This is a genomic window from Listeria sp. SHR_NRA_18 (assembly GCF_003856515.1).
GTDB classification, from domain to species: Bacteria; Bacillota; Bacilli; order Lactobacillales; family Listeriaceae; genus Listeria_A; species Listeria_A newyorkensis.
In genome coordinates this window covers 57,672-115,342 of the sequence record NZ_QPKR01000009.1, presented here as the reverse complement: position 1 = coordinate 115,342, position 57,671 = coordinate 57,672, and the positions used below count along the sequence as shown (strand labels likewise).

The 57,671-nt window shown below is 42.3% G+C and carries 43 protein-coding genes (2 of these 43 cut by a window edge); 33 read left to right on the top strand and 10 right to left on the bottom strand.

Annotated elements, in window-relative coordinates; all coding sequences use genetic code 11:
• On the top strand, positions 1-388 hold the 3' end of the coding sequence (locus tag DUK53_RS13450; protein WP_052165088.1) for a competence protein CoiA family protein. Its footprint begins 725 nt before the window's first position; only the last 388 of its 1,113 coding nucleotides appear in the window; the start codon falls outside the window, past its left edge; the stop codon is at positions 386-388.
• Between the two features lie 66 nt (positions 389-454).
• Positions 455-2,266, top strand: coding sequence for an oligoendopeptidase F (pepF, locus tag DUK53_RS13445; RefSeq protein ID WP_036133648.1), 1,812 nt, complete (start codon positions 455-457; stop codon positions 2,264-2,266).
• A 474-nt stretch (positions 2,267-2,740) separates the two neighbouring features.
• Here the strand turns inward: pepF and DUK53_RS13440 are convergent, their stop codons facing one another.
• The gene (locus DUK53_RS13440; protein WP_124892808.1) at positions 2,741-4,111 is read right to left on the bottom strand and encodes an Nramp family divalent metal transporter; all 1,371 of its coding nucleotides are present in this window, start codon (positions 4,109-4,111) and stop codon (positions 2,741-2,743) included.
• A 206-nt stretch (positions 4,112-4,317) separates the two neighbouring features.
• Here DUK53_RS13440 and DUK53_RS13435 point away from each other — a divergent pair, with 206 nt between their 5' ends.
• The gene (locus DUK53_RS13435; protein ID WP_036094829.1) at positions 4,318-4,899 is read left to right on the top strand and encodes a bifunctional transcriptional activator/DNA repair enzyme AdaA; all 582 of its coding nucleotides are present in this window, start codon (positions 4,318-4,320) and stop codon (positions 4,897-4,899) included.
• On the top strand, positions 4,899-5,390 hold the full coding sequence (locus DUK53_RS13430) for a methylated-DNA--[protein]-cysteine S-methyltransferase (protein ID WP_036133651.1): 492 nt from the start codon (positions 4,899-4,901) through the stop codon (positions 5,388-5,390). Before DUK53_RS13435 ends, DUK53_RS13430 begins: the two co-directional genes overlap by 1 nt.
• On the opposite strand, the gene DUK53_RS13425 is transcribed toward DUK53_RS13430, so the two are convergent.
• From DUK53_RS13425 to DUK53_RS13415, 3 genes are all read right to left on the bottom strand, one after another.
• A complete protein-coding gene (locus DUK53_RS13425) occupies positions 5,387-5,686 on the bottom strand; it encodes an MGMT family protein (protein WP_036133807.1) in 300 nt (99 codons plus the stop codon). The genes DUK53_RS13430 and DUK53_RS13425 overlap by 4 nt on opposite strands.
• Positions 5,687-5,758: 72 nt before the next feature.
• A complete protein-coding gene (gene gloA / locus DUK53_RS13420) occupies positions 5,759-6,139 on the bottom strand; it encodes a lactoylglutathione lyase (protein WP_036133654.1) in 381 nt (126 codons plus the stop codon).
• Positions 6,140-6,201: 62 nt separating this feature from the next.
• Positions 6,202-7,047 carry a YihY/virulence factor BrkB family protein gene (locus DUK53_RS13415; RefSeq protein ID WP_052165089.1) on the bottom strand — a complete coding sequence of 282 codons (846 nt, stop codon included), beginning with the start codon at positions 7,045-7,047 and terminating at the stop codon, positions 6,202-6,204.
• Positions 7,048-7,444: 397 nt separating this feature from the next.
• Here DUK53_RS13415 and DUK53_RS13410 point away from each other — a divergent pair, with 397 nt between their 5' ends.
• The 18 genes from DUK53_RS13410 to DUK53_RS13325 all read left to right on the top strand — a co-directional run bounded on the left by DUK53_RS13410 (position 7,445) and on the right by DUK53_RS13325 (position 30,855).
• On the top strand, positions 7,445-8,110 hold the full coding sequence (locus DUK53_RS13410) for a cyclic nucleotide-binding domain-containing protein (protein ID WP_036133657.1): 666 nt from the start codon (positions 7,445-7,447) through the stop codon (positions 8,108-8,110).
• 148 nt (positions 8,111-8,258) lie between these two features.
• On the top strand, positions 8,259-11,906 hold the full coding sequence (locus DUK53_RS13405; RefSeq protein ID WP_052165090.1) for an immunoglobulin-like domain-containing protein: 3,648 nt from the start codon (positions 8,259-8,261) through the stop codon (positions 11,904-11,906).
• Between the two features lie 33 nt (positions 11,907-11,939).
• Positions 11,940-14,837 (top strand): immunoglobulin-like domain-containing protein, encoded by a 2,898-nt coding sequence (locus DUK53_RS13400; protein ID WP_036133660.1) that lies wholly within the window; start codon positions 11,940-11,942, stop codon positions 14,835-14,837.
• Positions 14,838-14,868: 31 nt separating this feature from the next.
• The gene (locus DUK53_RS13395) at positions 14,869-18,330 is read left to right on the top strand and encodes a toxin Cry1Ac domain D-VI-related protein (protein WP_036133663.1); all 3,462 of its coding nucleotides are present in this window, start codon (positions 14,869-14,871) and stop codon (positions 18,328-18,330) included.
• 70 nt (positions 18,331-18,400) lie between these two features.
• A complete protein-coding gene (locus DUK53_RS13390) occupies positions 18,401-18,856 on the top strand; it encodes a DUF4352 domain-containing protein (protein ID WP_052165091.1) in 456 nt (151 codons plus the stop codon).
• Between the two features lie 22 nt (positions 18,857-18,878).
• Positions 18,879-20,147 (top strand): nucleotide sugar dehydrogenase, encoded by a 1,269-nt coding sequence (locus DUK53_RS13385; protein WP_036133666.1) that lies wholly within the window; start codon positions 18,879-18,881, stop codon positions 20,145-20,147.
• 75 nt (positions 20,148-20,222) lie between these two features.
• The gene (locus DUK53_RS13380; RefSeq protein WP_036133669.1) at positions 20,223-20,888 is read left to right on the top strand and encodes a YveK family protein; all 666 of its coding nucleotides are present in this window, start codon (positions 20,223-20,225) and stop codon (positions 20,886-20,888) included.
• Positions 20,882-21,565 carry a CpsD/CapB family tyrosine-protein kinase gene (locus tag DUK53_RS13375; protein WP_036133671.1) on the top strand — a complete coding sequence of 228 codons (684 nt, stop codon included), beginning with the start codon at positions 20,882-20,884 and terminating at the stop codon, positions 21,563-21,565. The genes DUK53_RS13380 and DUK53_RS13375 overlap by 7 nt, the downstream gene beginning before the upstream one ends.
• 16 nt (positions 21,566-21,581) lie before the next feature.
• On the top strand, positions 21,582-22,895 hold the full coding sequence (locus DUK53_RS13370; protein ID WP_036133674.1) for a hypothetical protein: 1,314 nt from the start codon (positions 21,582-21,584) through the stop codon (positions 22,893-22,895).
• Complete coding sequence (locus tag DUK53_RS13365) at positions 22,861-24,096, top strand: oligosaccharide flippase family protein (protein WP_036094848.1); 1,236 nt, start codon at positions 22,861-22,863, stop codon at positions 24,094-24,096. The genes DUK53_RS13370 and DUK53_RS13365 overlap by 35 nt, the downstream gene beginning before the upstream one ends.
• Before the next feature lies 1 nt (position 24,097).
• Positions 24,098-24,706: a sugar transferase gene (locus DUK53_RS13360; protein WP_036133678.1), complete on the top strand. Its 609-nt coding sequence runs from the start codon at positions 24,098-24,100 to the stop codon at positions 24,704-24,706.
• Between the two features lie 25 nt (positions 24,707-24,731).
• Positions 24,732-25,673, top strand: a complete 942-nt coding sequence (locus DUK53_RS13355) for an NAD-dependent epimerase/dehydratase family protein (protein ID WP_036094967.1) — start codon at positions 24,732-24,734, stop codon at positions 25,671-25,673.
• 17 nt (positions 25,674-25,690) lie between these two features.
• Positions 25,691-27,007 (top strand): UDP-glucose dehydrogenase family protein, encoded by a 1,317-nt coding sequence (locus tag DUK53_RS13350; protein WP_036133681.1) that lies wholly within the window; start codon positions 25,691-25,693, stop codon positions 27,005-27,007.
• A 5-nt stretch (positions 27,008-27,012) separates the two neighbouring features.
• Positions 27,013-27,864 (top strand): hypothetical protein, encoded by an 852-nt coding sequence (locus DUK53_RS13345; RefSeq protein WP_052165093.1) that lies wholly within the window; start codon positions 27,013-27,015, stop codon positions 27,862-27,864.
• Positions 27,861-29,153 (top strand): glycosyltransferase, encoded by a 1,293-nt coding sequence (locus DUK53_RS13340; RefSeq protein WP_081964487.1) that lies wholly within the window; start codon positions 27,861-27,863, stop codon positions 29,151-29,153. The genes DUK53_RS13345 and DUK53_RS13340 overlap by 4 nt, the downstream gene beginning before the upstream one ends.
• On the top strand, positions 29,140-29,856 hold the full coding sequence (locus DUK53_RS13335; protein ID WP_036094855.1) for a glycosyltransferase family 2 protein: 717 nt from the start codon (positions 29,140-29,142) through the stop codon (positions 29,854-29,856). The genes DUK53_RS13340 and DUK53_RS13335 overlap by 14 nt, the downstream gene beginning before the upstream one ends.
• Positions 29,857-29,869: 13 nt before the next feature.
• Positions 29,870-30,631: a YqiA/YcfP family alpha/beta fold hydrolase gene (locus DUK53_RS13330; RefSeq protein WP_052165094.1), complete on the top strand. Its 762-nt coding sequence runs from the start codon at positions 29,870-29,872 to the stop codon at positions 30,629-30,631.
• Positions 30,628-30,855, top strand: a complete 228-nt coding sequence (locus DUK53_RS13325; RefSeq protein ID WP_036094857.1) for a helix-turn-helix transcriptional regulator — start codon at positions 30,628-30,630, stop codon at positions 30,853-30,855. Before DUK53_RS13330 ends, DUK53_RS13325 begins: the two co-directional genes overlap by 4 nt.
• A 682-nt stretch (positions 30,856-31,537) precedes the next feature.
• Here the strand turns inward: DUK53_RS13325 and DUK53_RS13320 are convergent.
• Positions 31,538-32,209: a Crp/Fnr family transcriptional regulator gene (locus DUK53_RS13320; protein WP_036094859.1), complete on the bottom strand. Its 672-nt coding sequence runs from the start codon at positions 32,207-32,209 to the stop codon at positions 31,538-31,540.
• Positions 32,210-32,337: 128 nt separating this feature from the next.
• Positions 32,338-32,982 carry a hypothetical protein gene (locus DUK53_RS13315; RefSeq protein ID WP_036094861.1) on the bottom strand — a complete coding sequence of 215 codons (645 nt, stop codon included), beginning with the start codon at positions 32,980-32,982 and terminating at the stop codon, positions 32,338-32,340.
• 568 nt (positions 32,983-33,550) lie between these two features.
• On the opposite strand from DUK53_RS13315, the gene DUK53_RS13310 reads away from it, so the two are divergent.
• Positions 33,551-38,932: a VaFE repeat-containing surface-anchored protein gene (locus DUK53_RS13310; RefSeq protein WP_052165095.1), complete on the top strand. Its 5,382-nt coding sequence runs from the start codon at positions 33,551-33,553 to the stop codon at positions 38,930-38,932.
• An 88-nt stretch (positions 38,933-39,020) separates the two neighbouring features.
• On the opposite strand, the gene DUK53_RS13305 is transcribed toward DUK53_RS13310, so the two are convergent.
• Positions 39,021-40,151, bottom strand: a complete 1,131-nt coding sequence (locus DUK53_RS13305) for an LCP family protein (protein ID WP_036094864.1) — start codon at positions 40,149-40,151, stop codon at positions 39,021-39,023.
• Positions 40,152-40,387: 236 nt separating this feature from the next.
• Here DUK53_RS13305 and DUK53_RS13300 point away from each other — a divergent pair, with 236 nt between their 5' ends.
• The 10 genes from DUK53_RS13300 (at position 40,388) to DUK53_RS13255 (ending at position 53,243) form a co-directional block, all read left to right on the top strand.
• On the top strand, positions 40,388-42,688 hold the full coding sequence (locus DUK53_RS13300; RefSeq protein WP_036133686.1) for a SpaA isopeptide-forming pilin-related protein: 2,301 nt from the start codon (positions 40,388-40,390) through the stop codon (positions 42,686-42,688).
• 220 nt (positions 42,689-42,908) lie between these two features.
• Positions 42,909-45,686 carry a YhgE/Pip domain-containing protein gene (locus DUK53_RS13295; protein WP_036133689.1) on the top strand — a complete coding sequence of 926 codons (2,778 nt, stop codon included), beginning with the start codon at positions 42,909-42,911 and terminating at the stop codon, positions 45,684-45,686.
• Positions 45,687-45,920: 234 nt separating this feature from the next.
• The gene (locus DUK53_RS13290; protein WP_036094872.1) at positions 45,921-47,408 is read left to right on the top strand and encodes an AcpB/EbpR/MafR family transcriptional regulator; all 1,488 of its coding nucleotides are present in this window, start codon (positions 45,921-45,923) and stop codon (positions 47,406-47,408) included.
• Between the two features lie 277 nt (positions 47,409-47,685).
• Positions 47,686-48,675: a choloylglycine hydrolase family protein gene (locus tag DUK53_RS13285; RefSeq protein WP_036094874.1), complete on the top strand. Its 990-nt coding sequence runs from the start codon at positions 47,686-47,688 to the stop codon at positions 48,673-48,675.
• A gap of 55 nt (positions 48,676-48,730) precedes the next feature.
• Complete coding sequence (gadD1, locus tag DUK53_RS13280; protein WP_036094876.1) at positions 48,731-50,119, top strand: glutamate decarboxylase GadD1; 1,389 nt, start codon at positions 48,731-48,733, stop codon at positions 50,117-50,119.
• A gap of 86 nt (positions 50,120-50,205) precedes the next feature.
• Entirely contained in the window at positions 50,206-51,645 is a 1,440-nt protein-coding gene (gene gadC / locus DUK53_RS13275; protein WP_036094878.1) for a glutamate/gamma-aminobutyrate antiporter, read from the top strand.
• 12 nt (positions 51,646-51,657) lie between these two features.
• Positions 51,658-51,846: a hypothetical protein gene (locus DUK53_RS13270; protein WP_036133693.1), complete on the top strand. Its 189-nt coding sequence runs from the start codon at positions 51,658-51,660 to the stop codon at positions 51,844-51,846.
• Complete coding sequence (locus DUK53_RS13265) at positions 51,843-52,292, top strand: DUF4352 domain-containing protein (RefSeq protein WP_036094882.1); 450 nt, start codon at positions 51,843-51,845, stop codon at positions 52,290-52,292. Before DUK53_RS13270 ends, DUK53_RS13265 begins: the two co-directional genes overlap by 4 nt.
• A gap of 11 nt (positions 52,293-52,303) precedes the next feature.
• The gene (locus DUK53_RS13260; protein WP_036094884.1) at positions 52,304-53,020 is read left to right on the top strand and encodes a Crp/Fnr family transcriptional regulator; all 717 of its coding nucleotides are present in this window, start codon (positions 52,304-52,306) and stop codon (positions 53,018-53,020) included.
• A 22-nt stretch (positions 53,021-53,042) separates the two neighbouring features.
• A complete protein-coding gene (locus tag DUK53_RS13255; protein WP_036094886.1) occupies positions 53,043-53,243 on the top strand; it encodes a hypothetical protein in 201 nt (66 codons plus the stop codon).
• Between the two features lie 52 nt (positions 53,244-53,295).
• Here the strand turns inward: DUK53_RS13255 and DUK53_RS13250 are convergent, their stop codons facing one another.
• The 3 genes from DUK53_RS13250 to gad form a co-directional block, all read right to left on the bottom strand.
• Entirely contained in the window at positions 53,296-55,782 is a 2,487-nt protein-coding gene (locus tag DUK53_RS13250) for a YhgE/Pip family protein (protein WP_036094887.1), read from the bottom strand.
• A gap of 1 nt (position 55,783) precedes the next feature.
• Positions 55,784-57,286, bottom strand: a complete 1,503-nt coding sequence (locus DUK53_RS13245) for an amino acid permease (RefSeq protein ID WP_052165096.1) — start codon at positions 57,284-57,286, stop codon at positions 55,784-55,786.
• 67 nt (positions 57,287-57,353) lie between these two features.
• On the bottom strand, positions 57,354-57,671 hold the 3' end of the coding sequence (gad, locus tag DUK53_RS13240; RefSeq protein ID WP_036094889.1) for a glutamate decarboxylase. It continues 1,095 nt past the right edge of the window; 318 of the gene's 1,413 nt are visible here — the last part of the coding sequence; the start codon falls outside the window, past its right edge; the stop codon is at positions 57,354-57,356.

The following is a 57,671-nucleotide window of genomic DNA, read 5'->3' as shown; positions in this document are numbered from 1 at the left end:
GTTTAAGAAGCAGAGTGGTTTTTTGAAGGATGTGTATGAGCAGGGGTATTATTTGCAGCATTTGCCGATGGAAGTTGGTGTTTCGTTGCCGATGCAATTTAGAGTGAAGACGCCGGCAATGGAATGGCAGTTTTATTTGTGGAACCTATTTTTCCGGACACTGGGGGTTGGAGATTCATTTGGGATGGCTAGTGTGCTACCGATTTTTGAGAAACAGGTTGTTCGGATGCCTTTGATTTGGGACGAGGATCGGGAGGGGCTTTGTTTAGCTTATTTGCAATTTCTTTGTAAGCAGGGAATTTTGCGTACAAATGCGGCTGATAGTTATACGATGATGCGGCAGATGACAGAATTGGTGAATGAGGAGGCGCGCTTTTTGGATGTTTGATTTTTGCAATTTTAATGGGATTAGCTCATAATGAATGAAAAAGTAATTATTGGAGGTATAGGATTTATGAGTGAGAATAAAGTAGCTGCATTGCCAACGCGGGAAGAAGTGCCAGTAAGTGCAACATGGGATTTAACGACGATTTTTAAAGATGATGCTGCGTGGGAGGCCGATTTTGCGCAGTTGAAGGATAAAGTGAAGGAAGGCAAGGCGTTTCAAGGTAAGCTTGGCGATAGCAGTGATAGTTTGTTGCAAGCGTTGCGTTATCGCGATGAATTGTATGATCGCTTAGGAAATCTGTATGTTTATGCGCATTTAAAGCAAGATCAGGACACGACAAATACGACATATCAGGGATTAAATAGTCGCGCGGGAAGCCTGTTGACGGAAGCTTCGGCGGCGATTTCTTATTTTGAACCAGAGATATTGGCGATAGATGAGGCGAAATTGAAGGGTTTTATCGCGGAGAATAAGGATTTGCAGCTGTACTCGCATTTGTTGGAAGAAGTGAATTTGAATCGTCCGTATGTGCTTTCTGAGAAGGAAGAGGCTTTGCTTGCTCAGGCGGGTGAGGTTTTAGGGAATGCTTCGCGGACGTATAGTATTTTAAATAATGCGGACATGAAGTTTCCAGTGATTGAGGATGAGAACGGCAATCAGGTGGAGATTACGCATGGTCGCTATGGCAAGATGATGGAAGGGAAGAATCGGGATGTTCGTAAAGCCGCGTTTAAAGGGATGTATAGTGCTTATGATGGCTTGAAGAACACGTTGGCAACGACGTTAACGGGGCAAGTGAAGAAGGGGAATTTCTATGCGAAGGTGCATGGTTATGAGTCTGCGCGCCATGCAGCATTGTTTGGGAACCATATTCCGGAGGCTGTCTATGATTCGTTGGTAGAGGCTGTGAATAATCATTTGCCGCTATTACAGCGTTATGTCGGGCTTCGCAAAGAGTTGTTGAGTCTGGATGAATTGCGTATGTATGATATGTATACACCGCTTTCAACGGATGTGCATTTAGCGTTTACGTATGAGGAAGCGAAGGATATTGTTTTGAATGGTTTGGCGCCGCTTGGAGAGGAATATCAAGCTATCTTGAAAGAGGCGTTTGATAATCGCTGGATTGATGTCGTGGAGAACAAAGGGAAACGTAGTGGGGCTTATTCTTCTGGCGCATATAGTACGAATCCGTATATTTTGATGAACTGGCAGGATACGATTGATAATGTGTTTACGTTGGCGCATGAGTTAGGCCATAGTGTGCATAGTTATTATACGCGCAAAAATCAGCCGTTTGTTTATGGGGATTATTCGATATTCTTGGCCGAGGTGGCTTCGACAACGAATGAGAATTTATTGACGGATTATATGTTGAAGAAATATGATGATCCGAAAGTGCGTGCGTATTTATTGAATCATTATTTGGATGGATTTAAAGGAACGGTATTCCGCCAAACGCAATTTGCTGAATTTGAGCATTTTATTTATCAAGCAGATCAGAAAGGCGAGGCTTTGACGGCGGAGTTCTTGACGGAGAATTATTTTGCGATGAATGAGAAATATTATGGCAGTGAGATTGTGTATGATGAGGAGATTGGGCTTGAATGGTCACGTATTCCGCATTTTTATATGAATTATTATGTGTTCCAATATGCAACAGGATTTAGTGCAGCATCGGCGCTTAGTGATCGTATTTTGCATGGTGGTGCTGAGGCTGTTGAGAAATATCGGGCTTTCTTGAAAGCAGGAAGTTCTGATTTTCCGATTGAAGTGTTGAAAAAAGCTGGTGTGGATATGACGACGGCTAAGCCAGTGACGGATGCGTTGAAGGTATTTGAGCAACGGTTGAATGAGCTGGAGAAGTTGGTTAAATAGTACTTGTTTGTGAAAATTAGCAGATTTAGAAAATAAATTTATATTTTTATTAGTGATAAAGTAGGGTTCTTAAATGAGAATCCTATTTTATTATTTATGACATAGAAAACCTTATTTTGTTATTTAATTGGTTTTAGGGTGAGGAAAACGCGGGTTTTATGGGGAATTTATGTAGATATGCGAGTTATTCTTTATTAATGTCTATTTTTATTTGCGAATGAGGATTATCTGGATGGAAATGAAAAGAGGTATTATAAAAATAAAGTTTGTGAAATATTGAATTATTGATTTAGATGTGGTATATTATTGACGTGAAATAAATCACAATACAAATACCCCCTTTATTTGATTGTGTGAATTTCTCCTTTTGATTGCGCTGAGAAAAGCCGTAGCCTTGTGTTGCGGCTTTTTTCGATTTTAAAGAAGCAAAAATCCAGAGTTGCTCTATTTTTGAGAGGACTCTGGATTTTTTTGTTAGCCTATTCCTGAGAGGGTTTGGATGATTAGCTGGATGTTGAGGATGCTCAGGACAACGGTTATGACCCATGCTAGAATCGTGACCCATAGGTGGTTTTTGAAATCGCCCATTAGTTTTTTGCTGCTGGTGAAGATGGTGAGTGGGATCATGGAGAATGGTAGGGCGATACTTAGGAATACTTGGGTGTAGATTAGGAGTTGCTCGACTGCGTTTTCTTGGTCGCCGTATATTACAATGCAGATGATGACTGGGATGATGGCGAGTACTCGTGTGATAAGTCGGCGAATCCAGACGGGTAGTTTCATATGGATGAAGCCTTCCATGACGATTTGACCGGTTAGTGTGCCTGTGATCGTGGCGTTTTGTCCGGATGCGAGTAGGGCGACAGCGAAGAGTACGCTGAGGACGGGACTCGCGATGGCGCCAACGATGGTGTTATTTTGTAAGGCGTCGTAGAGTTGTGTGAATTGGCCTAGGTTGCTGGTGTCTTGACCGAAGAATAGGGCCGCGCCGAGTATGAGTAGTAGGCAGTTGACGACGAATGCTGCGGTTAGCTGGATGTTGGAGTCGATGGTCGAAAACTTGATGGCTTCTTTGAGTGATTTTTTGTCGTTGCGGTCGTATTTTCTGGCTTGGACAATGGATGAGTGTAAGTATAGGTTATGCGGCATAACGGTCGCGCCGATGATACCGAGTGCTAGGAATAGTGCGCCTTTGTCTGTGATGACTTGTTTTTGTGGGATGAAGCCGCCGAGCATGTCGGACATGTTTGGATCGGATAGGATGACTTCGTATAGAAAAATCACAAGAACGGTGATGATGAGCGTGACGACGATGGCTTCGATTTTTCGGAAGCCGAATTTGGCTAGTACGAGAAGTAGGAAGACGTCAAGCACGGTGATGATGACGCCGAGTATGAGTGGTATGCCAAATAGAAGGTTTAGGGCTACGGCGCTACCGATGACTTCGGCGATATCCGTGGCCATGATGGCGAGTTCGGCTACGATCCACAGGGCAAAGCCGCCTTTTTTTCCGGTTTTTAAACGGGTGGCTTGGGCTAGGTCAAGGCCGGTGACGATGCCGAGTCTTGCGCACATGCTTTGTAGTAACATGGCGATGAGGCTGGACATCAGGATGACGCTTAGTAGCAGATAGCCGTATTGTGAACCGCCTTGGATGGATGTGATCCAGTTACCGGGATCCATGTAACCAACTGCGACGAGTGCGCCGGGGCCTGAGTAGGCGATGAGTTTACGCCAGAATCCGCCGTTTTTGGGGATGCTGACACTATTATTTATTTCTCCCAAACTTGAACCGTTGGGTGGGGTATGTTGGATTATTTTTTGTTTTTCTTTTTTATCAGTCATAGTCAAAATCCTCTCAATGTTTCCTTCGTGCAACAAATTTAGTTTAATGCAGATAGAGGGATTTTGCAAGTGTTATGCTGTATTTTGGGAAAAAGAAAAAGTTACCATGATGGGATGGTCTTTTTTAGAGATACATGAGTTTTTCAAATCTTGCTTTTATTTTTTTAGTGGGTTATTTTTTCAGGGGGAACGCGGTATAATGGGGTATGGATAAGTGGAAGGGGCTGGCGGAATTGGTGACGGTGGAGCAGTGGCGTGCGATTTGTGAAAATGATGCGGGGTATGACGGGCAGTTTTTTTATGCGGTGAGTACGACGCGGATTTTTTGTCGGCCTTCGTGTAAGTCGAGGACGCCGAAGCTTGAGAATGTGCGGGTGTTTTTGTGTGCGGAGGATGCTATGGATGCGGGGTTCAGGCCTTGTAAGCGGTGCAAGTCAGGTGGCGTGAGGTTGCCGGATGAAGATTGGGTGGCGCAGATTGAGGCTTATATTGGTGAGCATTATCGGGAGCATTTGACGCTTTCGAGGATTGCGGATGGGTGTCATGGCAGTGCGTATCATCTGCATCGGGTTTTTAAGGCGCAGACGGGGATGACACCGCTCGATTTTGTGCATGAGGTGCGGATTCGGGAGGCGTGTGTGTTGCTGGAGACGACGGAGATGCGGGTGATGGAGATTGGTGCTGCGGTTGGGATGCCGAATGCGGCGCAGTTTGCGACGTTGTTTAAGCGGACGCGGGGTGTGACGCCGAGTGGGTATCGGAAAAATTGGAAGGAGTTGCATGTGTGATGACGCGGATTTTTTATGATCGGTTGCAGGTGGCCGGGATGGCGTTTTATATTGGGGTCAGCGAGCGTGGATTGGCGTTTGTTGGCTCGGATGGGTCGGATATAGCTGAGTTGAAAAAGTGGGGCGAGCGGGTTCGCGTGGATTTGACGGTGGATGAGATGCGGGTGAAGCCTTATGCGGACGGGATTGTGGCGTACTTGACGGGGGCGCGACGGGATTTTGATTTGCCGCTGGATATTGCGGGGACGCCTTTTCAGGAGGCAGTTTGGCAGGCGCTAGTCGCGATTCCTTATGGGGAGACGAGGACGTATTCGGAGATTGCGAGTGAGATTGGGAAACCGCAAGCGGTGCGAGCAGTTGGGACGGCGATCGGGGCAAATCCGGTTTTGATGGTGGTTCCGTGTCATCGCGTGATTGGGAAAAATGGAAAAATAACGGGGTACCGTGGTGGTGTCGCGATGAAGGAACGGTTGTTGCGATTAGAGGCCTAGCCTTGCCAAAAACAGTTTTTCAAGCGGACGTTACCATTTGGCGTGAAGGGGATGCCTTCTGCTTTTAGTAGGTCGTATTGTGCGGACCAGCCTGAAACGAGGCGGCCTTGGGAGTTGACGACGCGGTGGCTTGGGATGCTGGCGTCACTTGGCGTTAGGCGCATGGCTTGACCGACAAGACGCGAATTTTTCGGGCGATCGAGCATGTACGCGATTTGACCGTATGTCGTGACTTTTCCGCGTGGGATTTGGCGGACGAGATTATAGATGTCTTGCTGAAATTCGGCGTGTTGCATCATGAGTTTCCTCCTATTATATGTAGTAAAAGAGAGCAATGATGGAAGCTGCTCTCTTTTTTTGCGTGCTAATTAGCGATTTTGGATAACTTCGGTTTTGTAGCCGTCTGGGTCCATCACGAAGAAATAGGATGGTTTTGTTCCTGGTAGGCCTTTTAAGTCAGTGACGCTGTAGCCGGCTTTTTCGAATTTTTCGTGTGTTGCGGATAGGTCATCGACGCCAACTGCGAGGTGTCCGTAGCCGTTTCCTAGATCGTAGGCTTCTGCGTCGTAGTTGTAAGTCAGTTCCAATTCGAATCCGCCTTCTTCAAATGCAAGGTAGACGAGTGTGAATTTGTGGTCTGGGAAGTCTTTGCGACGTGTTTCTTTCAGGCCAAATGCTTCGGTGTAGAAAGCTAGCGATTTGTCTAAGTCCTTGACGCGAATACACGTATGTAGCATTTTAATACTCATGATAAAATTCCTCCTAAATAGCGATTTTCTCTCGTTTTCATTGTAGTATATTCGGGCATTGATTACAAATTTTGTTGTTTGTAGGAGTCGATGATGACGTTTATAAATGCGCCGAGTAGTAGGATAATCGAGACGAAGTAGAGCCAGAGCATGATGACGATCATGATGCTGAGGCTGCCGAAACCGAGAATTTTATCGCCTTGAAAACTGACGTATGCGGAAAGTAGTTCGGTTGCAGCAAGCCAGCCGACTGTTGCGAATAGGGCACCGATGACGCTTTTTCGGATTTTCCATTTGACGTTTGGAACGAGCCAGTAAATGATGAGGAACAGGATGAATAGAAAAATTGGCGTGATGAACCATTTTGCGGCGCCTAAATCGGCGAGGGCATCAAGCTTCAGGTCGAATTGGTCTTGTAGGAAAGTCACGATTTGTTCGCCAAATGCGAAGATAAAGACGATGGCACCGAGGATTACGATGATAACGAGCATCATAAGGAAAGACATGATGCGGGTCACGATGAAATTTTTGCGATCAGGGGCTTGGTAGACGATGTTTAGGACTTCTTGTAGGGCGCTGAAACATTTCGAGGCGGACCAAATCGCGGTGATTAGACCGAGTGAGATGGCGGTGCCGCTTGCGTTGGTGAGCATGCTTTCGATGACGGGGTGCAGGATATCGTATACTTCTGGTGGCATGAATGTTTGGAGCGTGGTGTAGACTTCCTCTTTTGGAATTGGTAGGAGTGGTATGAGATTGCCGAATACGAGCATCATTGGGAGGATGGATAGCAATATGTAAAAGGTGAGCTGGGCGGCGTGGGATGTGATTCGGGCGCTTTTCCAGTTTGTTTTGGCGAGTTCTCCTACTTGTTTTAGTTTGGCTTTTGTTTGGTTTTTTAGTGGCATGTGTGATACATCCTTTCGTGAAATGGTTTTCTGACATTTAATTAATTATTTTGGTTGTAGCATAATTCTCTGCATAGTCACAATACCCCTGAGCCTATAAATAAAACAAAGATGAATCGCATGAGTGAAAAGCCACCTAGTAACATTTGTTACTGATATTTTGTGTTTTTTTATACTTATTTTTAAAAATATCCTATAAAAATGACGGTTTAGACATAAAAATGACATAAAATAAATGCTTTAATAGCAGTCGTTTTGATGATGATTTACAAAATTACAAATTAAAAATAGATATCTGGTGACTTTCCTATATGCAAATTACGATTTTTTAAGTGTATAACGTCAAAAAATTATACTTTATGCTAAGTAAGTAGTTCAAATAAAAGGGAGGCGTCCTATGGATTTTCTTGCTGTGCACAGTTTGTTACTTAGGGAACCTAACTTGCTGTTACCGTTACTAGACTTGTCAAATATAAACAGAAGAGATTCTGAGCTTTACCAAAATAAGATTCTCGATAATCATCAACATCTTGTTTTGTCGGATTCCGGTAAATTAATTCATATAGTAAAAGGGAAGCTATTGCAACAAATCAACAATGCGGGTCAAAAAAAACAAACCGTGAATGCAATTTGGATGGAGAATGATTTTATTTTTCATAATGTTTTTCACAATGATGAGTATGAATATGTTGCGCTTGGTTCTGTAGAATTGGCAATTTACGACGCGAAAACGGTACTTCAGGAACTTTCTCAGCAGCCATTTTTTCCAGATTTGCTTATCGATATTTTGAAGCGCCAAGAGTTTCATTTTTATCGGTATGCGCATATGTTGACCCAAAGTACGCAGGAACGGGTCATCGATATGATTAAACTGCTGTCTAAAAAGGGCGATACGGGATATCACATACCTAAAATGGTGAATTATTTATTACTTTCTAAATGTTGCCAAATATCACCGCATACAGCCAAAAAAGTAGTGAGTGAGCTAGAGTTAGACGGGAAAATTATTGTTGATCGAGAACAATCTATTTTAGTATATGATTCTGATGATTCGGGTTTATAAGTTAATCCCGCCCATGAAAAAACTTAAATCTGACATGGAGAACTACATGGGAATACTACTGATGGATTCAAGTGAACGCTTTTGAATTCAGTTTAAAAAGTAGTTGCGCAACAATAATAATTAAAATCAGGGGAGGACATTAATTATAATGTTAACGAAAAATAATATCATAAAAAAAAGTGGGAAAATCGCTTTAGCAACTGTATTAGTTGGAAGCTCGCTGCTAACTACAATACCTGCTAACGTATTTGCAAGTGAAGAAGCACTTAAAAATGTAGCCGCACTTACAGCTGCTCCTGCTAATGCAACGGAGGTAGCAACATCTGCAGAACTAAGAGCAGCCTTGTTAAGCACAACGATAACAGACATTAAACTAACAGCAGACATTAAACTAACGTCAAGTTTTAACTTCACAACACAAAAAAATCTATATGGTAACGGACATTCCATCGATATGGGTCTGAATAGAATCGGTGTTGCAAAAGTTGATTCCATTAACCGCATAGAGGATCTAACTATAACTAACCAAGATATTTACCCGTTATTCTGGTCAGAATTTGCTGGCGTGCAAGTCACTTATAAAAATGTCACTTCTAGCGGTAGACAATTTGTGTACAATGCGAGAGGTACGGCCATTTTAGAGGGAAATATTAAAGCAACTTCTGATTACGGAAAAACTATCCAAGGAACGAACTTGATAATCAAAGAGGGCGCAAACGTCGATTTCTCTTCCGTTGATTCTAATGGAATAGCACTTTATGTGATTGGGAATTTAACCCAAGAAGCAGACTCTAATATGAAAGTCGATTCGAAGTCATATACGCTTTATGTGGCTAATAATAATGCACAAATTTCTGTTGCAGGAAATATGGAGCTGAAATCAGCAACGAAGCAAGCCATTTATGCAACTGGCGGGAATATGGTCGTTAAAACAGGCGCTAAATTCAAGGCTGATGCAGGTGATGCGGTGGAGGAAGGTATTTCTATTACGAATGGTAGCTTAACTGTTCAATCAGGAGCGGATTTCGTTGCGACTTCCAAAGGTGTACAAGGAACAGTTCAAACGGGTAAATCATTAGTATTTGAGAACGGTTCAAATTTTGCCATTACAAATACGAATGCTACAGGATCTGTTTTTGCGAACTATGCTGGCGCTTCCACTAACATTAAAATTAATTCCGATAAAGGGCTAACCACCTGGGATTCCGCTTTTATCTACAATGACAAGCCAACGCATAGCTACAATGACTTTAAAATGGCAACACTTGATTTGTCTGGTTGGGATAAAGGTAACTTAAGTCAAAAGAACTTAATGTCAAACAGTGCGCAATTTCAAACACAATTTGTAAGTAAAACAACAGCGAAACTACTGGGTGGTAGCTATACCTTAACGAATATGGCTCAAACAAAAATTGAGGAACTTACGACAGATTCAACGCACGTAGTCGGTTTAGCAGAGCCAAACGCAAAAATCGTTATTAAGGACGCAGCGGGAACGACACTAGCTTCTGGTAGAGTAGGATCAGACGGTTTCTACGATGTTACCATTGCTAAACAGGCCGGGGGAACTGTCGTAACAGCAACAGCCGATTCTGATGGTATTACCTCTTCGGCAACAACAACAGTCAAACAAGCTGCTATTGCACAAACAACCATTGCACCTCTAACAACAGATTCAGTAAAAGCAACAGGCACAGCAGAACCAAATGCAGACATTGAAATCAAAGCAAATGGTGAAGTCATTGGTTCTGGAAAAGTAGGATCAGACGGAAACTATAGCATTACAATCTCACACCAAGATGTTGGCACAAGAGTAACAGCAACAGCAACAAAAGGAACTGCCACTTCTACAGCAACAAAGACCGTTACACAAGGTGAGCTGGAACAAACAACTATCTCAGCGATAACAACAAAATCAACGGTAGTAGAAGGAACAGCGGAAGCAAATGCATCTGTTGAAATTAAAAATAGTGCTGGAGATGTACTTGGATCTGGAAAAATAGGATCTGATGGTAAATACAGTATTACAATTCCAAAGCAAGCCGCAGGAACAGTTGTGACAGTCACAGCAGCATCAAACGGCAAAACTTCGGCAGCACAAACAACAGTCGTTCGCGGTGAAATTGATGCGACAACAGTTAACGACGTGACGACAGAATCAGTGTCTGTTTCAGGAACAGCTGAACCGAATGCAACAATCACAGTGAAAGATCGAGATGGCAAACAATTGGCAACAGGTCGTGTCGGATCAGATGGCATATACAGCCTCACTATTGCAAAACAACCAGAAGGAATGGTTATCTCGATAACAGCTTCGTTAGCAGGATTCACATCAACAGCATCAACTATTGTGGTACGTGATGGTATTGATCAAACGACCATTAATTCCCTTACAACGGATTCTGTCTCTGCTTCAGGAACAGCTGAACCAAACGCAACAATCACAATGAAAGATCAAGATGGTAAGCAACTGGCAACAGGACGTGTGGGATCAGATGGTATTTACAGTTTGACGATTGCGAAACAAGCAGAAGGAACAGTCGTAACAGCAACAGCAACAAAAGATGGCAAAACGTCAAGTGCAAAAACAACAGTCATACGAAATGGTAATGCTGATCAAGATGCAGCTAGAGCGGCCGTCGATGCATTATTCACAGACGCAACAAAAACGGATATCAAATCGACTACAAACCAAGCCACAATCGACGCAGCACAAAACTTAGTAAACAAAGTAACAGACCCAACGAAAAAAGCAGAACTCCAAGCCGATTTAAACAAAGCACAAAGTCAGTTGGACGCTAAAACAACGCAAGCAGAAGCAGAAAACAAAGCACGTGAAGCAGTGAATAACTTATTCACAAACAAAGACCCAAATGGCAACATCACGAATGCAGTAACACAAGCGGTGATTGACGCAGCGCAAGCATTGGTTAATCAAGTAACGGATACAACGAAAAAAGCAGCACTACAAAAAGATTTAGACAAAGCGAAAGCACAATTCGCGACAAAAGGAACACTGAAACCAGACGATTTTGTGTTAGGTACGACTTCTATCACTGGTAGCTATTCCGGCGATGTAGACCGTATCACACTCAGCAAAGACGGTGTAGAATCAGGAAACGCAACGAAAACAAACGGTACTTTCAGATTTTATGTGGGACCAGGTATCAAAAAAGACCAAGTACTATACATGGTTGCTTATGACAAAAATGGCAGAGAAATCGCTCGTGAAAAAGTCAATATTGCGAAGGTAACAGAAGGAACTCTATCTCCAACGGCAATGACAATCCCAGGTGATTCTTACATCAGTGGAACTTATACAGGGGACGTATCTCGCATTGAAGTCAGCATCACAAACGAAGCTGGCGTGACACAACTATACAAAGGCGGCACAGTAGCAAACGGTACCTTCAAGTTCTACTCTTTCGACAAAACCAAATCACCAAAAGACATCATTGTCGTTCGTGCTTACGATAGCGTTGGTAAATTACTCGACACAAAAACAGTCACGATCAAAAACAATGTGGTCACAACAGAAGGTAAAGTAACACCAGCAACCATGACGATTCCAGGCGATACAACGCTAACAGGAACGGTATCTGGTGATGTAGCTTCTCTTAAAGTAACGGTAAACGGCACAGAATATGCTGGTGGCAGTATCAATAATGGCACATTCAAATTCTACACACTAGACAAAATCAAAAAAGCAGATGACAATGTCACGATTGCGGTTTACGACAAAACAGGCAAACTGTTAGACAGCAAAAAAGTAACGATCCAAGCACCAACGAAATAAAATAGAACACGACAGAAAAGGAGAATGATATCAATGCAGAAGCAAAAAAGGGTTATGAGTCAAGCATTAAAAGTGATGGCAGCAGGTACTATTGTATTTTCTAGTTTAGGAGCTATTCCATTTAATACGTTTGCCGCTGATGTAACGGCGACGCAAGCGGAAAATGAGAAAGTTACTATCCAAAATGGTGTGAAGGCAGAGTACACAAAAATTATTAACAGAAGTCCATGGCAAGCTAATCTAATTGGATCGGCGTATGTCGAAAAAGCATTTAGTGAAAGTTTTGGCACGAGTGAACCATTTCCTGGATTAGGGAACACAAATTATTCTATTAAGAAAACTGGTTATGTCGTAATCCCAGTATCTGGTCAGTATAACTTAAAAACCCAAGGGGATGACAGAACCTCCGTCAGTATCAATGGAGAGCTACAGTTGGTAACAGGAGCTTATAATGCGTCAAATTGGAAAAGTATGGGGTATCTTCATGGAGGCGATATTGTTGAAATTTCACAGACCGTAGAACAAGATGCTGGTGTTGCGTATACGTTATTGAGTTGGGGCATGCCGAATCTAACAACGGAGAATCCAGATAATAATTGGAAAGAGGTTCCTCTATCTAATACGTACCCAACAAGAGAACAAGCAGAACTGGCATCGGCTGAGATGAAGAAGCATGGTGTGATGACAGAATATTATGATGGTACTACAACAACTATTTTTAAAGGCCAAACGGTTGAGCATGAGAGCTTTACAAAGCATTACGGGACATTTGAACCATATCCTGGATTGGGAACAGACTATTATACCGTGAAGAAAACAGGCTATATTTATATTTCTGAAACTGGGAATTATCGCTTTAATGGCGGCGGTGATGATATTTATACGCTAGCGATTGACGGTAGAGAAGTCATTAAGAATTTGAGATATCCTAATCTTGCTGAAACAGGGGACCTTTATCTGGAAAAAGGAACGACTATCAAGATTGAGCAAACGGTTGCTAACGAAAAGGGACCAGGTGCTTCTTCATTAAAATGGAAAACGCCAGGCCAAACAGCGTATAGCGATGTTCAAGTAACTGATGTGTATGAATCCAAGGAAAAAGCGTTGGCATCGAACGAAGGAGGCCTTTTTGATGAAGCTAGTAAAGCTGTGAATAATTTATTCATCAACAAAGATCCAAACGGTACGATTACGAATACAGTGACACAAGCAGATATTGATGCGGCACAAGTTTTAGTGAACAAAGTGGTAGACCCGACGGAAAAAGCTGGACTACAAGCCAATTTGAACAAAGCACAAAGTCAATTAGATGCTAAAACGGCACAAGTGGAGGCAGAAAACAAAGCGCGCGAGGCAGTCAACAACTTATTCACCAGCAAAGATCCAAACGGAAACATCACGAACAAAATGACGCAAGCAGATGTTGATGCAGCGCAAGTTTTAATCAACAAAGTAACCGATCCAACGAAGAAAGCGGCGTTACAAGCTGATTTGGACAAGGCACAAAATCAATTAGACGCTAAAACAACGCAAACAGAAGCAGAAAATAAAGCGCGTGAAGCGGTGAATAACCTATTCACAAACAAAGATCCAAATGGCAACATTACAGGTGCGACAACACAAACGAACATTGACGCAGCGCAAACTTTAATCAACAAAGTAGTAGACCCAACGAAGAAAGCGGCGTTACAAGCTGATTTGAATAAAGCGCAAAGCCAATTAGATGCTAAAACAGCACAAACAGAGGCAGAAAACAAAGCACGCGAGGCAGTCAACAATCTATTCGTTAACAAAAATCCAAACGGAAACATCACGAGTACTATGACGCAAGCGGATATTAATGCAGCCCAAGCGCTCATCAACAAAGTAACTGATCCAGCGAAAAAAGCAGCATTGCAAGCCGATTTAAACAAAGCACAAAGTCAGTTGGACGCTAAAACAACGCAAGCAGAAGCAGAAAACAAAGCACGTGAAGCAGTGAATAACTTATTCACAAACAAAGACCCAAATGGCAACATCACGAATGCAGTAACACAAGCGGTGATTGACGCAGCGCAAGCATTGGTTAATCAAGTAACCGATCCAACGAAAAAAGCGGCACTACAAAAAGACTTGGACAAAGCGAAAGCACAATTTGCGACAAAAGGAACACTGAAACCAGACGATTTTGTATTAGGGACAACATCCATCACTGGTAGTTATTCCGGCGATATAGATCGTATTACCCTGAGCAAAGACGGTGTGGAATCAGGAAACGCGACGAAAACAAACGGCACATTCAAGTTCTATGTCGGACCAGGCATCAAAAAAGAACAATCTCTATACATGGTAGCTTACGACAAAAACGGCAGAGAAATTGCTCGTGAGAAAGTCAATATCGCGGCAGTAACGGAAGGCAATCTTTCGCCCACTGCGATGACAATTCCAGGCGACTCTTACATCAGTGGAACTTACACAGGAGACGTATCTCGAATTGAAGTCAGCATCACAAACGAAGCCGGCGTGACACAACTATACAAAGGTGGCACGGTCGCAAACGGTACATTCCGATTCTATTCTTTCGACAAAACAAAATCACCAAAAGACATCATTGTCGTTCGCGCTTACGATAGCGTTGGCAAATTACTCGACACGAAAACAGTCACGATCAAAAACAATGTGGTCACAACAGAAGGTAAAGTTACACCAGCAACCATGACAATTCCAGGCGATACAACGCTAACAGGAACGGTATCCGGTGATGTCGCTTCTCTCAGAGTAACGGTAAACGGCACAGAATACGCTGGTGGCAGCATCAGCAACGGCACATTCAAATTCTACACCCTAGATAAAATCAAAAAAGCAGACGATAATGTCACAATTGCCGTTTACGACAAATTAGGCAAACTACTAGATAGCAAAAAAGTAACAATCCAAGCACCAACAAAATAATATAGGATACGACAGAAAAGGAGAATAAGTTATGCAGAAACAAAGAAATGCTATGAGCAAGGCGCTAAAAGTAATGGCAGCAGGAACCATTGTATTTTCCAGCTTAGGAGCAGTGCCATTTAACACATTGGCAAGTGAAGTGATTATGCCAGCTGTGGATACACAAACAACCGATGTCAAGACATGGAACGAACTAAAAGTAGCGTTAGAAACAGCCAATATTACAGATATTAATTTAAAAGCGGACATCACTATGGCTGCTAATGCAAACATTAATGGCGCGAGTAAAACGATTCATGGAAATGGATATATGATAAATGCTAATAACAAAACATTAAGTATCTTCGCAGCAGGAACAGCCGTGAAAGTAGAAAATATGATGGTTGTAAACACGCATAAAAATGGTTTTATAAGTGGATCTAGTGAGACGATACAAGCGACAGTAACACTCTATAACATAGCATCTTCAGGAGCTCGTTTATTCAAATTATCGAATGCAACACTCATTTTAGAAGGTGATATATCAGATAAGTCCACATTCACTTGGAGTGGCTCGCCTGGATCTATCGGTGCTGGGAAAATTATAGTTCGCGAAAATGCAAATGTAAATATAGAAACAACAGGAGCTGACACATACGCAATCGCAGCTGGACAAGAGCTGAATGTTGAGAAAAGCTCAAAATTGAATATCAATGCTAAAGGCAGTAGCTTACTAATGGACAAAGGTTCTAAAGGCATTATAGACGGGCAAATAACAACGACAGCGAAAGATATTAATGGTATTCGCTTAACTCAAGCTCAGTTGACGATATCTAAAACTGGTGTTTGGAATGCATTGAATAGCGGAAGAGCGGGCTTGCTCCTTGAAAAGTCTCAGTTTGAAAACAATGGTTTGGTTGATATCAATGGACCAAAGGAGAATATTTCAGGGGATAACAGTGACGTTACAAATCTTGGAACAATGAAAATGTATTCAGATGCAGCGCTAGATTACAATCTAGTAAGAGTTGAGAATGGAAAACTGACACTAGGTACAGATAGTCATTTTACATTCAGTCATAAGAATAAAATAACGACTTCAAGCCCGTTAAGATTGAGTGTTTTAAATGTGGAGAAAGGCGCCACAATGGAAGTTAGTGCGAATGCTGCTAAATCTGCAGTCACGATACTTGAAACAGCTAAATTTGATAAAGGCGCTAATTTTTCTATCCAGAATGTTGTGGGTAGTGTTTTAGGATCGTTTTCAGGAGCATCAAAAATTAATATTGAATCAGATAATGGCTTTGCGACATGGAATAAAGGAAATGTTTTGTCTAAGGACCCGAACAGAATTTATGCTGGTCCACTTTATATGTATTTTGAGGTTACTGGTAATGAGGCGAATCAAAAGCAAGGCAATCTTCAGTCAGATAGCAGTGAGGCAAGAGTATTTTACAATAATCAAAATACCGGCAAAATTGCAAGTGGATCATTTGTGAAAGATCCTAGACAAGTAGAAGCAGAAAACAAGGCGAGTGAAGCGGTGAACAGCTTATTCATGAACAAAGATCCAAATGGTAATATCACGAGTACGGTGACACAAGCGGACATTGACGCAGCGCAAGCGTTGATTGACCAAGTAACGGATTCGGCGAAAAAGGTGGTACTGCAAGCTGATTTGAATAAGGCACAAAGTCAATTATTACAAGCAGAGAACAACGCACGCGAAGCAGTCAACAACTTATTCGCTAACAAAAATCCAAAAGGAAACATCACAAGTACGATGACACAAGCGGATATTGATGCAGCGCAAGCGTTAATCAACAAAGTAACTGATCCCGCGAAGAAAGCTGAACTACAAGCTGATTTAAACAAAGCGCAGAGCCAAATGGATGCCAAAACAGCACAAGTAGAAGCCGAAAATAAAGCGCGTGAGGCAGTCAATGACTTATTCACAAACAAAAATCCAAATGGCAATATCATGAGCACGATGACGCAAGCGGGTATTGATGCAGCGCAAGTGTTAATCAACAAAGTAACCGATCCAACGAAGAAAGCGGCGTTACAAGCAGATTTGGATAAGGCGCAAAATCAATTAGACGCTAAAACAACGCAAGCAGAAGCAGAAAATAAAGCGCGCGAAGCAGTGAATAACTTATTCGCAAACAAAGATCCAAATGGCAACATTGCAGGTGCGACAACACAAGCAAATATTGACGCAGTGCAAGTATTGATCAACAAAGTGGCAGATTCCGCGAAGAAAGCGGCGCTACAAGCTGATTTGAACAAAGCACAAAGCCAATTAGATGCTAAAACAGCGCAAGCAGAGGCAGAAAACAAAGCACGAGAAGCAGTGAACAACTTATTCACGAATAAAAATCCAAACGGTAACATCACGAGCAACATGACGCAAGCAGATATTAATGCAGCCCAAGCGCTCATCAACCAAGTAACTGATCCAGCGAAGAAAGCGATCTTGCAAGCCGATTTAAACAAAGCGCAAAGTCAATTGGACGTAAAAACAACACAAGTAGAAGCAGAAAATAAAGCACGAGAAGCAGTGAATAACCTATTCACGAACAAAGATCCAAATAGTAACATCTCAAGTGCAGTGACACAGACAGCGATTGACGCAGCACAAGCATTAGTCAATCAAGTAACCGACCCGGCGAAAAAAGCAGCACTACAAAAAGACTTGAATAAAGCGAAAGCACAATTCGCTACGAAAGGAACACTGAAACCAGATGAGTTTGTGTTAGGTACAACATCCATCACTGGTAGCTATTCTGGCGATGTAGACCGTATTACCCTGAGCAAAGACGGCGTAGAATCTGGAAACGCGACGAAAACGAATGGCACATTCAAGTTTTATGTCGGACCAGGTGTCAAAAAAGACCAAGTACTATACATGGTAGCTTACGACAAGAACGGTAGAGAAATTGCTCGTGAGAAAGTCAACATCGCAGCGGTAACAGAAGGCAATCTATCTCCAACAGCAATGACAATTCCAGGCGATTCTTATATCAGCGGAACTTACACTGGAGATGTATCTCGCATTGAGGTCAGCATCACAAATGAAGCCGGCGTGACACAACTATACAAAGGTGGCACAGTGGCAAACGGTACCTTCAAGTTCTACTCTTTCGACAAAACCAAATCACCAAAAGACATCATTGTCGTTCGTGCTTACGATAGCGTTGGTAAATTACTCGACACAAAAACAGTCACGATCAAAAACAATGTGGTCACAACAGAAGGTAAAGTAACACCAGCAACCATGACGATTCCAGGCGATACAACGCTAACAGGAACGGTATCTGGTGATGTAGCTTCTCTTAAAGTAACGGTAAACGGCACAGAATATGCTGGTGGCAGTATCAATAATGGCACATTCAAATTCTACACACTAGACAAAATCAAAAAAGCAGATGACAATGTCACGATTGCGGTTTACGACAAAACAGGCAAACTGTTAGACAGCAAAAAAGTAACAATTCAAGCACCAACGAAATAATTTAGATGCATCATGAGTGGTGTTCATCGCCACTCATGATGTCCTAATTTTGAAAGGGAGTTCCAATTTTATGAAAAAGAAAAGAAACTGGCTCATGGTATTTTTACTCAGTATTGTCGTGGCGGTCGCAATAAGCGGATGTGGTAAAACGGCGAGCGATGATGTTGGTAAAACAAGAGTAGCGAACAACCTCGAAATGACATTAGAGGGCACTCAATTGAAAATTAGTAACGACGATAAAAAGCAAATGCTACAACTCGATTTTAGCGTTAAGAATACAGGTAAGGAAAAAGCTGGAGCTGGCGCGGGTGATTTCAAGATTCAGACAAAAGATGGGAAAAAGCATGCGATGTATGGCTTGAATGCTAACAATTTTGGCGATGAGATTGCGGCTGGAAAGACATTGAAGGGTTCTGGTTTTTATGAAATACCGGCGGATCAGAAGGAAGTAACGGTGCTGTACGAGCCTTATTCACAAGAGGCGACGGATCATGTGAAGTGGACGGTTACGGTTCCTGATAAATGACAAGAAAGGGGAAAGCAATAGGATGAAAATGACGGTTATAGGCCTTGGATATATTGGTTTGCCAACTGCGATATTGTTCGCGAAATACGGGCATCAAGTGACGGGCGTCGATATCTCACCATGGGTCACCACACAGTTAAACGCGGGCTTGATTCATATTGAAGAGCCGGGTTTAGAGCAAGATTTACAAGGAGTATTGTTGACGGAAAACTTCTTTGCGAGTACGGTGCCTGCGAGTGCTGACGTTTACATTATCGCTGTACCAACGCCGAACAAAGCGGATCAATATCAGTCTTGTGATACGCGTTATGTCGAAGCTGCAGTGAACAATATTTTACCTCATGTAAAACGAGGCGATACGATTATTGTCGAATCCACTATTGCTCCGCGAACGATGACGGATGTCGTACAACCTGTGATTGAGCAGCAGGGTTTTACGGTGGGCGAGGATATTTTTCTAGCGCATTGTCCAGAGCGAGTTTTGCCGGGGAATATTATGCATGAATTAGTGCACAATCCGCGTATTATTGGCGGGATTACCGATGCTTGTACGGAAAAAGCGGCGGCGGTTTATGGCACTTTTGTGAAAGGTGAAATGATCAAGGCGCAGGCGGGCGAGGCGGAACTGAGTAAGTTGATGGAAAATACGTATCGGGATGTGAATATTGCACTTGCTAACGAGCTTGCCAAAATTAGTGAGCGTTTGGGCATCGATGCTTTGCGTGTGATTGAAATGGCGAATAAGCATCCACGTGTGACTTTGCATCAGCCAGGGCCAGGCGTTGGCGGTCATTGTTTAGCAGTTGATCCGTATTTTGTTATTGCTGCGGCTCCCGAGGAATCTCTGTTGATGCAGACGGCGCGGGCGATTAATAATAGTATGCCAGACTTTGTGGTACAACAAGTTCGAGCGTTCATGGCGGAGCGTGAGGGAAACAGGGTGACGCTTTTCGGAATGACATATAAGGGAAATATTGATGATGTCAGGGAAAGCCCAGCGATGGAAATAAAGGCGCGATTGGATGATATGGCTTTTGATGTTCGCGTTTTCGATCCGCACGTGGCTGAGTTGCCGCTGACTGGGGAAGAGGCGTGTGATGGGAGTTCATTATTAGTGGTGCTGACGGATCATGATGAGTTTCGAAATATTCCGACAAAATATACGAATAAAATGCGTGACATGACGATTTTTGATACGAAAAATATTGTGCAACATGTTGGTGCAGAGGTAAATTACGTGAATTATGGCAATTTATATCAAGCGAAAAAAATAGGGGTTGTTCCAAGTTAATCTACGCTAAAAGTACAACATAAATCTAAACGTTGCGTAACGGACTAAAAAACTATAGATAAAAGGTGGGAAACGGTGAATATCGAAAAAAAGATTGATATGAAAATGCTCGTTCAGTATTTGAAACGTTATGCGATTCTGTTGCTCTTCATGACAAACCTAGGTATTGCAGGGGCGTATGTTTGGGTGACGCAAATGGCAGTTCCGATGTACCAAGCGAGTTCGGATATCCTTGTGAAACCGCAGAAGCTTGCGGAGGATGATATTAGGCTGGATGCGAATACGAATAATCGCCTAATCAGCACGTATACAGGCATTTTGAAAAGTAATTACATTATCGATAAGGTGAAAGGCGATTTGAATTTAGTAGCAAAACCCGAGATATTAGCTCAAAAACTAGCGGTAAAAAACGAAAATGACTCGCAAATTATTTCTGTCTCGTATAAAGCGGACAGCGCCGAAAAAGCCATGGAATTTGTTAATAAAACGGTATCGACTATGCAGCAAGAGGTTGGCAACTTAATCGAGGACAATACGATTGTGATTCTATCCAAAGCAGTGGAAGGCACCGTTGTGAGTCCGAATAAAAAGGTGAGTTTGGTAATGGGCGCTTTTATTGGTTTGATGGTTGGCTCGGTTATCATGTTTATCCACGGTTTCACCAATGTGACGATTCGCGAAGAGGCAGATATTCAGGAAGTAACGGTTATTCCAGTGCTAGGAGAGATTGAAAAATGGTAATCCAAAAAAAGGCGAAACAAAGAACGCTCATTACAAACGAAAAAGGAACGATTCCGGAACAATTTCGTAATATTCGTGCATCGATTCAATACGTAGCGGATAAGAAAAAAATCAAGACGATTATGGCGACTTCTTGCCGACAAGGGGAAGGAAAATCTTCGCTGATTGCTAATTTAGCGATGTTTATGTCAAAGAGTGGGAAGCGAGTACTTTTGATTGATGGTGATTTACGATTGCCAACGATTCATCGGATTTTTAAATTGAAAAATTATGTTGGATTGTCTGATCTTTTGAAAGATGATCAATTTCATAGATATGAGGGGATTCAGAAGATTGATGATTATCTGGATGTGATGGCGAGTGGTGCTTCGCCGTATAATCCGTCTGAACTTTTGAGCGATAGTTTATTGCCGGAGATTTTGAAAGAGTATGAAACGGTGTATGATTTTATTTTTATTGATGCGCCGCCGATTGGGTTGTCGGATACGATTATTACCGCGAATTATTGTGATGCGACGATTCTTGTTTTGGAGAATGGGAAGACGACAAAGACGCAATTGAAAGAATGTATCGAGAAATGCAAGATGCAAAATATTGACGTGTTGGGGATTATTCGGAATAAAGTTAAACGGCGTCGTCATGAATCTAGTTATTATTATGATTACGTGAAGAAGTAAGGGGGAGAGGCATTTCATGTCTATTCGAGTCGGCAAATTATCTGTGTGGGCAGGGATTATTTTATACATCTTGAGCCTTTACATCGCTTACATTTATCTCATATCGCCGTCGTATAGCTATTATCGACTTGTCAACCTTCATCCGCCGCTCTGGATCTGTGCTGTGTCTAGCATACTTGCCTTTTTACCAGCTTTTTGGTCGGAGTATCGGGTGTCGAGACCGTCGCAAGTTATTTATTGGATATTGTATATTTTCGCGTATATTCCCGTGATGCTCATACCAGATTTCGTTCGTGCTACGCCGTTTGATGCCTTTTTTATCTTCAAATTTGTATTGCTTATATGTCTGATTATTCTGTACTTTGGTGGAGGATTGCCGCTTATTCGAATAAGAGAATGGAACATATCGCAAAATTTAGTCACGGTTGGTATCGTTTTTTTCACGATGTTGTTGTATGCGATTATGATTCAAACGTTCGGATTTCGCATCGATGTTGTGTCGTTTAAGGAAGTGTATGACGTCCGCGAAACGTATCGGGGAGAAGCGAATCGGTTTTCGGGATACGCGGTTGTGTGGCTTTCGAAAATTATGGATTTATTCTTAGTTACGCTCGGTGTTTTGAAAGGAAATATGGTGCTTATCGGGGTTGGAATCGTTGGTCAAATTTATGTTTACTCGGTTACAGGGCATAAAAGTGTCGCGTTATCGTTGTGTTTGCTCGCGGTTGTCCTGTTTTGTTTGCGACACGGGGGGGCTAAGTTCGGCGTCCGGTTTGTCTGGATGATCTTGTTTCTCGTCGTATTCTCGATGGTTTTTGATACGCTTAGCGGCAATATTACGCTCACAGAGATTTTTACGCGACGCATGTTATTTCTTCCGGGTGCGCTATCCAGTTTCTTCTTTGACTTTTTCTCTACGCATCCGAAAACGTATCTTGGGCATTCGATTTTTCGTGGTTTTGTTCATTATCCGTATGACGCGAATCCGAGTTATGTCATCGGGTTGAACTATTTTGGATCGGAGGAAATGTCGGCGAATGTGAACATGTGGGCGGATGGATATTCGGCATTTGGCTACGCGGGAATGATTGTGTTTACCATTTTGCTCACGATTGTGCTGTGGATTTACGATAGCATTTCGGCGAATCGAAATTTTATTATTAGTGTCGCGTTGATGGTTATGCCGGCGTGGAGTTTGGTGGATAGTTCGTTTATTATCGCGCTCATGACGAACGGTATTTTTATCGCGATGGGGCTGAATTATATATTCCAAACAGAGCAAAGGAGGGAGCCAATTGCCTATCAAAAAAATCATCTGGACGCTGTTTAGTGGCAATGCTTTGGCGCAACTGCTCATGATTGCTTTCGCACCAATTATTGCAAGGCTCTACTCGGCGGCAGAGTTCGGCATTTACGCGGCGTATGTGACCGTCATTACAATCACGGTGAAGGTCGCGAGTCTTGGGCTCGAAAAAGCGATTCCGTTAGAGCGAAACCGGACGCGGGCAAAAAAACTAACGTACATTAATCAGTATTTGGCAATCTTGATAAGTCTCGTAATCTTGCTGGTGTATCTCGTTTTCGGTGTCAGTGTTTTGAATTGGGTGGGGATTTATCCGGCGTTATGGGAGGCGATTTTGCTTTCGATGGGCATCGCGATGACGAGTCTGATTCAGATTTATAATTATGAAAATATGAACCGGGAGCAGTATCGGACGTTGGCGATGACGCGGGCTTTGCAGAATGGCTTCACTGGATTTGCGCAGATTGGATTTGCTTTTTCTGGCGTGATGAAAGGAACAGGATTATTGGTTGGTGACGTGATTGGGAAGACGATTAGTGTTGGGATATTGGCTCGGGTTTCGAAGCAAGATGTGAAAGTCCGCATGACATGGCGCGATACGGCGGAATTATTGCGTAAATATAAGGATTTTATGATTTTTTCGATGCCGGCGGGATTGATTAACACACTATCGTTGCAACTCCCGTTATTGCTTGTGTTAGCGGTTTTTGGCGCGAATGATAGCGGTCAATATGCGTTTGTGCAACGCGTGATTATCGTGCCGATTTCGGTTTTAGCGATGACGTTAGCGCAGTTTTTTTACAGTGTAGCAGCGAAGGAAATGGCGGCGAATCCAGCGAAGGTTTATGCATTATACATGAGTCTAACGAAGAAATTAGCTTGGTATTTGACGGTTCCGTTTTGTATTTTTGCCTTTTTCGCGCCGAGCATTTTTCACGTGTTGTTTGGTGAGGAATGGGTGGTTGCTGGGCAATTGACGCAAGTTTTAGGGGCGATGTTTTTGACGCAAATGATTTGTAGCGCGACGTCTCAGATTTTGTATTTACTGGAACGGCAAAAGTTACAAATGGTGTTGGAGAGTGTCAAATTGGGATTTGTAGTTGTTATTTTTAGTGTTTTTAAGAGCGATTTTTTACAAACGATGCTCGTATATGGGAGTGTTATTGCGGTTTTTAATCTGTGTTTATGGTGGATTGGGAAGGAAATTTTGAAAGGAAGGAGGGGATAGGATGATGGCTTTTATGAAGCGGTTTGGGGATATTGTGTTGAGTGTTATTGGGATTGTTTTGACGGGGCCGATTATGCTTGTAACTGCGCTATGTATTAAGTTGGAGGATCGAGGGCCAGTGCTGTTTGTGCAGACGCGAACGGGGAAGGATGGCCAAGCATTTTCGATTTATAAATTTCGCTCGATGCGTGTGCGGGAGATGAGTGGTGAGCATGATTATGACTGGGAGCACGGGGTTCCGGATGGATTTGTTTTTAAAGATGTGACGGAGGAAAATCCGCATGTGACGAAAGTTGGGGCGTTTATTCGCAAGACAAGTTTGGATGAGTTGCCGCAATTTTTCAATGTGTTGTTGGGAAATATGAGTTTTATTGGGCCTAGACCGGAAATTCCGGCGATTACGTCGTGTTATTCGGAGCAGCAGCGGAAGCGTTTGGAAGTGAAGCCGGGGATTACGGGTTGGGCGCAGGTGAATGGGCGTAGTTCTGTGACGAATGGCGAGAAGATGCGCTTGGATTATCATTATGTGGAGAATTTTTCGTTGCGGATGGATTTGGTTATTTTGCTGCGGACGGTTGTGGTTGTGTTGAAGTCACGGGATGCAGTTTAGGAGATTAGCGAAAGTGGGGAAAAGCATGAGGAAAAAACGGATTTTAGTCACTGGTGGTTGTGGTTTTATTGGTTCGCGGGTCGTTCAGCGTTTACTTGCAACGCCACACGCGATTTTTGTGATCGATGATTTGAGTCGTGCGGATCGGTCGGCGATTCCTGAAGGTTTGGTCGATTTGAAGGTTTGTGATATTCGGAGTGAGGCTGCGCGGGAGTATATTAGGGAGATTGCGCCGCATTTTGTGATTCATCTGGCTGCGCAGATTGATGTGCAGGTTTCGATTGCGGAGCAGTTGCTGGATGCGGATATTAATATTATGGGGACGTTGAACGTGATGGAGGCATGTAAGCAAGTCGCAGATTTTGAACGGTTTGTATTTGCTTCTTCGGCGGCGGTTTATGGGAATAATGCGGAATTGCCATTGACGGAGGATGCTATTCCGATGCCGATTTCGCCGTATGGAATGTCGAAATGGATGGGGGAGGAGTATTTAAAACTGAACCATGAGACGGCGGATTTTCCTTATTGTGCGCTTCGGTTTGCGAATGTTTATGGGGAAAAAGGGACGGCTGCTAAGGATGTGATTTCTGAATTTTGGGATAAAGTGACGTCTGGAGAAAGTCCGGTTATTCATGGGGACGGCGAGCAAACGCGTGATTTTGTTTATGTGGAGGACATTGCGGAGGCGTTAGTTTTGGCGCTTGATGTGCAGGAAAATGGGATTTACAACATTTCTACGGATGAGCAGACGTCGATTAATGATGTTTTGCGGGTGATGAGCGAGTTGTTGCAAGTGCAGGTTGTGCCGGAAAATCGGATGGCGCGGGTTGGTGATGTGCGTGATAGTCGGCTTTCGAATCGGAAATTTTTGGAGATGACCTGTTGGCAGCCGCTACATAGGTTGGCGAAGGGTCTGGAGCGAATGCATGTGGAGAAGCAAAATCAGGAAATGGTCTTGATGAAATAGACGTGAGGGAGAGGAATATGAATATAGTTGTAATTGGAACGGGTTATGTTGGATTGGTGACTGGGACGGCGCTTGCGGAAGTGGGACATTGGGTAACGTGTGTGGATTTGGATGCGACAAAAGTGGCGCGAATGCGTGATGGGGAGTCGCCGATTTATGAGCCGGGGCTTCGGGATTTGATGCGACAGAATATTTTGAAAGGGCGATTGGCGTTTGAGACGGAGCTTTCGAATGCGATGACGGCGGATAGTGTGATTTTCATTGCGGTTGGGACACCTCCTTGTGCGGATGGTTCGGCGAATTTGGATTATATTTTGGCGGCGGCTTGTGATGTTGCGCCATTCGTGCGGGCGGAGACGGTTGTCGTGACGAAGAGCACGGTTCCAGTTGGGACGAACGATCTGATTGCGGACACGATTGCGCTTGCTTGCGGGACGCGGCCGATGATGGTTTCGAATCCGGAGTTTTTGCGGGAAGGAAGCGCGATTCATGATACGTTTTATGGGGATCGGATGGTCGTTGGGACAGCGCATGAAGAAGCCGCGAGCGTGATGCGGGACATTTTTGAGCCGTTTTCGGTGCCTATTTTTGAGACGGATATTCGGAGCGCGGAGATGATTAAATATGCAGCGAATGCTTTTTTGGCGACGAAGATTAGTTTTATTAATGAAATGGCGGATATGTGTGAATGGAAAAATGCCGATATTGAAGCGGTGAGTGCTGGAATTGGCATGGATAAACGGATTGGGAGTCAGTTTTTGCAGGCGGGAATTGGTTATGGTGGTTCGTGTTTTCCGAAAGATACGAGGGCGTTGCTTGCAATGGCGCGGGAAGAGGGCGCGAATTTGCCATTATTGGACGCGGTCGAAGCGGTGAATGCTGTGCGTTATGAAAAAATGGTGGAGCAGTTATTGACGATTCATGATGATTTGTGCGGGAAAAAAGTGGCTGTGCTAGGTTTGGCGTTCAAGCCGAATACGGATGATATGCGTGATGCGCCGTCGCTGAAAATTATTGCGCAATTGTTGGAGGCGGGTGCGAGCGTTGCGGCGTATGATCCGGTTGCAACGATGGAGGCGCGTGGTTTATTGCCGAGTTCGGTTGCCTTGCATGATGAGATTGATGCGGCTTTATTTGATGCAGAGGCGGCGATTATTGTGACGGAATGGCAGGAAGTGAAACAGCTAGATTTGACCGTTTTAAAAGCGGTGATGCGTGTGCCGGTTGTTATTGATGGACGAAACTGTATGGACCAAAAACGGATGAGGGAAGCGGGCATTATTTATCGTTCGATTGGACGGAATCATCATGTTAGAATGCCGGTTTTGAGGTGATTATCGTGCTTATTATCAGTTGTATCATGCTACTTATCGCTGGAATCGCTTGGTATTATTTTTTTTATAAAGCAAGAGGGATTGTTCGGATTCAGCGGTTGCTTGAGGTGAAAGAAACGTATGCGGCGCAGATTCAAGGAAAGAAACGCTTCATTGTAGGCGGGAGCGATGTGCTTTACAGTTTTGATACCGCGTTTTTGAATGCGCAGGGAAACTTGCCACACGTGAATTTTGGCTTGAATGTTGGTTTGGGGATGCAATTTATTTTGGATACAGCGATGAAAAATGCTAAATCAGGGGATGAAATCGTGCTTTGTTTCGCTTATTCGCTTTATCACCGGCCAAATCATGATATTTTCGCGTATGAGTATTATCGGATGTATCGCCGCCATCAGTTGAAGCGCTTTTCACGAAAGGAGCAACTTTACTATTTACTTGCCAATTTGAAACTAAATGTGAAATTTGTTGAGAAAAAATTCGAAATTAGCGAATGCGGCTCCTATCAGAATATCGCGTTTTCAGATTTAGAACCGAGTAAGAATAAACCGCTGCGTTTTCCAGATTATTTTGAGGAGACGGAGGCCATGCGGGCGTTGGATTGTTTTGTTAAACGGGCTAAAAAACGCAATATAGAGGTGAAAATAACGTATCCGAGTACGCTGGAATTTGACGTCTATGCCCAATCGAATTATATTGCGGATTTAAAAGCGTATTTGGAAGCTCGCTACACGGTCATTGGCTCGCCGAATGATTATTTTGTGCCGCTTTCAGAGATCTCGAATTCGGTCTATCACGTCAACCAAACAGGGCAGAAGCGGCGAACGGAACAATTTTTTCAAGAAGGGATGTTCAGATGAAGCAGAAGATTACGATGTTACTTTTTAATAATTTCACGAATGATGCGCGGGTTTATAAAGAGGGGAAATCACTGGCAGATGCGGGTTATCTAGTTGATTTGATATGTGTGCAGGAGATCGGAAAAGCGGCACTACCGCGCGCGGAAGTGGTACAACCGGGATTTCAGGTGACACGAGTGAGCGGCAAGAGCGGACTGATTGGGATTTCGTGTATTCTTGCGGGATTACTCCTTTTAAGCATGACGATAGGTTCGCTGATTGCAACGATTCTAAGCGCATGTCTCCTCGCCATCTGGCTGATTCCAAAAGTGCGAAGGCTAGCGAATATGGCGTTACTCATCGCTGAAATGACACGCGTGGCTCGCGGCAGAAAAACTGATTTCTATCACGCGCACGATTTGAATACATTGCCACAAGCACAGATTGCTGCAAAATGGCGAATCAAAAAAAAGCCACTTATCTACGACTCCCACGAAGTTCAAACGAGTCGCGAAGGCTACCACGGCGCGATTCATGGCTGGATTGAGAGATTTTACATCAAGACGATCGATTTTATGATTGTCGAAAATGATACCCGAGCGGAATACAATGAAAAAATATACGGTTTTCTGCCGAGCGTTGTGCATAACTATCCAGAACTTGATGCAACACCAAGGAAAGTCACCTCGCTGCATCAAAAATTAAACCTACCAAAAAACGAACTAATTCTACTCTATCAGGGCGTCATGAATCCAGGGCGCGGTCTAGAAAAACTCGTAATGGCAGCACCACTTTTCAAGAAAGGAACGCTCGTTTTTATCGGGGATGGCCGTCAAAAAGCAGAACTGGAAACAATGGTGGTGAAGCAAGGTTTGACCGATAAAGTGAAGTTCGTCAACAAAGTCCCACTTGCGGACCTAAAAAGCTATACCGAACAAGCTTATCTCGGTTTTCAAGTATTGAACAACACATGCTTCAACCACTATTCCGCGTCATCCAACAAACTATTCGAATACATTGCCGCAAGCGTGCCAGTCATTGCCTGCGATTTTCCTGAAATCAAAAAAGTGGTGCAGGGCGATCAAGTTGGCCTATGCGTCGATTCCCACGATCCGGCGTCGATTGCAAAAGGTGTCAACGCTATCATCGCCAACCCATTGCACTACGCCGAACTCAAAGCAAACATAACCACAATCAAAGAAAAATACATCTGGGAGAACGAACAGCATCGTTTACTCAACTACTACGCAAAATTAGGAGGAATCCCCCATCAAAAACGACAAAATCAGCATTATTATGCCAACGTATAATAGCGCTAACACAGTTGAGAAATCCATTCAAAGCGTTCTTGGGCAGTCATATCAAGATTTCGAACTGCTTATCATCGATGACTGCTCGAGTGATGCGACGTGCAGCATTATCGAGCAAATGACAGACCAGCGAATTCAACTTATTCAACTACCCAAAAATAGCGGATCAGCCATTGCACGAAATACAGGCATCCAAGCCGCAACTGGCAGATACATTGCCTTTCTCGATAGCGACGACAGCTGGCACCCTGAAAAACTAGCACGCCAGCACACATTTATGGCGGCAAACAACATCGGATTCAGCTTCACTGCTTACTACCGCAACGAAACAAGCGGAAAACAACGACTTGTTCCAGCACCAGCCGAAATGACGTATAAAAAACTACTCCGAAACACGATTATCGGTTGCTTGACCGTCATGATTGACTGCACTATTGTTGGGACTTTTTCGATGCCAAATATCCGCACGAGGCAAGATACAGCAACCTGGCTAGCTATTTTAAAAACGGGAATTCACGCGTATGGACTCAATGAAGGACTTGCCTATTACGAAGTCCAAGCGAATACCCTATCCGCGAACAAAACCAAAATGCTTGGGCAAACGTGGAAAATGTACCGCGAACAAGAAAAACTGACCTATATCCAAACAGTATATAATTTCACAGGTTATGTTTACCAGGCAATCAAAAAACGTATCAGCTAGGAAGGTGAAATACATGATAAAAAAACTATTTGCCAAACTCTATTTTCAGCTTATTGGACGAACAGCGACACAATCCAATGGTGTAAAACTGCACTATCTACTTCAAAAAGATAGCACGAGTCGCGACCTCTTCGTTATTTTCAGCGCTTTCCCTAGAGCAGGAATGTCCTCGACTTACAATTACGTCAACACATTAAAGGAAGTCTCAGGCAACAAACTGTTCATTCTAGATAACTTTGGACACCAAAAACGTGGCGTATACTACCTTTGCGAGCAGGGAAATTTTCAGATTCGAGATGCAGTCGAGGAGCTCATCACAACGACAGCCCAGAAAATGAAAGCAACACAAACAACATACATCGGCTCAAGTAAAGGCGGTTACGCAGCACTTTATTTCGGTTTTCGGATGAGAGCTACAAACATCATTTCCGGCGCACCGCAATATTTTCTCTCAACCTACCTCCAGTCGGAGCCAGAACGCATGCCAACACTTAAAGCAATGCTCGGTGAATTTACGGAAACGAAGCTACATCAATTGGATACAATGCTAAAAGAAACCATCACGATAACGAATGCACCGAACGTTTACCTGCATTATTCCAATCAAGAACACACTTATAAAAGTCATATCGAGCCACTTCTGGTACAGCTAACCATGGAAAAAGTCAAAACAGAACAAGACATCAAAAAGTACACCTCACATGCCGACGTACGAGGTCATTTTCCGCCTTACCTATTGCAAACAATTGCAAAAATAAGAGGTGAAGCATCATGAATCGTCAAGAAGAACTAATGATTTTTTTAAATCGAGAATTTTTATCCCGGCAAGAAGCCATCGAACACCTAGGCGTCTCAAAACAATGCTTTCACTCCTTGGTAACCCGTGGCAAAATCACAAAAATAAAAAAAGGCTCCGCCGTCCTGTTTTACCGATACGAAATCGAAAATAGAAAACAGGACGCAGGCGAGCTACGAAAAAAATATCGACCATTTCAATAAACAGAGAAAGTCGGTTATATCAATGGCCGGCTTTTTTCAAATGTTCCGTAGAAGGATAGGTTTATTGCATAATGAAAATTTTAGACACAATTTCGACACATTTTCACTCGTTTAATACCAATCGTTTAGGATCGCAAATAACAAATTTAAGAATATAACGCACATAATCCTGAAAATCATTTGCAAAATAGTGTTTTTTCGCTCTTTCCTGTTAAAAAATTATGCATTATGCTAAATAATGTAGTTCAGACGAAAGGGAGGTTTCCTATGGATTTTCTCTTACTAGAGCTATCCAATATTACAACAAGTTAACAACCAGAAGCAAAACAAGCAATTAATCAACGCTATTTGGATGGAGAATAATTTTATTTTCCACAATATTTTTTTAATCTACTCATTATGAATATGTGGCACTTGGGCATGCAGAATTAGTGGTTTATGGAACAAAAAGGGTGTTACAAAAACTTTCGCAACATCCATTTTTTCTGGATTTCTAAAAAGGAAAAGTAATTTTGGTTGATAAATCAGATAATTTAGATTAAAAAAACGAACATTAAGCGGAAAGTATTATGTACATATAAAACAAGACGAGAAAAACAAATATAGCCACCAAAATAAAAAAGCCCTATTATACTGTTTACCGCTCTGAAATAAGCACAGGATAATAGAGCCACTTTTCAACCTAGTAACCACAAGAATCATGCAAAAAATCAATATCCAGAATAACAATCTTGCCTTCCTTGCTATACGTAATCACATTTTCTTTTTGCAATTCCGACATCACGTAAGACACGCGCGTCCGACTCACATTCGCCACATTTGCTAATATTTCATGAGTAATATATTTAGGAATACTATACGTGTTGTCCCATGGATTAATACCACGAAAACTATGAATGATAGACAGAATATAATAAATTTTTTCTTTCAAATTTAGTCCTAACATTCTAGCCGCACTATCTTTCCAAAATAATTCACGTTGAATATTTCTAAGGAAAAGCTCGTTCTTAAGATCATCAGGATAAGCCTCCAAAGCCGACAAAGGAATCTTCAAACCGCGAATATTGCCAAGTGTTGTATATTCAAAATAATCATCAAAATAAAAAATATTGGGAAGTAAGCCGATAAAGGAATTGCGCGTATAGAAATTATCATACAGCATCTTGCCTAGCGGAGAAATATGATATTTAAGGACAACACCTTCATAAACCAGAAAGGCATACTTCTCTAAATCAACCTGAAATAAACCAGGCCCCTCAAAGAAAAACTCCTGCGTACCTGCATGATTAGCCGCATACTCTGAAAACTTAGAATTAACACCAAACAGTTCTTTGTGAAACTGTATAAAGTTCATGACCATGACCTCCTCGCAAATTTCAGCATGTGAATCTTTCATAGTTATTATACAACAAAGAGACACCAAACTGTTAAAAATAGCCTCCTTTTACATATCATTGCGCACATCCGTATAGGCTATATTATCTAATCTTGAATAAATAAGTGCTGTTCTCTTTTGATGATACGTTTCTCATGTTTCAAGTCTATCAAGGCTTTTTTTATTGTAGCAGGCGTGGCTTGGCAACATTTCGATAATAGCAAACTATTGACGCGCTTTGGCACCATATAGCCATCTGGATGCTTTTTTGAGAAACGCTTCATCACATCTAAGACACGCTCGCGAATATTCTTCGTCAACATATAGGAAAACTGGAAAAACTCCTCTTGTTGACGCTTATTATATTCAATCAAAAAATCCGGAAAAAACGGCTCCTTAGAAAGCGTATCTAAAACAGCGCGCGCATCAAAAATGGCCACCTCGACGTCACCGATTGCTAAGTATTCGTATTGACTTTGCTGAAAAACATTATGGAATAGAACATCATCTTTCGACCAAATCGCGTTCACACTGATTTTACAAATGTCCGCATTATTGACTTGCTGTAATAAAACGCCTTGTGTGATATGAATAATCTTCTCCGCATTTTCTATGTTTAAGGATTGATAACTCTTTAATGTTTGAATTTGACATATATCAGGATGCCACGTATCAAGTTCTGTCATCTCAAGCAATGATACTAATAAGTTAGGTTTTTTTATTAATAAATCGTGCACATGTAAAAAATCCATTCTTCCTACCCACTCCATTCCCATTCGGATTTACTGCTAGTTTACAGTAACACATATAAATAGAGGAGATTGTAACATATGTTGCCCGCGATTTAATGTAAAAAAATTTCTACGTAAGCTGATCATTTTACCCAAGAATGAAAACTATTATATAGAAGAAAAAGAACTATTACGCGTCGAAAAGCCTTGGTAACACGTGTAAGTGAGGCGATTTTTTTGTCACCGTCCGTTCATTCATCCGTTTTATGAGTTCTGTAACCTTTGTTACAAAACACCAGTAGGAATCGTGTTATTCTCTTCAAGGGAGGAAAACAGCAATATACCTACACGTATGTAACGATATGCTAGCCAATGCGAAAATACCCTAATTTAACTTTGTCGCTTCATCATGCCTAACCATTTTTCCAAAAGGGACACTTCACGTAAAGCAAAATCAAAATAGCAGGTATGAAACGAAAAAAAAGCATCGAGTAACATATGTTACATCACAAAATTAGGTTTATATATATACTAGTAATTGAGACAGGCAGTCAGGCATTACCAAATTCGAAATATCAGGAGGAAATGAATGAAGAAAAATTTTAAAAAGATTATCACAATCATGCTTTTGAGTGTATTAATTATTAATCAATTATCGATGCAGTTAATGGCATCGGCGGCAGGTGGATATAATTGGGGAAACCAATTCATTACAAGTGTGGTATTTACAGATGGCAGTGGTAATCCTATTCAGTCTATTCCAACAAATAAAAGTTTCAAAGTTAAATACGAGTTTGCGATTCCAAATGATAAAGATGTTGATGAAGGCGATAAAATGGAGGTTACGCTTCCTAAAGAGCTACAAACAGCACAAAATAATCAACTAGAGTTTAAGGATGGTAATGGAGAACTAGTAGCGATTGGTCAAGCGACAAGTCCAGGCGGGCAACAATATGTTGTTACCTTTACAGACTATCCTGAAAGGAAATCAAACGTTAAAGGATATTTTGAGTTTTTCGTTAACTTCACATCAGATGTTAAGCCAGGTGAAGAAATTGAAATTGAATTTGATATTGATGGAGAAACTGTGAAAGTACCAATCACGCCAGGAGAGCCAGGTGGTGGTGGATCAGATCCAGACCAACCATTCTATGGAGATCGTTACTATAAGAATGGAAGGGTTAATGCAACAGGAGATATGATAAGATGGGAAATCCTTATTCTACCACCATTATTACCTAATCCTGCATTTCCAGTTTTGTATGAGTCCATGAGCAATGTGAGAATCTACGATGAAATAGGTCCAGGTCAAGAATTTGCTGGATTCACGGAAGCGGACAAGGTAAATGTGATACAAAGTTATAATAGAGGGAATACAATCGGAATAGGATATGGAAATTTTTGGCTATTAGGTTTAGAGAACTATAACGCGGAGCAAAGAACATTCGAGGTTAATGTAGGTGACATTAATGATGGAATGGGAAGAAAGATTTACTATAATACCCGAATTACAGATCCTGATCAAATAGAGTTTACCAATAAAGCCAAAATCGTATCAACAGAGAGAACAGAAGATAGCGAGTCTACTGTTAGGATAGAAGGCGGGTCAGGTGGAGCTGAAGGTGACAATGCTGGTTTTACAGTTAAAAAACAAGATGAATCTGGAAATCCTTTACAAGGCGCTAAATTTGACTTATATCGAATTTCAAACGGATCGAAAACGACAATCAAAGAGGGTCTTATATCAGATTCCAATGGTATAGTTAGCCATGATGAAACGTTAAAATTTGGTACGTATGAGTTAGAAGAAAAGGAAGCGCCGGCGGGTTACAAGCTACTAGAAGAGCCATATAAATTTGAACTTACTAATAAAGGTATCTTAGATTTAGAGATTCCAATTATTAATGAACGTGAAGAAATACCAGTTGGATCTGTAAAATTAGTAAAGTATGATGAGGCAAATGAGAGCCAAGGTTTAGCAGGAGCAAAGTTTGATCTATACAAAGGTACACCAGCAGCTGGGAATACGCCAATCAGTTCGCATACTACACCCACTAATGGCATTGTGCAAGTAGATAATTTAGAGTTTGGAGATTACTATTTTATAGAGACAGAAGCACCGGCAGGTTATGAGTTAGATGCAACACCAAGAACATTCACTATTGGGGAAGGGCAAGTAACGGTACCATTTGAGTTAAAAGTTGCTAACAAAGCAATCGAAGCCCCAGCAGGATCAGTAGAATTAATCAAGTATGATGAAGCAGATGAGAGTAAAGGATTAGCAGGGGCAGAGTTTGACTTATTCCGCGGAACACCAGGTTCAGGAACACTAGTAAGCAGTCATGTAACACCAGCATCAGGAGCTTTCCAAGTGAACAACTTAGAATTTGGAAACTACTATTTTGTAGAAACAAAAGCACCAGCAGGATACGAGCTAGACGCGACACCAAGAACATTCACAATTGGAGAAGGTCAAGTAACGGTACCATTTGAATTGCAAGTTTCCAATAAAGCAATCGAAGCACCGGTAGGATCGGTAGAACTTATTAAATATGATGAAGCAGAAGAGAGCAAAGTTCTAGCAGGAGCAGAGTTTGATTTATTCCAAGGAACACCAGGTTCAGGGACGCTAGTAAGTAGCCACGTAACACCAGCATCTGGAAAATTCCAAGTGAACAATTTAGAATTTGGCAACTATTATTTTGTGGAAACAAAAGCACCAACAGGATATGAGCTAGACGCGACACCAAGAACATTCACTATTGGAGAAGGCCAAGTAACAGTACCATTTGAGTTGAAAGTTTCCAACACAGCAACTGTTGAACCACTTGGTAGCGTAGAATTTACAAAAGTAGATGCAGATACGCAAAACCCATTAGCAGGAGCAGAATTCACATTATACGAAGGTGCATCAAGTGCACCAGGTAATCAAGTAGGTGTTTATACAAGTACGGCGACAACTGGTAAAGTAACAGTGAACGATTTACCATATGGCAACTATCACTTTGTAGAGACAAAAGCTCCGAATGGTGGTTATATCCTAGACGGTAAGCCGATTAATTTTGAAATTGTAAGTGATTCGACGGTTCTAGAATTAGGCAATATCACCAATAAGCGTGATTATAAGCCGCAAATCGAAACACTTGCTTTTGAAACAGGAACGAACAACAAGGAATTATACCCAGGTATGGCGACACTTATCAGCGACCGTGTGAAATATGAGCAATTAACACCAGGCAAAAACTATCGTTTAGATGCAAAATTAATGACTAAAGATGGTAAAACAGTATTGACGCAAGGTTCGAAAACATTCACAGCGACAACGGAGAATGGGGAAGAAGTTGTGGCATTAGACGGATTTGACGCACGTGCTTTGAAAGGGCAACAAGTGGTTGTATTTGAGCGTCTGATTGATACAGCAACGAATGAAGTAGTGGCAACACATGAAGACTTGAATGATGCGGATCAAACAGTATCTTTCTTTGCACCAAGTTTACAAACATTTGCATTTGAAACGAGCACAGGGTTACAACATGATATTCACCCGCACCAAAACGTAGCGCTTAGCGACCGCGTAGTATATACCAACTTAAATCCGGGCGAGCGTTACACATTAGAAGCAACATTGGTAGACAAATTAACTGGAAACATCGTTCTAACGCAAGGTTCACACGAATTTATTCCGACAACAGCATCTGGAGAAGTCACAGTACCACTCAACAATTTAGACGCGACAGATTTAAAAGGTAACTCGTATGTTGTCTTTGAAGTGTTGAAAGATGAGTCTGGACAAGTGATGGCAACACACACGGATAAAGATAGCATGACACAAACCGTATCATTTATTGAGCCAAGCATCGGAACGGTTGCACGTGATAAAGAAACAGGCGAAAGCAATGTACACGCAGGACCGATTACGATTGTCGATGAAGTACAATATCAAAACCTAGACACGACGCAAACGTATGATATCGAAGGCATTTTGATGGACAAAGCAACGAATCAACCATTATTAGTAAACGGTCAAACAATTACGGCAACAAAATCGTTTAACCCAGCGAATACAAACGGCAGCGAAGAAATAGAATTCACTTTAGACGCATCGCAACTAAAAGGTAAAGACATCGTTGTTTTTGAAACATTGAAGTTAAATGGCGCAGTAGTAGCCGTTCACCAAGATATCAATGATGCGAAACAAACGATTAAAGTCGTAGATCCAGCGATTGGAACAACATTACGTGACGAAGAAACAGCAACACAAACACCGAGTCCAGAAGAAGACGTAACATTAGTAGACGTTGTGAAATATGAGAACTTAATTCCAGGCCGTGAGTATACGGTAAAAGGAATTTTGATGGACAAAGCAACAGAAGCACCACTCGTGATTGATGGCGAGCAAGTAGAAGCAGAAACCACTTTCACACCGGAAACAGCGAATGGTGAAGTAGAAGTAACGTTCACATTTAACGCCAAAGGTTTAGCAGGACAAGACATCGTAGCTTTCGAAACAATGTACCAAAATGGGCGCGAAGTAGCGGCACACACGGATATCAATGATGCGAACCAAACAGTTACATTCAAAACACCAGAAATCGGGACAACAGCAACAGATCAAAACGGTGAAAAAGAACTGAATGCAGACAGCGAAGTAACAATCATCGACGTAGTAGAATACAAAGATTTAATCGCAGGTAAAGAATACACACTACAAGGAATTTTAATGGACAAAGCAACAAACGCGCCAGTTCTTGTAAACGGTGAAGAAGTACGCGGTGAAACAACATTCACACCAGAAGATACAGATGGTTTTGTAGAAGTAGCGTTCACTTTTGATGCAAGTGACTTATACGGTAAGGATATCGTCGTATTCGAGAAATTGATGCGTAATGGCAAAGAAGTAGTTACCCATGAAGACATCAATGATAAAGGACAAACAGTAACAATCAAAACACCAGAAATCGGTACAACATTACGTGACGTAGAGACAGGCACACAAAGCCCGAGCCCAGAAGAAGAAATCAGTCTAGTCGATACAGTTCGTTATGAAAATCTTACGCCAGGTCGTGAGTACACGGTGAAAGGAATTTTGATGGACAAATCTACAGAAGCACCATTATTAGTTGACGGTGAGCAAGTAGAAGCCGAAACAACTTTCACACCAGAAACACCAAATGGCGAAGTAGAAGTAACATTCACATTCAATGCCAAAGCTCTAGCAGGGCAAGAAGTGGTAGCGTTTGAGCGTCTGTATACCGACAACAAAGAAGTAGCGGTGCATACAGACATCAATGATGCAGACCAAACCGTGACATTCACGAAACCAGACCTAAAAACAATCGCAACAGATCAAAATGGTGACAAAGAAATCCTACCAGAAGAAAAAGTAAGCATTATTGACAAGGTATACTATGAAGATTTAATCGTTGGAAAAGAGTATACTGTAACAGGAAAACTAATGGACAAAGCAACAGGAAAGCCAGTCGTATCAAACGGTAAAGAAGTGTTAGGCGAAACAACATTCACACCAGAAGAACCAAATGGTGTTGTAGAAGTAGCATTTGACTTAGACGCACGTGAATTAGGTGGACGTGAAGTAGTTGTCTTCGAGAAATTATTCCGCAATGGTAAAGAAGTTGTGGTACACGAAGACATTAACGACTTAGACCAAACGGTTCGCTTTATCAAACAGCCAGACCCAGAAAATCCAGGTCAACCGGAAAAACCAGGAAAGCCTGAAAATCCAGGCCAACCAGAAAACCCGCAAAAACCTGAAAATCCTTCTAAACCAGATAATGGTACTAGCAAACTAGAGAAGACGGATAAGGCTGGTAAAGATGGCGAACGCACAAGCCTAATGAGTAAACTACCAAAAACAGGAGACAATTTCTCATTGTTAACTCTCTTGTTCGGAAGCTTGCTTGTAGCAATTGGAGCTATCGTTTTCCTTAACAAAAGGAAACAAAATCGTTAAAAGATAAGGCATAAAAGAATAGTATCGTAGCAGCCGTTTGAAAACCGAGATTGGGTTTTCAAACGGCTTTTTTGTGTCTCAAGGAAGATTAATCATAAAATCCAGTCGTTGTTTTCTTATTTGGCAGGTCGCCTGTCTTGGTATTTCCGTCTGTCCCAATGTAAAGCCCTTCACCGGAGAACGTATCCGCGTTTTTTTCTGATTCTGGTGTTGCTGTCGTGTGGTCGCTTTTATATTTATATTTTCCATTGGTTTGGAATTTTTTGCTGTCACGCTCATCTTTTTTCTCTAGACCCAGTGAGACTCGTAGCTGGTGCGAGACATGGTCAATGCTATCTTGATATAACTCCACCATACTGTGCCCGCCGTTACTAAAAGCGCGCCAATCAAAGGTGAGTTGCTCTATCTCATAATCTTTGCCAATCAGAAAGTCTTGCAATATTGTTTTAATTTGGCGCATGTTGAGGTCCATTTGCATTTGGCCTTCTAGAGATTCGATGATTTTTATATATTTTGAAATGGAATTCAGGTGCATGGCTTTGTCTTTCACCGCTTCAAGAACGAGCTGTTGCCTGAAACCGCGCATGATGTCGTTATCGATTTTGCGTTCTCTGGAAAAAGCTAGAGCCTCTTCGCCATTTAGATGTTGGATTCCTTTTTCGAAGTGGACTTTTTTTCCGGTATCAAAAAGTGGACCATCAAATGTTTTCGGTACGTCTACATCAATGCCTCCAAGCGCGTCGATTACGTTGATGAAGGAATCGAAGTTCAGAACAACATAGTGATTAATGGGGATATTAAATAATTTTTTAACCGTATCTACAGCGCTTTTTGGGCCTCCGTAAGTATAAGCGGACTCAATTCGTTGCATACCAGTATAATTATCGGACTGTATTTGTACAAAACTGTCTCGGGGTATGCTGCAGAGCGTCATTTTTTGTGTACGTTTATTTAAGCTGACTAGCATCATCGCGTCTGTTCTGGAACTGCCGAGATTTCTAGTCGCATTATTGTCTAGTCCCATAACTAAAAACATCAGCGTATCTTCTGTTGCTTTTTTGTCTGTCGAGGAGATAGGATGATAGGCCTTACTCCAAACTTTTTCTGCTTTGACGTAAAGGATGCAGAGATAAATCAAGGTGCCAGTGATTAGTAAACCGAATAGTAAGAAGAGAATAAGACGCGTTCTTTTCTTTTTTCTGAATCTGGTGGGCTTCATTTTTTAACCGCCTTTCGTAAAAAGATTGTGATTAATAGAAGTATAATATAGGAATGTTACATTTATGTGTCGCCCTAGATAGACACAGAATGGACATAAAAAAACGGGAAAATTGCAAATGGTAGATAAGTGAGTCTTTAACTGAAATATGGATGCGTCTAATATAGAAGTATATTCATCGAGACTGGATGGATATGGCGCATTTTAAATAAATAGCAAAAGGAGATTAACTATCAATGGGGAAAAGTAAAAAATATATCGCGTGTTTTATTATCGCAATGCTTTGTTTACCGCTATTCGGCGTGTTCGCATCGGCGCAAGGTGGGACAGAGAAAGCGGGAAGTAGCACGATTCAAACATCGCTCGCGGTCGTGACGGGAACGATTAGTAGCCGGGAGGAAGTCAATTTACGCGTCAATATTTCTGGAAGTGCAGGTGCTTTTTTGACGGATCATGGGGATATCACGGTGACGATTCCGAAAGAGATTGTTTATAACGCGAATGATTTCACGACTAAAACCGTGATTCCGCAACCATTTAAACTGGAAAACGTGACGAATGATGCAACGAATTACCAGTTGACGTTTTCGGTGGACAGGACGGCGATTGGAGCAAATGATGCGTTCAATGGTATTTTTGAGATTAAATTTGGGGCGCCACTTATGACAGTTGGCGATGCTTATCATGATACGCAGACGTTTGCAGTGGATTATGCTGGGCAAAATAAGCAAGTGACGGTAGATGTGCAGAAGCAGAACGTTGCGATTGCGCCGCTTTTTGATAAGTGGTATAAGGGTGATTTTGATAAGGACGGGGTTGCGACGCTGAATACGGTGGATGCTGAAAATAATAGTTTTCAGTTGGTCGTGAATTATCGGCGCGTGGATTTGAAAAATGTGGTTATCACGGATACATTGCCAAAAGGGACGTCATTGATTGCGTCGCCGACTAAGTCTTCGATATCGGGGGATACAATGACGAAGGACGGGATTCGAATTTTGAAAGTGGCGGCTTTTGATGCGACCGGTACGGCGACGAAATATAACTATGTGACGACAGATTTTCAAGATAAAATTCACGTAGACAAGGAAAAAAACAGTTTTACAGTGGAATTGGGAGATTTGACAGTAGAGGATACGTATTTTATTGAATACTCGCTGCAGGTGGATGACGTGAATACTGGTTTACAGCAAAATGTTGCCCAATTATCGGCAAGCAACCGTGCGGATGTGGTCAAAACAGTACCTGTGAAACCGATTAAACATTTCGGGACCAGCTATATTTTAAGCAAAAGTGTGGATAAGTCAGCGCTCAACTATGATGATAATGAGTTGGTTTATACATTGAAGTTAGCTTCTTTAGATGGGGATGCGATTCCAGCTGGGACAACGATTACCGATCCACTGGATGGCAGGATTAAGTCACCGATTTTATTGCCTTACGATAATAGTAAAGTAGATATGCAACTGGTGGACAATGAGATTAGGATTAAGACGCTTGTCGACATTCCAAAAACGGACAAGATGGAATGGAGTTTTAGAGTCAATGTGGAAGAACTCAAAATTGGTGATTTGCTGTCCAATCAGGCTTTTTTGACGGTGGATAATAATGTGATTCATTCGAATGCGGTTTCTACGCGGAAATATGACGGGCGGATAAGCATTCAAAAGGTGGATAATCATGGTGAGCCTGTAGCGGGCGCGGTGTATGAAGTGCGCAACGATAAGGCAGAGGTTATTTTTGAAGGGGCGACGGATGAGGCTGGATTTTTAGTGACGAAAGCATTGCCGCTTGGGGATTATACGGTGACGGAAATCGAGGCGCCGGTCGGGTATGTGCTAGATAGTACGCCGCATCCAGTAGTTGTTTCGAACCAGGATGTCACGCCGATTGTGTTGGGGACGGAGAACAAGTTGCAGACGGGGACGGTCACATTGACGAAAATCGATGTGCAAAATAATGAAAATAAGCTGGCTGGGGCTTCGTTTGAGTTGATAGATGAGGACGGAAATGTTGTATTACGGGACTTAGTGACGGATGAAAATGGAGAAATAACGGTGGACGGATTAGATCCGGGTGCATATGCGTTTGTTGAAACTGCCGCGCCGCAAGGATATGTGCTTGATAGTGATGCGGTCCCGTTCGAAATTGTGTTTGGAGAAAATGATGGTGTCGTGGAAGTTGCGAAGGAGAATAGTCATATTTTCACGCAAGAACCAGTTGATCCAGTTTTGCCAGAGCCGGAAATTCCGATGAAGCCAGAGCTGCCAGTCGAGCCGGAAAATCCAGTGGAGATTCCTAAGGCACCGACGGAAAAGCCAGTATCAGAACCAGAAGTTGTTGTTCCTATTGCAAAACCGGGAATTCCTGAGAAGCCGAATTTGGCACCGGTAGCGAAACCAGAACCAGTTGTTACAGCCAAAGTAAAACAGGAAAAATTAGTGAAAACGGGAGATCAGTCAGACAAACCTTTTATTCTTCTTGGTTGTATGTTACTGGGGGCTACTTTACTGTGGTATAGAAAAAGTGTAAGATAGTCACATTTTAAATAAGAAATGAGCAGAAATCTTGTGTACCCATTTTTAAAGAATGGAGTTGTGCAAGGTTTCTGCTTTTTTGTGTCTTAAGAAGCCAGCGCCATTTTTGTGCTAATAAAACGACAAAAACAAACATTTGCGAGGCTCTAAAAATTATATACTTGTATTTGTAAGCAAGAGATGACAGACAACCCCCAAAATTTGAAGGAGGAAAACAAATATGAATATGGTCAAAAATGAGTGGAAAAAGCTGTTTCGCAATAAGGTATTATTAATTTCTTTTATCGCAATTTTATTTATCCCAATTATGTATGCGAGCTTTTTCTTGAAATCAGTGTGGGACCCATATGGTAAAGCAAATCAATTGCCGGTAGCTGTTGTGAACTTGGATGAGACGGTGGATTTTCAGGGACAGAAGATGGATGTCGGCGATCAACTGGTCGCTAAACTGAAAAAAGATGATTCGCTGGACTGGCACTTTGTTTCGAAAGAAGAGGCGCAGCAGGGTATGAAGGATTTGAAATACTACATGATCGTGACGTTGCCAAAGGATTTCTCGAAAAACGCGACGACACTTTTAGATAAAGACCCGAAGAAAATGGAGATTGGTTACGAAACGAATGGATCGCTTAATTTTATCGGGGAAGAAGTAACGAAGATGGCGATCGAGGATTTGAAGGCGCAAGTTAGCACGAGTGTAACGAAAGGTTATGCGGAAACGATTTTTGGACAGGTTGGTAAGCTTGGAAATGGTATCGAGCAAGCGGCAAACGGTGCTGGTGAAATCGCGACAGGTAGCGGGAAATTGGAAGCTGGTAATGATAAAATAACGGAAAATCTGAATAAGCTAGCAAACAGTACGATAACGTTTGAAGATGGCGCGGATACGCTGAATGTTGGTTTAAATGAGTATATTGATGGCGTTGAAAAAGCAAATAATGGCGCGGCGCAACTGGACGCGGGTACGAAGAAACTTTCTTCAAGCGTAGGCCCATTAACGAACGGTGTGGCGGCACTTGATGCGGGTGCGAACCAATTATCAAACGGTGTTGGTCAATATACATCTGGCGTGAACGAGCTAAATAAAGGCACCACATCAGCGCTTGCCGGTTCATCTAGCCTGACGCAAGGTTTGAACGATTTAAACAGCCAAATTCCGAACCTAGAAAACGGTGTTGGCGAGTTACAAACGGGTCTAGAAAAATTAAACACAGGTAGCGCGAAATTAAAATCTGGATTGGAAGAACTAAGCACGAATCTTTCAAGCCCAACGAGCAAGTCTCAAATCGCAGAATTACAAAGTGGTTTGAATCAATTTAAAACAGGATTGACAGAATTAAATCAGCAAGTAAACAACACGACATTGACGAGCATTGTAGATAAAGGAAACGCGATGGAGCCAACAATTAACAGAATTGAAGAACGTTTGGCGGCATTGGAAGCTTTAACGAGTGGCACGCATCACGATCAAATCTTGGCTAAAATTGAAGGTTCAGCCTTAACACCGGAAGAAAAAGCGATTTTGGTCAACGATATTACCCCAATTTTGAACGATCAAGCGCAAAAACAAAACGAAGTGATTCAACTGATGCACAAAGATTTAGAAGAAATGAGTCAATTACTTGCGGATATTCCAGATAGTGTTGGCGAAATCGAAGCGCTACAATCTGGCGTGAGTCAATTAAACAATGGTTTCAACGGAAATCCTGGCATTTACAGCGGGACGAATGCACTGATCGGTTCGATGTCTGAAATCGGGCAAGCAGTTGGTAACGCGAACGACCAGAACACGCTTCTTGGTGGCGCGACGGCTCTTCATACTGGTATTGCAGACGCGACAACCGGTGCCAAAGAATTAAACGCAAAAGTGCCGACGTTAGCAAGTGGTGTCAATCAATTAACAGACGGCAGCCAAGCGCTGAACAATGGTCTGAAAAAAATCAATGACGGGACATCTGAATTAGGTAGCAAATCGTCCGCTCTAAATAACGGCGCGACAAAACTTGCTGGTGGCATGAATACATTCTCAGGTCAATTACCAGCCTTAACAAACGGTGTGACAGAGCTAAATAACGGCGCAGCACAACTTGCAGACGGCACAAATCAACTCGTAGCAAACGCTCCAAAACTACAAAATGGTGCAGCAGCCCTGAGCAATGGTGCAGGAGAAATTCACAATGGATCAGCACAATTAGCAGCAGGTTCAGGACAACTTGGAACAGGAATCAATACACTAAATACCGGCGCAACAGAACTTTCGACACAATTAGCAGCTGGAAGTCAACAACTTGGTCAATTACACCCAACAGATAAGAATTTTGAGATGTTCGCAAGCCCAGATAAAGTAAATCATAAAAATTATAGTACAGTTCCAAATTATGGTGCAGCTTTAGCACCATACGTGATGTCACTAGCGCTATATGTTGGTGCTCTAGTATTCAACTTTGTATTCCCAATCAGAAAAATCTCGATGCGTGGTCAAACAAGTACAGCATGGTGGGCAAGTAAAGCATCAGTCGGCGCAGTTGTCGCAATCGTGATGGCACTTATCCAAGCAACAGTGATGCTCGTACTCGGATTACACGTAGACTCTCTGATCGAATTTTATGCGATGGCAATGACGACTTCACTCGCTTATATGTTCATCATCATGTTCCTAGCGATGACGTTTGACAATCCAGGTCGCTTTGTAGCAATGATCTTACTCATCGTACAACTTGGCGGTGCAGGCGGAACATTCCCAATGCCACTAACAAACGGATTCTTCAACGCTATCCACCCATTCTTGCCAATGACGTACTCTATCTACGGATTCAGACAAGCTATCACAGGCGGAATCGGCATGAACGTTTACTTGCAAAGCCTCTTCGTTCTTCTAGGAATCTTCGCAGTATTCGTAGCACTACTATGGTTCGGAATGAAACAATTGCAAAAGAAACATCTTGAAGGCGTATCTCAATTAGATAATAATCAAGAATTACAAGCAGTAGAAGATTAATAAAGTTTAGAGCAGGATATCACGTTTCCCCGAAAAAAATGGGATTCGTGATATCCTGTTTTTTTCTTAAATGAGGAGTAAAACCACTAGAAAAAAGAACATTTAGTGAATATATCGTTGTTTTTGTCATAAATACAGATGTTTGAGGAGTATTTCGAGGCCAAAAGTGGTATAGGTATTAGATATAGTTCAAAATATGAAACGTTTGCTGGTAATTTTGAAGGAGGATTTCCGATGAAAAAGGATATTTATCAAACAGTAGGTCAAAATACAAACAATAATATGGTACTTTTGCGGATGATTTCAGAGGAGGAACGCTGGTATACGGTGAGTGAAATAAGTGAGCGCTTGGAGATGAATCAAAGAACGGTGCAGCGCTATCTGGCAGATTTATTGGACAAAATTGAGGACTATAATGACGATAAAATTCAGTTGCATACGGCGAAAAATAAAGGTGTACTTCTGGAAGTGAAGCTGGGTGCGGATGTACTTAATTTTGAATTGTATCTTTTAGAGGATAATGTGACAATTATGTTGATGAAGGCAGTCTTTTTTGAAGAGTTTACATCGGTGAAAAAATTTGCGATGGATCATTTTTTGAGTGAAACGACGATTCGGAGGTCATTGAAGCAATTTCAAGAGTTGATGGAACCGTATGAGATTGGCTTGAAGCGTGAAACCTATGAAATCGTGGGACAAGAAGAACAGGTTAGGATGTTTTTGTACACTGTTTTTTGGCGGATTTATCAAGGGGCGATGTGGCCGTTTGACATCGTTGATCGCAATACTGTGGGAGATGCGGCAGAACGACTTAGCTCAAGTTTACGACTAAATTTAACGCATGTGCAAAAGAATCAGGTGGAATATATTTTAGCGATTAATATCATTCGGATTAGGAAAAGGCATACGGTAAAGGTCCAATCTCAGTGGGAAGATTATCTGGATTTGGAGAACGATTATAAAAGTCTTATTAAAATGAAAACTGTTTTTGATTCCTTGAATATTCAGGTGGAAGGTGAGGTTTATTTCTTCTATTTGATGATGGAGACACGACCTAAGCTATATGAGAATAGTGAGGTAGCAAAGAGAGCAATGATACCACATCAAAAGAATGAGTCGGATGTCTATGTCGCAACGCAAGCTTTTATTCGTTTGTTTTCAGAGGATGTTATTGAGATACCTGAGAAGAAACGGGATGAGCTTTTTTATAGTAGTTTTTCGGTACATTTGTTTTGTACGTTGTTTAAGCATTTTTCGGTGGATATCAATGGGTATTCGTATTTGCGTAAGTTGAAGGAGTATTATCCGAATTTGCATCGGAAAATGGATATGTTGATAGATAAGTTGTATGCGGAGACGGGAAATGCGTTGTTTTTGGAGAAGGGGTTGTTATTGACGAGGTATGCGTTGATGTTCTCTTCTATTAAACGGTTGACGTATTTTGAGAAGCAGATTCAGATTGTAATGGATACGGATTTGCCGAAGTTTGCAGAGCGAAATTTGCGACACCAGATTTATGATACGTTGAAATATCGGTACAAGGTTCGTTTTTTGAATAAGAATAGTGCGCCACAAGCGGATGTGATTTTGACGACGGTTGCGACGCCGATGATGGTGGAGAGGTATAATCGAAAAAAAGTGCTCCACATTGAGTCTGAGTTGACTGCGCGGGATTTTTCTAACATCATTAGTATCGTTATTGAAGCAATGTCTAGTAAATAGTATATAGAAGGAAGCTGCCAATGATGGTGGCTTTTTTTCTTGCGGTTAAAAATGTGCGGATAATACGACAAAATTACGAATTTGCGGGGCGGGATATTCGATATAATAGGTATTGTAAGTGAGAGAGACATGAGGATGGGACAGCGTTTTAGAAGGAAAAGCAAGGCAGTCAAAAATGTACCGCTAAAACGACAAAAGAACAAAATCAGTCGAAGAGAAACTCGCTATAATAGGTAGTATAGTAATTAAATAAAACTTTGAAGGAGAGAATTAAATTATGTGCACAAGCTTTGTATTAGAAACGTTGGATGGAAAACATGTATTATCGAGAACGATGGATTTCGCTTTTATCTTGGAGGCGAATCCGACAGTTAGCCCGCGGAATTACGAATGGAAATCTTCGACGGATGGCGTGAATTACACGAATGCGTATGCGTTTGTTGGCGCTGGCAGAGAGTTGGATAAGTACATTTTCGCGGATGGGTTGAATGAGGAAGGTTTGAGTTGTGCATCGCTGTATCTTCCTGGCGAAGCGGTTTACGCGCTGGAAGCTATCGATGGGAAAATTAATTTAGCGCCGCAGGAATTCTTACTTTGGATGTTAGGTACGTGCGCGACGATTGAGGATGTGGAGGCGAAGCTGGCGGACATCAACTTGGTAGATCAACCGGTGGCGTTGCTGGGAATCACGACGCCGCTGCACTGGATTTTCACGGATAAAAGTGGGCGCTGCGCCGTGATTGAACCGACGGAAACGACACTGCGCATCAAGGAAAACCCAGTGGGCGTCATGACGAACACGCCGCGCCTGGAATGGCACATCGAGAACTTGCGTAACTACACGGGATTACAAGCGCAACAATTGGCACCAGTGAAGTTCGGTGACTATGTCGCGAAACCATTTTCACAAGGAACGGGAACGAGTAAGTTACCAGGCGGATTCACGCCACCGGAACGTTTTGTCCGCGCGGCTTACTTGAAAGAAAACGTAGTTCCAGCGAAAAATGAGGAAGAAGCAATTACCAACGTGTGGTACATTTTGAACAGCGTCCGCATCCCAAATGGCGCGGTCATTAAAGAAAACGGTGACCCGGATTTCACGCAATATGCCGCATCGATGTGCTCAGAAAGCAAGACGTACTACTTCACATCGTATGAAAACAATCAAATCAACAGTGTTACCTTGACGGATGAGCTTTTAGAAAATACGAAAGAACCAATCACCTATGTTGTTGAAACGATGCAAAATGTGAACAAACTAGTCTAAATAGTCCTTTTATATAACGGAATATTCAAAATAAAAAATCATTGGAGGAATTAATATGTTTAAAACAAATGTAGAACAAAGCAATGTACCGGTGTTTGGATCTTATGAGGCAGGACAAGATTTACCAGAAAAACGCATGAACAAAGAATCGGTGGACCCGCGAATCGCTTATCAACTTGTGAAGGATCAGCTGATTGATGAGGGTTCTGCGAGACAAAACTTGGCTACTTTCTGCCAAACATACATGGAGCCGGAAGCGGAGCAAATCATGGCGGAAACGATGGAGAAGAACGCGATTGATAAGTCGGAATATCCGCAGACGGCAAAGCTTGAGTCGAGTTGTGTGAACATGTTGGCGGATCTTTGGAACGCGGATGATTCGGAGCATTACATGGGGACGTCGACGGTTGGCTCGAGTGAGGCTTGTATGCTTGGTGGTATGGCGATGAAATTCAGATGGCGCAACGCTGCACGCGAGAATGGACTAGATATCAATGCTAAAAAGCCGAACTTGGTTATTTCCTCGGGATATCAAGTTTGCTGGGAGAAGTTCTGTGTCTACTGGGATATCGAGTTGCGCGAAGTTCCGATGAGTGAGGATCATCTAAGCATCAATACGGATATTGTGATGGATTATGTGGATGAATATACGATTGGTATCGTTGGTATTCTAGGCATCACGTATACGGGGAAATTCGATGACATCAAAACGCTGAACGATCTTGTGGAAGACTACAATAATACGCATGACAATGAAGTTGTGATTCATGTTGATGGTGCGAGTGGCGCGATGTTCACGCCGTTTGTTGATCCGGATTTAGAATGGGATTTCCGTTTACCGAATGTGGTGTCGATTAATACGTCAGGACACAAATACGGTCTCGTTTACCCAGGTGTTGGTTGGATTTTATGGCGCGACAAGGAGTACTTGCCAGAAGAATTGGTGTTTGATGTGAGTTATCTCGGCGGACATATGCCGACTATGGCGATCAATTTTTCCAGAAGTGCGAGTCAGATTATCGGTCAATATTACAACTTTTTACGCTTCGGATATGACGGTTATCGCCAAATCCATATGCGAACTAGAGACGGCGCTTTGCAGTTATCACAAGCTGTTGCCGAAACAGGACTATTTGAAATTTACAATGATGGCGACAATTTACCAATCGTTTGCTACAAACTAAAAGACGATGCAGATGTGGCATGGACGCTTTACGACTTGGCGGACCGCTTACAAATGAAAGGCTGGCAGGTTCCGGCGTATCCACTTCCAAAAGAAATGGGTAACACGATCATTCAGCGCTATGTTTGCCGCGGCGACTTAGGTCAAAACATGGTCACAGCTTTCAAAAATGACCTGAGCGAGAGTATCAAAGAATTAAACAACGCACATATTTTATATCATGATGTCAATACGTCAAAAACGCATGGCTTCACGCATTAAGAAGAATCGGAAAGCTGCAAGTCAAGGCAGTTCGCAGCTTTCCATACTTTTCAACTACTTAACTAAATTTTAGGAGGAAATAAATAATGAAAAAACAAGCTTCAGCAAAAACGTTATCCCTATTCGGATTCTTCGCCATAACAGCTTCCCTTTTTATCACCGTTTATGAATACCCGACATTCGCCACTTCTGGATTTTCCCTCGTGTTCTTCTTACTACTATGTGGATTCTTATGGTTCCTGCCGGTCTCGCTTTGTTCCGCGGAGCTCGCGACAGTAGAAGGTTATCAGGAAGGCGGCATATTTGGCTGGGTAAGTAAAACGCTCGGTGAAAAATACGGTTTTGCCGCGATATTCTTCCAATGGTTCCAAATCACAGTCGGTTTTGTCACGATGATCTACTTCATTATTGGCGCACTATCTTACGTTATTAGTTTCCCAGCACTCGATTCTAACCCGGTTTATAAATTTATCGCCGTTCTTGTTATTTTCTGGGGGTTGACATTACTACAATTAAAAGGTACAAAAGTGACAGCTATCTTCGCAAAATTAGGCTTCGTTATCGGTATCACGATTCCAGTATTAGCTCTATTTTTCTTAACTATTTTCCACTTAAAATCAGGTCACCACGCTGCAATTTCATTCACAGCATCAAGCTTCATTCCAAAATGGACGGACATGTCATCGCTAGTCATATTTATGCTCGCATACATGGGCGTCGAGGCGTCAGCACCACACATCAATGAAATGAAAAATCCAAAACGCGATTATCCGCTAGCTATGATTCTGTTGATTTTCGTAGGAATCGCACTAAACACGATCGGCGGATTATCCGTAGCTTCCGTTGTACCATCACACGATTTATCCCTAAGTTCAGGCGTTGTTCAGACGTTCAAAGCACTCATCTTGCAAAATGGAAACAGCTTGGAGTGGGTCGTTAAACTGATCGCCTTCATGATCGCATTCGGCGTCATGGCACAAGTCAGCTCATGGATTGTTGGCCCGACAAAAGGCATGCAAACCGTTGCAGACAAAGGCATCATCCCGTCTGTATTCCGCAAAACTAACAAACACAACGTTCCCGTGCCACTTATCATGGTTCAAGGCGTTATCGTTTCCATCTGGGCAGCAGTCCTAACATTCGGCGGCGGTGGCAACAACGTATCATTCCTAACTGCCATCTCACTAACCGTCGTGATCTATTTAATCGGATACGTTCTATTCTTCCTAGCGTATTTCGTCCTCATTTTGAAAAAGAAAAATCTAGAACGCACGTATCAAATCCCAGGTGGTAAAGTCGTGAAACTAATCGTTGCCGGCGTTGGTCTACTCATGTCCGTCGCAGCAATCGTGTCCGCCTTTTTCCCACCAGCATCCCTGAGCAAAAGCAGTGACATGTCCTACGAAATCATTCTCGCAGTTAGCTTCCTCATCACCGCGCTCATCCCGTTTGTCATCTATGCTGTTCACTCTAAAAAGAAAGCCAAATCTGCCAAAAAAGAAGAAACCGTACTATCCGTGGAATAAGAGGTCAGACACATGAAGCACGCATCTTGGAAAAAATTTTGGAAGTTAAATCACGTCAGCCTTCGCTCCACATTCGTAAAATTCTTGGTTCTGTTGCATCTCATCACGTTAGATATAGAAACGGAGATGCAACAAATCGAGGCAGAAATGCAGCAGCAGAAATATCATGAAAATAGGCAAGAAGAAAGGAACGAATCATGAATAAATTAGTCGCACTTATATCGATTATTGTTATTACGAGCATGATAGCCCTTGGAGGTTGTGGAAAAGCATCCGCAGCGTCCGATATCAACAAAGAATTCGGTACCAAAACGTTGAAAATCAAACCAACAAAAATAACGCGCGAAAAAACCGTTTCAGATCATAAAGTTATTTTGAAAGTCGAAGTAACGGTGAAAAATAAGTCAAAAGAAGCACAAGGAATCGGAGCTGGAATTTTCAGCTTAAAAAATCCGAATCATACGGATTACGAGATGCATGGCATGAAAGAAGATGTTTTGGGGCATACGATTGCACCAGGACAAGAGATGAAAGGAAATATTTATTTTGAGATTCCTGTCGATTTGGAAGAAGGTTGGATGAGCTATACGCCTGAACCTGGTCATGACAAAACGGCAGAATGGCTGATTGTATTTCCTAAAGATTAGGAGGGTTTGCAATGACCAATAAAGAGACTAATATGGGATTACTTTACGGGGAAGCTCATATTAGTGAAGATTTCAATGAAGTAAAGTTCCGCGAATTTATACAAGATGACTTGATTTTTCCGACTAGAGGCGTGAAGAAGCATTATGTCAAACAAGATATCCTCATTCAAGATGGGACAGATGAAAATGATGTCTATTTTATTGAAAAGGGCATTGTAGCAGCTACACTTGACGGGAAAATAGTCGTAGATTTTTTTACTGAAAATGATGTTATCGGCTTGTCTAATCTAACGCTTGGAAGTAGTCCAGATTATATTTTTACAGTTATATCTGATGAGGTGGAAGTGACGCGCTACCGGAAAGAGGACTTGATTGAGAAAATAATGAACACGCAAGAAGGGTATCTCTATCACTATGTACACATGAAAAATATGACAAACAGGTTGCTTGCTCGTCAAGAACTATGGAGATTACCGACAGAAGAAAGAGTTATTATCGTGCTACTAGAGCTTGGTAAAAAATACGGAAAAGAAGCCAAGGATAAAGACACGCTCTGCTTTCCGAAACAAATAAGTAAGGGCATGATTGCGCAATACACGAACTTTAATCCAAATACGATTACGACCATTTTACAAAAACTTGAAGAAGAAGATTGCATTTACGCGGTTCGTAGTTCCATTTTTGTCAATACGGAGAAATTAGAAATGAAATTAAGCGCTATTTCCTAGAAGTGAGAAGGAGGAGTATATTGTGAAAAAGATTCAAAGAGCAGTCATCAACACAGCTGTAATATCGGTCATAGGTGCGAGTCTGATAACGCCATTCAACATGTCGGTAAACCAAGTTCGAGCTGCACAAGGCGTTCGAGGCGTTTCCGCGGATGATTATAACGCGACGCAGCGCGAACTGAAAAACGTGACGGATGACCGGACGCCTAAAACAGATGATTAGATGAAAATGCCACCCGTGGGAACGGGTGGCATTTTTGATATACGTAGCGTGCTTATTTTTCTAATCCTTGCAGCTCCTGATTATTATCCAACTGCGAGATGCCATCGAGATGTTTTTTCTGAAGAATCCGCATCGCAAGCCATAGAAGCGCGTTGAATACGATGAAGATGATGAACAAAATCGTGAGGCTTTGCGTGAAGAGATTCGTGCCGATTCCGCCTGTGATGGCCTCCCGGAATGCATAGATGGAATAGGTCATTGGCAGGAATGGGTGAATCGCTTCAAAGAACGAGTTCGTAAGCTGGATTGGGAACGTTCCTCCCGCACCAGCCAGTTGAACGATGAGTAGAATCATCGCCGCGAAACGTCCTGGATTGTCGAAGGCCATCGCTAGGAACATGATCAGCGCCATGTAAGCTAAGACGGTGACGAGTGCGGTCAGATAGAACTCGAAGATATTATCTACCTGGAGTCCTAGTAAGAGCATGATGCTGACTTGGACAATGGCCATTGCTATAGCAGCAAATAATCCGATGCTTACTTTACTTGCCCACCAAGCGGTACTTGTTTGCTCCAACATCGATACTTTTCGAATTGGGAAAACAAAGTTCAGAACGAGACAGCCGACGTATAAAGCGAGGGACATTACGTATGGCGCCAAGGCCTGACCGTAATTTTCCACGACGCTGTATGGTTTGGCGTCTAGTTTCACCGGTGAAGCGAGCATGTTGATGTTGGCTTTTGTAATGTTTAAATCGCTGAAATCGTTTGCGGCTGAGCCTAATTTGGTTGCCAATTCACCAGAACCGTTTTCTAGTTGGGTGATGCCTTGTCCGAGTGTTTGGGAGCCATTGGCAAGTTTCGCTGAGCCGGATTCCAGTTCATCGGAGCCTGTTGCCAGTTTATTTGCGCCGCTTAAAAGTTCTGGGCTGTTCGCGTTTAATTTATCCGTTCCAGCGACAAGTTGTGCTGTGCCGCTATTTAATTGCTTGCTTCCAGAATCTAATTTGCCAACACCAGCTGCTAAAACGGGAACTTTTGCATTGAGTTCGTTCACGCCGCCAGCTGCTTGATTGATACCAGCATTTAGGGCTGTTGCGCCGCCGAGCAAGGTATTCTGATTTCCGGAAGTTCCTACGGCGCTTGAGATGGTATTAAGGGAACCTGCGAGTTGATTCGTTCCATTCTTGATTTGTGGGAAGTCCGTTGCGAGTTCCGACACACCACCTTGCAATTGTTGTACAGCCGCTAAGCCTTTCGGAATTTCTCCTAGATCATTTAACACGAGATTAATATCGGCGCGCATATCAGTGAGCAGTCCTTGATGATCGCTCACTTGTTGATTGAAAACTTGCGTGATGTTGTCGATCAATGTTTGCTTCTCGGTTGGTGTGAGGCTCGTGCTGTTGACGTGCGCTACCATTTGGTCAAGGTATTGTTGCTGACCATTAGGGCTAAGCGCGTTTTCAAGGTCTGAGAGATTGCCCTCAATCCGATTTAAAACAGGGGAGAAGCTCTTAATTTTTGCTTCCAAGTTATCGATAGCGGGATTATTCACTTTACTGTTCAGCAAATTCAAACCTTGCTCAAACTCGTTCATCCCGCTTTGAAGCTCCTTGATTTTTTGTTGGGCAGTAGGTGCATCGAGATTTTGTTGTAGCTCACGGAGCCCTTGTTCTAATTTGGCAGATCCAGCAGAAAGTTGGGCCATCCCGCTTTGGAGTTGTGAGGTGCCGCTTTCAAGGGCTGGTATATTGCCGTATAGTTCGTTGATGCCGTTTTCAAGTTGGCTGGAACCGGCATACAGTTTATTGGCGCCAGTATCGAGTTCGCTAACGCCGTTTGTGTAGGTAACTAGACCGCTTTGTAGCTGATTCATCCCTCCTGAAAAAGTAACTGTGCTAGAAGCGAGTTTATTTAAATTATCTGTAATTTCGGTGTTTCCAGTGCCAAGTTTCTTCGTTCCTTGATCAATTTGGTTGGCACCGCTCGCAGCTTGTTCCATGCCGCCGCCGATCTTATCTGCTACTTTTACAAGTGCTTCGCCGTAAGCTTCCGTCACTTGGTTACTGACTTGTGATTCGACTTCCCGAATGCCGATTTCGCCGATTTCTTCTGCGATAAAGTTAAGCGAGCCGTTTGTTTCGTATGTGAGGTTCATCTTTTTAGGTTTCTCATCGACGAGCGTAACCGCATTTGCTGAAAAGTCTTTCGGGATTTTGACGACTAAATAATATTTCAAATCTTTCATGCCTTTTTTCGCTTCATCTGCGGAAACGAAGTCCCAGTCTAGATTATGATTCTTTTTTAGCTGGGCGGTAAGCTGATCACCGACATCGACTTTCTGGCCTTGGTAAGTAATGGTTTGATCTTCATTCACAACGGCAACTGGTAAATGGCTCGTTTGTTGATACGGGTCCCATACGGATTTCAAGAAGAAGCTGGCATAGAGGATTGGGATCGTAAGGATGGCGATAAAGGATATTAGCAGGACTTTATTTTGTAATAGGTTTTTCCATTCCGCTTTTATCATTTTCATGTTACTCACCTCCAGTTTTGTCTTTTTTACTGAAGTCTGCTCTGATACGTCCGATTGGATGCGTGAATTTGTCGATTTTTGAACTATCTAACCGTTTCAATTCTTTTAAATGTAGTTGATTGTCTGGTGCGGTGAACATGTAGATGACGAACGGTAAAATAGTGGTTAAAACAAGGCTGATGGATAAAATGTGTTTATATGATTCGTATTCATCTGGTTTTAAGCTGGAAGGTGGTACGAATGAATAAGCAATCGCGAGTACGGAGATGGCTAATCCGATGCAAGCGATGAGTATTTTGACAAAAGGACCGCCGCCAATTTCGAAGGTACGCTCCAAGTTCTTTTTCTTGAAAACGAGAACAAGGTAACCTAGGAAGAAGAGGACGTAGCCGACTAAATAGATGACAACGGTTAGCGAGATGGCAGTCAAGAAGGATACATTATTTCCGCCGCCGCCAAATGTTAGGACAGCTGCCCAGCCAGTTACGATGATACCTTGGATACCAATGAGCACAACCGGTACATCATTTTTATTTGTTTTAGCTAGTTTTTTAGGAATAACGCCTTTTTGGGCGACCGTATACATACCTGATGTTGGCCCGACAATCCAAGAACTTACTTGTCCCATAACGCCGAATGCAACGAGGAAGGCTAGTACTTTTACAAGCCAAGTTAGGCCGTCTCCATTTTGTAAAATCAGTTTTTCGAAGGCTTGCACGACGCCGGAACTAAGGCTCAGCTCGTGTGCTGGAACAACCGATGCAACCGAAAGACCGCCGAGTGTGCTGAGTCCGATACCAACGATGACAATCAAAATCATGGCAATTGGATAGTCGCGTTTCGAGTTTTTCATTTCATTGATATGCGGTGCGGAAGCCTCAACGCCCATGTATGCGAGGATAAAGATCGCAAGCGCTGAAAAATCGGTAGCCTTAGGAATAAAGTTATCCATCGTGAATTTCACTTCTATCGGATTCCCATTCGCAAAGTAGAAAATGGCGAGGATAAACATTAAAATAACGGGAAGTGTGATACCAAAAATAAAGCCAAGTTTCGTGATTTTCGCCGTTCTGTTCGTTCCTCCGAGTGAAATAAAGGTTAAAACCCAGAAAATAATAATAACGCCTAAGAATTTGATTAATGGATCTGATTCTAAAGCTTTATAGTCGAAAACATAGGATAGTGCTCCGAGAATAAAATAAATCATCGTTACAAATCCGACGGTCACTTGGAACCATTGGAAAAAAATCGCCGCGAAACCATAGCGTTCACCGAGCGTCTTTCCCACCCAAGTGAAGATACCGCCTTCTTGCCAGCCCTTGACAGTAGCCATTTCTGCGGAACAAAGTGCTACAGGCAAAAACCAGAGTATGCCACAAAATATGAGAAAGAAGGCCAGTTTAAATCCGGATGTAGCAAAGGTCGGATATTCATAAACGGTTATAAAAAGCGACGCGGTGATTGCGAAAAAGCCGAATAATGTTAACTCCTTTTTTCCAGCCATTTTGAAAACCCCTTTCTAATTTAAAAAATCACGAAAAGCGTGGATGCTTTTCGTGATCCATCACAATTTAATGCGTAAATCCTCTCGTTTCTTTCTTACCATCTGGGGAATCATCTTTTGGCGCCAAGATTCTTGCTTTGTCTAATTCCTCAATGGCTTCATGTAAATCTGCAACAAATTCCTCTGCTACGTTGAAGCCTAAGTCACCCCGGCATACGTAGCGTTGGATTAAAACGTCCTCCATATCTTTTGGTAGTGGGTAAGTCGGTACTTGCCAACCTTTCATTTGCAAGCGATCCGTTAAATCATACAGCGTCCATTCCTTGTCGGTATCATCTTTTAGCGTATAACAGACAATTGGAAGGTTCGCGCCGTCATTATAAAT

Excerpts from the sequence above, each read along its gene's own strand:
- DUK53_RS13410 (WP_036133657.1), top strand. The coding sequence starts at position 7,445 with ATGGATTTTCTTGCTGTGCACAGTTTGTTACTTAGGGAACCTAACTTG.
- DUK53_RS13295 (WP_036133689.1), top strand. The coding sequence starts at position 42,909 with ATGAATATGGTCAAAAATGAGTGGAAAAAGCTGTTTCGCAATAAGGTA.
- DUK53_RS13395 (WP_036133663.1), top strand. The coding sequence starts at position 14,869 with ATGCAGAAACAAAGAAATGCTATGAGCAAGGCGCTAAAAGTAATGGCA.
- DUK53_RS13400 (WP_036133660.1), top strand. The coding sequence starts at position 11,940 with ATGCAGAAGCAAAAAAGGGTTATGAGTCAAGCATTAAAAGTGATGGCA.
- DUK53_RS13270 (WP_036133693.1), top strand. The coding sequence starts at position 51,658 with ATGAAGCACGCATCTTGGAAAAAATTTTGGAAGTTAAATCACGTCAGC.
- DUK53_RS13430 (WP_036133651.1), top strand. The coding sequence starts at position 4,899 with ATGACGCGGATTTTTTATGATCGGTTGCAGGTGGCCGGGATGGCGTTT.
- DUK53_RS13265 (WP_036094882.1), top strand. The coding sequence starts at position 51,843 with ATGAATAAATTAGTCGCACTTATATCGATTATTGTTATTACGAGCATG.
- DUK53_RS13370 (WP_036133674.1), top strand. The coding sequence starts at position 21,582 with ATGTCTATTCGAGTCGGCAAATTATCTGTGTGGGCAGGGATTATTTTA.
- DUK53_RS13385 (WP_036133666.1), top strand. The coding sequence starts at position 18,879 with ATGAAAATGACGGTTATAGGCCTTGGATATATTGGTTTGCCAACTGCG.
- DUK53_RS13425 (WP_036133807.1), bottom strand. The coding sequence starts at position 5,686 with ATGCAACACGCCGAATTTCAGCAAGACATCTATAATCTCGTCCGCCAA.
- gadC (WP_036094878.1), top strand. The coding sequence starts at position 50,206 with ATGAAAAAACAAGCTTCAGCAAAAACGTTATCCCTATTCGGATTCTTC.
- DUK53_RS13285 (WP_036094874.1), top strand. The coding sequence starts at position 47,686 with ATGTGCACAAGCTTTGTATTAGAAACGTTGGATGGAAAACATGTATTA.
- gloA (WP_036133654.1), bottom strand. The coding sequence starts at position 6,139 with ATGAGTATTAAAATGCTACATACGTGTATTCGCGTCAAGGACTTAGAC.
- DUK53_RS13405 (WP_052165090.1), top strand. The coding sequence starts at position 8,259 with ATGTTAACGAAAAATAATATCATAAAAAAAAGTGGGAAAATCGCTTTA.
- DUK53_RS13260 (WP_036094884.1), top strand. The coding sequence starts at position 52,304 with ATGACCAATAAAGAGACTAATATGGGATTACTTTACGGGGAAGCTCAT.
- DUK53_RS13415 (WP_052165089.1), bottom strand. The coding sequence starts at position 7,047 with ATGCCACTAAAAAACCAAACAAAAGCCAAACTAAAACAAGTAGGAGAA.
- DUK53_RS13250 (WP_036094887.1), bottom strand. The coding sequence starts at position 55,782 with ATGAAAATGATAAAAGCGGAATGGAAAAACCTATTACAAAATAAAGTC.
- DUK53_RS13320 (WP_036094859.1), bottom strand. The coding sequence starts at position 32,209 with ATGAACTTTATACAGTTTCACAAAGAACTGTTTGGTGTTAATTCTAAG.
- DUK53_RS13360 (WP_036133678.1), top strand. The coding sequence starts at position 24,098 with ATGATGGCTTTTATGAAGCGGTTTGGGGATATTGTGTTGAGTGTTATT.
- pepF (WP_036133648.1), top strand. The coding sequence starts at position 455 with ATGAGTGAGAATAAAGTAGCTGCATTGCCAACGCGGGAAGAAGTGCCA.
- gadD1 (WP_036094876.1), top strand. The coding sequence starts at position 48,731 with ATGTTTAAAACAAATGTAGAACAAAGCAATGTACCGGTGTTTGGATCT.
- DUK53_RS13350 (WP_036133681.1), top strand. The coding sequence starts at position 25,691 with ATGAATATAGTTGTAATTGGAACGGGTTATGTTGGATTGGTGACTGGG.
- DUK53_RS13435 (WP_036094829.1), top strand. The coding sequence starts at position 4,318 with ATGGATAAGTGGAAGGGGCTGGCGGAATTGGTGACGGTGGAGCAGTGG.
- DUK53_RS13440 (WP_124892808.1), bottom strand. The coding sequence starts at position 4,111 with ATGACTGATAAAAAAGAAAAACAAAAAATAATCCAACATACCCCACCC.
- DUK53_RS13355 (WP_036094967.1), top strand. The coding sequence starts at position 24,732 with ATGAGGAAAAAACGGATTTTAGTCACTGGTGGTTGTGGTTTTATTGGT.
- DUK53_RS13330 (WP_052165094.1), top strand. The coding sequence starts at position 29,870 with ATGATAAAAAAACTATTTGCCAAACTCTATTTTCAGCTTATTGGACGA.
- DUK53_RS13340 (WP_081964487.1), top strand. The coding sequence starts at position 27,861 with ATGAAGCAGAAGATTACGATGTTACTTTTTAATAATTTCACGAATGAT.
- DUK53_RS13375 (WP_036133671.1), top strand. The coding sequence starts at position 20,882 with ATGGTAATCCAAAAAAAGGCGAAACAAAGAACGCTCATTACAAACGAA.
- DUK53_RS13325 (WP_036094857.1), top strand. The coding sequence starts at position 30,628 with ATGAATCGTCAAGAAGAACTAATGATTTTTTTAAATCGAGAATTTTTA.
- DUK53_RS13245 (WP_052165096.1), bottom strand. The coding sequence starts at position 57,286 with ATGGCTGGAAAAAAGGAGTTAACATTATTCGGCTTTTTCGCAATCACC.
- DUK53_RS13300 (WP_036133686.1), top strand. The coding sequence starts at position 40,388 with ATGGGGAAAAGTAAAAAATATATCGCGTGTTTTATTATCGCAATGCTT.
- DUK53_RS13315 (WP_036094861.1), bottom strand. The coding sequence starts at position 32,982 with ATGGATTTTTTACATGTGCACGATTTATTAATAAAAAAACCTAACTTA.
- DUK53_RS13310 (WP_052165095.1), top strand. The coding sequence starts at position 33,551 with ATGAAGAAAAATTTTAAAAAGATTATCACAATCATGCTTTTGAGTGTA.
- DUK53_RS13290 (WP_036094872.1), top strand. The coding sequence starts at position 45,921 with ATGAAAAAGGATATTTATCAAACAGTAGGTCAAAATACAAACAATAAT.
- DUK53_RS13390 (WP_052165091.1), top strand. The coding sequence starts at position 18,401 with ATGAAAAAGAAAAGAAACTGGCTCATGGTATTTTTACTCAGTATTGTC.
- DUK53_RS13305 (WP_036094864.1), bottom strand. The coding sequence starts at position 40,151 with ATGAAGCCCACCAGATTCAGAAAAAAGAAAAGAACGCGTCTTATTCTC.
- DUK53_RS13335 (WP_036094855.1), top strand. The coding sequence starts at position 29,140 with ATGCCAACGTATAATAGCGCTAACACAGTTGAGAAATCCATTCAAAGC.